We start from the raw sequence: 43,968 nt of genomic DNA on the forward strand, positions 1-43,968 counted from the left end.
CCGTCGACGTGTACAACCCCAAGGCCGTCCGCGCATCCGTCGGCTCCCTGTTCCACCTGCCCGTCGCCGTCGGCGTCCCCGTGGAGCACGCCGTCGACGGGCTGCGTGCCGCCGGTGTCCGGGTCCTCGCGGCCGACGGGGCGGGCGAGTGCGACCTCGATGACGAGCTCGACCAGGGCACCATGGGCGGGCCCACCGCCTGGGTCTTCGGGAACGAGGCCTGGGGGCTGCCGGAGGAGACCCGCGCCCTCACCGACGCCGTCGTCCGCGTCCCGATCCACGGGAAGGCCGAGAGCCTGAACCTCGCCACGGCCGCGGCCGTATGTCTCTATGCGTCGGCGCGTGCACAGCGCGCCGCCGGAGGGTGCCGCTCCGTCACCGGGAACTAGTAGGGTGACCAGCTCAGGGACCCCTCTGCGGAGCCTTGGAGGTGGGGTACGGGGATGAGTGTCGGCACGAGCAGCGCACCGGGAGCCCGGAACGCCGGGAGCCCGCCCGCCGTGTCCCGGCCACCCGGTGATCCCGCAGACCTCGGCGCAGACCTCGGCATCGACCCCGACATGCTGCCCGACGGGCTCGTCGTCGCCGACGAGCAGGGCCGCGTCATCTGCTTCAACGCCGCCGCCGAGCGCATCACCGCCGTGCGCGCCCGGGACGCCCTCGGGCAGCCGCTGGAGAAGGCCCTGCCGTTAGAGGACCTGGAGGGCCGCCGCTGGTGGCAGCTGACCGACCCCTACGGCGGCCTCGCCATCCGCGTGGGGCAGCCCGAGCGCAACCTCCTCCTCCCCGGCGGACGCGAGGTCCTGGTCTCCGCGCGCTACGTCCGCACCCGGCCCACCGGACCCGTCCGGCGCCTGGTCGTCACCTTGCGCGACACCGAGGCCCGCCGCCGCACCGAGCGCAGCCACGCCGAGCTGATCGCCACCGTCGCCCACGAGCTGCGCTCCCCGCTCACCTCCGTCAAGGGCTTCACCGCCACGCTGCTCGCCAAGTGGGAACGCTTCACCGACGACCAGAAGCGGCTGATGCTGGAGACCGTCGACGCCGACGCCGACCGCGTCACCCGGCTCATCGCCGAGCTGCTCGACATCTCCCGGATCGACTCCGGCCGGCTGGAGGTGCGGCGCCAGCCCGTCGACATGGGCGCCGCCGTGGGACGGCACATCCAGGCCTACGTCGCCGCTGGGCAGCCCGCCGACCGGTTCCTGCTGCGCGTCCAGCAGCCGCTGCCCGACCTGTGGGCCGACCCCGACAAGATCGACCAGGTGCTCAGCAACCTGCTGGAAAACGCCGTGCGGCACGGCGAGGGAACTGTCACGATCGACATCACGGCCACGGCGTCCCTCCGCGAGGGCGAGTACGCCGAGAACGCGGCCACGTCGGTCACGGTGAGCGACGAGGGGCCCGGCATCCCGGAGGAGTCCATGAACCGCGTCTTCACCCGCTTCTGGCGGGGCAGCAAGCGCGGCGGCACCGGCCTCGGGCTCTACATCGTCAAGGGCATCGTCGAGGCCCACGGCGGCGCCATCACGGTCGGCCGCGCCCCCGGCGCGGGCGCCGAGTTCCGATTTACGTTGCCCGTGGCGGCTCCGGCGTATCTCGCCTGAGGACCACGGGCGCATTCGTATACCTCCACCCCGTTAGACTCGGCCCTTGGCACCTTTGTGTCCCGCAGACGGCCATCGGAGTCGGTGACGGGGACCATCAGCCAGCCAACCGGAAGCACGGGAAGAGATGTCGGCACCGAATAAGTCGTACGACCCTGTCGAGGTCGAGACGTTGAAACCGGAAGAGATCGAGCGCATGCGGGACGAGGCGCTCGCCGCCTTCGCCGCCGCGGACTCCCTCGACGCGCTCCACGAGGCCAAGGTCGCCCACACCGGCCCCGCCTCCCCGCTGGCTCTCGCCAACCGCGAGATCGGCGCCCTGCCCCCGCACGCCAAGGCCGAGGCCGGCAAACGCGTCGGCCAGGCCCGCGGCGCCGTCAACAAGGGCCTCGCGGCCCGCCAGACGGAGCTCGAGGCCGAGCGGGACGCGCGCGTGCTCGTCGAGGAGGCGGTGGACGTCACACTGCCCTACGACCGCGTACCGTCCGGCGCCCGGCACCCGCTCACCACCATGATGGAGCGGGTCGCGGACGTCTTCGTGGCCATGGGCTACGAGGTCGCCGAGGGGCCGGAGGCCGAGGCGGAGTGGTTCAACTTCGACGCGCTCAACTTCCTGCCCGACCACCCGGCGCGGCAGATGCAGGACACCTTCTTCGTGCAGGGCCCGAAGGGCACCGAGGAGTCCGGGTCCGGCGTCGTCCTGCGCACCCACACCTCCCCGGTGCAGGCGCGCGCCCTGCTCGACCGTGAGCTGCCGGTGTACATCGTCTGCCCCGGCCGGGTGTTCCGCACCGACGAGCTGGACGCCACGCACACGCCGGTCTTCCACCAGATCGAGCTGCTCGCGGTGGACGAGGGCCTGACGATGGCCGACCTCAAGGGCACCCTGGACCACATGGTCCAGTCGCTGTTCGGCGCGGACATGAAGACCCGGCTGCGGCCGAACTACTTCCCGTTCACCGAGCCGAGCGCCGAGATGGACATGCTCTGCTACGTCTGCAAGGGCGAGTCCATCGGCAACCCCGACCAGCCCTGCCGCACCTGCTCGTCCGAGGGCTGGATCGAGCTCGGCGGCTGCGGCATGGTCAACCCGCGCGTGCTGCGGGCCTGCGGTGTCGACCCGGAGAGGTACAGCGGCTTCGCCTTCGGGTTCGGCATCGAGCGGATGCTGATGTTCCGCCACAACGTCGAGGACATGCGAGACATGGTCGAGGGTGACGTCCGGTTCACCCGGCCGTTCGGGATGGAGATCTGATGCGGGTCCCGCTTTCTTGGCTGCGGGAGTACGTCGACCTGCCGGCGACGGAGACCGGCCGGGACGTCCAGGCCAAGCTCATTTCGGCCGGTCTGGAGGTCGAGACCGTCGAGCACCTCGGCGCCGACCTCGAGGGGCCGCTGGCCGTCGGCCAGGTGCTGACCATCGAGGAGCTGACGGAGTTCAAGAAGCCGATCCGCTTCTGCACCGTCGACGTCGGGCAGGCCAACGGTACGGGCGAGCCCCAGGAGATCGTCTGCGGCGCCCGGAACTTCGCCGTCGGCGACAAGGTCGTCGTGGCCCTGCCCGGGGCCGTCCTGCCCGGTGACTTCCAGATCGCCGAGCGCAAGACCTACGGCAAGATGTCCCGCGGCATGATCTGCTCCAGCGACGAGCTGAGCATGGGCGACGACGGCACCAAGGGCATCATCGTGCTGCCGCCGGAGACCGAGGTCGGCAGGGACGCCGTCGAGCTGCTGGAGCTGGTCGACGAGGTCCTCGACATCGCCGTCACGCCCGACCGCGGCTACTGCCTGTCCATCCGCGGCGTCGCCCGCGAGACCGCCATCGCCTACGGCCTGCCGCTGCGCGACCCGGCGCTGCTCGACGTGCCCGGCCCGAACGCGTACGGCTACCCGGTGCGGATCTCCGACCCCACCGGCTGCGACCGCTTCACCGCCCGCACGGTGACCGGTCTGAGCGCCGAGGCCCGCTCCCCGATCTGGCTCCAGCGCCGGCTGCAGAAGGTCGGCATGCGCCCGATCTCGCTCGCCGTCGACGTCACCAACTACGTGATGACGGAGCTCGGCCAGCCGCTGCACGCCTACGACCGGGGCCTCGTCCAGGGCACGATCGGCGTGCGCCGGGCCGAGCCGGGCGAGAAGCTCACCACCCTCGACGGCGTCGAGCGCACGCTGGACGCCGAGGACCTGGTGATCACCGACGACCGCGGGCCGATCGGGCTCGCCGGCGTCATGGGCGGCGCCAACACGGAGATCGCCGACCTCCCCCAAGCTCTCGACTCCGCTCGAGCAGGGGGGACCCCCATCGACACCGAGAACGCCACGGCGGACGTCGTGATCGAGGCAGCGCACTTCGACGCGGTGTCGATCGCGCGCACCGCCCGCCGCCACAAGCTGTCCTCCGAGGCGTCCCGGCGCTTCGAGCGCGGCGTCGACCCGCAGGCCGCCGCTGCCGCCGCGCAGCGCACGGTGGACCTGCTGGTCCTGCTGGCGGGAGGCACCGCCGAGGCCGGGGTCACCGAGGTCCTCGCGCCGACCGCGCCGCGCACCATCACCATCCCGGCCGACCACCCGGACAAGGTCGCGGGCGTCGCGTACGGCCGCGAGACCGTCGTACGGCGGCTCCAGGAGATCGGCTGCGACGTGTACGGGCAGGACGAGCTGATCGTCACCGTGCCGTCCTGGCGGCCCGACCTCACCGACCCGAACGACCTGGCCGAAGAGGTCATCCGGCTGGAGGGCTACGAGAACCTGCCCTCCACGCTGCCCAAGCCCCCGGCGGGCCTCGGCCTGACCGACCGGCAGCGGCTGCACCGCCGTGTCGGCCGCGCCCTGGCCGGTGCCGGATACGTCGAGGCGCTGAACTACCCGTTCATCGGCGAGCAGGTCTTCGACCAGCTCGGCCTCGAGGCAGACGACCCCGCCCGCCGTGTCGTGAAGCTCAGCAACCCGCTGAGCGACGAGGAGCCGGCGCTGCGCACGACGCTGCTGCCGGGTCTGCTCGCCGCCCTGCGGCGCAACGACGGCCGGGGCTCGCACGACCTCGCGCTGTTCGAGTCCGGTCTGGTCTTCAAGCCGCGCGAGGAGCAGCGGATCGCCGCGGTGCTGCCCGTCGACGGCCGCCCGACCGACGAGGAGCTCGCCGAGCTGAACGCCGCGCTGCCCGAGCAGCCGCGGCACGTCGCCGTCGTGCTCGCCGGTGCGCGTGAGCAGGCCGGCTGGTGGGGCAAGGGCCGTCCGGCGGACTGGGCCGACGCGGTCGAGGCGGCGCGGTCCGTCGCGCGTGAGGCCGGCGCCGAGCTTGTCATCCGCAAGGGGCAGTACGGGCCGTGGCACCCGGGCCGGTGCGCCGAACTGGTCGTCACCGTGGACGGTGCCGAGCGGGTCGTGGGGCACGCGGGCGAGCTGCACCCGCGGGTCGTGAAGGCCCTGGGGCTGCCCGCGCGTACCTGTGCGACGGAGATCGACCTGGACGCGGTGGAGGCGGCCGGTGACGCCACGGCGGCGGCGCCGCGGATCTCCACGTTCCCCGTCGCCACCCAGGACGTCGCCCTGGTCGTCGACGCGTTCGTGCCGGCGGCGGACGTCGAGGCGGCCCTGCGCGACGGAGCCGGTGAGCTGCTGGAGTCGATCCGGCTGTTCGATGTGTACGAGAACGCCGAGCAGTTGGGGGAGGGGCGGAAGTCCCTCGCGTACGCGTTGCGGTTCCGGGCCGCTGACCGGACCCTGACCGTGGACGAGGCGTCGGCGGCGCGGGACGCGGCCGTTGCTCTTGCCGGTGAGCGTGTGGGCGCCGCTTTGCGGAGCTAGTGCCGCGACAGGCAACGTTCGCCCCGTCGCGATGCCCGGCACGCTCCCCCAAGCTCTTCGAGCAGGGGGGACCCCCACTCGCCGCACCGGCCGAAAGCCCAGGTACATCCAGTACGAGGACTTCCGGCCGGCACGCCGAGAGCACGCACCGGACGCCGCTCCTTGACGGGCAAACGTTGCCTGCCGCGGCACCAGCGTCGTGGGGCTGCGCGGAGGTGCCGGCTGCGGACTCGTTGTGGCTGGTCGCGCAGTTCCCCGCGCCCCGGGACTGGGGACACCTCACTCGTTTGAGTGGTAAAGGTAGGCAACCCTGCCCTTTCGGGTGGGCTGTCGACAGAATCGGACCAGCCTCTTCGGGCCGGTCCGATTCTGTGTGTCAGGGCCTACTGGGGGGCCATCGGCATGATCCGCATCAGGGGTCGGGTGCGCAGCCTCGGTCTGCCCAGGGCCGAGCCGTCCGCCCCGCCACGGAGTGTCGGGCAGGCAGCCGGGCGGACGGCGGGAGCGGGCCGCCGCACTGTACGAGGGGGAGCCGACGGCCCGGCCGGCCTCTTTCGAGGCAAGTCAGTCAACCGGCCGACGACTCTCAGCGACAGCGCGCACACAGCACGGATTCGGGCACTCCGTTCACACCCCGTGTGAAGGCGAACCCACTACCCTGACCGCACCGAGCCACCCGGGGGGCCCACATGCAGCCCAACACTCTGCTCGACGCGATCCTGGACGAGGCGGGGATCTCGCACGCGGGGCTGGCCGCACACGTGAACCAGGCGGGACGGGCACGCGGCCTGTCCCTGAGGTACGAACACACCGCCGTCGCACGCTGGCTGAAGGGGCAGCGCCCCCGGGGCCAGGTGCCCGACCTGATCTGCGAGGTGCTCGCGTCCCGGCTGCGGCGGCAGGTCACCCTCGACGACATCGGACTCGGCGTACCCGGCGAGCCGTCCGCACCGCACACCGGCTCGCTGTCCGGGTTCGTCGAGCGGGCCACCGCCCTGTGGCGCTCCGATCAGCAGCAGCGCCCGCACATCCTGGGGGCGCCCGCCCTCACCGGCACACCCGCCGTCATGCCGGTGTGGGAATGGGAGAACCCGCCCGAGGACGTGGACGTCTCCCGGGGCGGCAGACACCGGGTCACCCCGGGCGACCTGGAGATGCTGCGGGCCGCCCGTACGCACTACGAGCAGATGTACCGCAAGGCCGGGGGCATCGCGACACGGGCCCGGATCGTCGGCTTCCTCAACTCCGAGGCCGCGCCGCTGCTGCGCGGCAGCTACACCGACCGGACCGGCCGCCAACTGCACCGCGCCACGGGCGGACTGGTGGCGGTGGCCGGCATCTGCGCGTACGACTCGGACGCGCACGGGCTCGCCCAGCGCTACTTCCACCAGGCGCTGCGGCTCGCGAAGGCCAGCGGGGACCGGGGGCTCGGGGCGTATGTGATCGCCCTGCTGGTCAACCAGTCGCTGTTCATGCGGGAGTACCGGCAGGCGGTCGCCTTCGCGGAGGCCGCGCTGCGGGCCGCCGGGAAGCACATCACCCCGGCGCTCGCCTCCGACCTGTACGCGATGCAGGCCAAGGCGTACGCGCATCTCGGCGACGGCAGCAGCGCCCTGTCCTGCATCCGGCGGGCCGAGCAGGCCGCCGAGCGCATCCGGCGCGGGTACGAGCCCGACGAGACCGGCTATGTGCAGCCGGGGCTGGTCAACGTCCAGGTGGCGGAGGCGCTGCTGAGCCTCGGGGAGATCGCGGCCGCCGGGGAGCATGCCGCTGCGGCCGTCGACAACCCCGCGCACGACCGCGGCCGGGTGCACCGGCTGGCGATGCTCAGCACCATCGAGCTGCGGCAGGGCAACGCCGACAAGGCGGTGGTCATCGCCGTGCAGATGGCCGAGCAGGCCCGGGGCATGGAGTCCCAGCGGCTGCGCGACCGGCTGCGCGCGGTGCGGGAGCACCTGGTGCGCAACGGGTGCGCCGGCACGTCCGAGGCCGCCGAACTCATCGACGGGGCACTGCGCGTACCGTTGTAGATCCGGGCAGCGGCGCCCGTGTCGCACCGAGCCGCTTCCTGTGCGCCTGCTGTCCCTCCGTCCCTGCTGCGATATTGCCACTTACTCGACGGAAGGTGGCAGAACCGTGCAGTGGACGAAACGCAACGAGCAAACTGTGTACTCAAACCGCTGGTTCAGCGTCAATCTCGCGGATGTCGAACTGCCGGACGGCCGGCACCTCGACCACTTCCTGATACGGCTGCGGCCCGTTGCCGTGGCCACGGTCGTCAACGAGGCCAACGAGGTGCTGCTGCTCTGGCGGCACCGCTTCATCACCGACAGCTGGGGGTGGGAACTCGCGGCGGGGGTGGTCGAGGACGGCGAGGACATCGCCCGTGCGGCCGCCAGGGAACTGGAGGAGGAGACCGGCTGGCGGCCGGGACCCCTGCACCACCTCATGAGCGTCGAGCCGTCCAACGGGCTCACCGACGCCCGGCACCACGTGTACTGGGCCGACCAGGGCGAGTACGTCGGGCACCCCGTGGACGACTTCGAGTCGGACCGCCGGGAGTGGGTGCCCCTCAAGCTCGTCCCCGACATGGTCGCCCGCGGCGAGGTCCCGGCCGCCAACATGGCGGCCGCGTTACTTCTGCTGCACCATCTCAGGCTCGGTCAGGACACGCTGCCCTGAGTCAGTGTCCCAGCGCCTGCCAGATCGCCACGACGAGGGCACCCACGGCGGTGAGGGCGGCGACCGCGGGCAGCGGCCAGCGCGCGTGTTCGAGTGTGTGGATCCGGGTGTTGAGCTCGTCCAGTTCCTTGGCGGTCTCCTCGGTGCGGTGGCTGAGCAGAGCCAGTCCGCCCTCGACGCGGGCGTACGCCACATCGAGGCGGCGTCGTAACTCTGCGAGTTCTCCGTGGACGACGGGATGCTCGGGATCGGCAGTCACGTGTCCGCTCCTTTCCGTAGTCGTTTCACATCCCTTGCCTGCGCTGAGGAGTCAACTCGCCTGGTGGGCGCCTGGGGAGAGTGTGCGTAGGGCATATGCGGGCCCGGCGCGCACACGGTGTGTGAATGCCGTGGGCCCGGCACCATCTCAGGTGCCGGGCCCGCGACTTGGCCGAAACCTGACCGTCCGTAACCGGCTGCGGGGGTACCCGGGGTGCCATGACGAAGTGGCAGAAGAACGCGGCGTACGCGCTGGCGTTCTACGCGCTGTTGGTCGTGGTGTTCCGGTTCTCCCCCGGCGGAGAGGGGTGGGGCACGGCGCTGCTGCTCGCTCTCGTGGCCACCCCGCTCGCCCTCTGGATGGGCTGGCTGCGCCGCCGCCTCAACGAGCAGGCGGCGGAATGGGGACGCCGCCGGTTCCGGCCGTGGCCGGAGGAGCGGCGGCGTTGAGGTGTCGGCCGTACCGGGGCGGTCAGCCGTACGTGTAGAAGCCCGAGCCCGTCTTGCGGCCCAGCCGGCCCGCGTCGACCATGCGCTGGAGCAGCGGGGGAGCGGCGTACAGCGGCTCCTTGTACTCCTCGTACATGGACTGGGCCACCGAGGCGACCGTGTCCAGGCCGATGAGGTCGGAGAGCTTCAGCGGGCCCATCGGGTGGGCACAGCCCATCTCCATGCCGTTGTCGATGTCCTCGCGGCTCGCGATGCCCGTCTCGAACATCCGGATCGCGGAGAGCAGGTACGGGATCAGCAGCGCGTTGACCACGAAGCCGGAGCGGTCCTGGGCACGGATCGCGTGCTTGCCGAGCAGCTTCTCGGTGAAGAGCTGGGCACGGCCGATCGTGACCTCGGACGTGGTGAGCGCCGGGATCAGCTCGACGAGGTTCTGGACCGGGGCCGGGTTGAAGAAGTGGATGCCGATGACCTGGTCGGGCCGCGAGGTCGCCACCGCCAGCTTCACCAGCGGGATCGAGGACGTATTGGAGGCCAGGATGGCGTCCGGCCGGGTCACGACCTGGTCCAGCACCTGGAAGATCTCGGTCTTGACCTGCTCGTTCTCGACGACGGCCTCGATCACCAGGTCACGGTCGGCGAATTCGCCGAGGTCCGTGGTGAAGCTCAGGCGGGCCAGCGTGGCCTCCCGCTCCTCCTCGGTGATCTTGCCACGCTCGGCTGCCTTGGCCAGGGAGGTGAACAGCCGGGTGCGGCCGATCTCCAGGGCTTCGCCGGTGGTCTCGGCGACCATGACGTCCAGGCCGGCCCGGGCGCACACCTCGGCGATCCCCGCGCCCATCTGACCGCAGCCCACGACTCCGACGCGTGCAATGTCTCCCGCTGGGGTCTCCGTCACATCGTCCCTTTCGCTGCTGATCCACGACCGGGCAGGACGGCCGGGTCCCGGCGCCTGCTCCGTTCGTGCACGTTACTCCCAAGTATCGATGATCGATCGCGGGGGTGGCGTTCGCGTCGGGCATGCTGGGCCCGGAGCGATCCGCGACCGGGCGGGTCCGCGGCTTTTTGGGGCATGCGGATGGGACGAGTGTCACGCAGGGCGTTCGCGGTGGCGGCGCTGTCGGCCTTCACGATGATGCCTTCGGCGTCGGCCGCGCCCGGACGGAAGGGCGGGGCGCCGGCCGCCGAGATGCGGGGTGTGTGGCTCGCGACCGTGGCCAACCGCGACTGGCCGTCGAAGGCGGGGCTGACCGCCTCGCAGCAGCGCGCCGAGCTGCTCACCCATCTCGACACGGCGGTCCGCAACCGGCTCAACACCGTGTTCTTCCAGGTCCGGCCGACGGCGGACGCCCTGTGGCCCTCGCCGTACGAGCCGTGGTCGCACGTCCTCACGGGCACCCAGGGCAAGGACCCGGGCTGGGACCCGCTGGGCACGGCCGTGGAAGAGGCTCACGCCAGGGGGCTGCAGCTGCACGCCTGGTTCAATCCGTACCGGGTGGCGGCCCACGCCGACCCGGCCCGGCTCGCCTCCTCCCACCCCGCCCGCAGGAACCCGGACTGGGTGGTGACGTACGGCGGCAAGCTCTACTACGACCCGGGGCTGCCCGAGGTCCGCGCCTTCGTCGAGGACGCGATGCTCGACGCGGTGGCGAAGTACCCCGTGGACGGTGTCCACTTCGACGACTACTTCTACCCGTACCCGGTGGCGGGACAGACCTTCGACGACGGCGACACCTACGCCGAGCACGGCGGCGGCTTCCCGGACCGGGCCGCGTGGCGGCGGGACAACATCGACCGGCTGGTGCGCGAGACGGCGGACCGCATCAAGGAGGCCCGGCCGGGCGCCCGCTTCGGCATCAGCCCGTTCGGCGTATGGCGCAACGCCGCCACCGACCCGCTCGGCTCGGACACCCGGGCCGGCGTGGAGACGTACGACGATCTGCACGCGGACACCAGGAAGTGGGTCCGGGAGGGCTGGATCGACTACATCGTCCCGCAGCTGTACTGGAACATCGGCTTCGCCGCCGCCGACTACGCCAAGCTGGTGCCCTGGTGGGCGGAGGTCGCGCGCGGCAGCTCGACGCAGCTCTACGTGGGGGAGGCGCTGTACAAGGCCGGCGACCCGGCGCAGCCCGCGGCCTGGCAGGAAGCGGCCGAGCTGTCCCGGCACCTGACGCTGGCCGGGGAGCACGCGCAGGTGCGCGGGCACGTCTTCTTCGCCGCCAGGGACGTGGCGGCCGACCGGATCGGGGCGATGGCGCGGGTGGTCGCCGACCACTACAGGCAGCCGGCTCCACCCCCGCGCTGAATCACGGCGGCCCGGTGGGCCGCGTCAGGGCCCGGTGGTGGTTTCCCGGTGCCGGATCTCGGTGTCGGGCCCCGGGGAGCACACGCCCTCGTGCCCGTCCTCGAACCGGACGCGGTACGGGGGGCCGCCTTCCTGGCCGAGCACTTCGACGATCTCGCCGACCTTGTCGTGCTGACCGACCACCCTGCCGTGCTGGACAAGCTGGTCGCCCACGGTTGCGCGCATCTGGGGCCTCCTCACGATGGGCGGGAGCAGCGGTCCGTGGCCTTGAGCCTACGGCGGGGCCGCCTGTGGGCAGGGGCCGTGCGCCGTCCCGCTCAGCCGCGGGCCCGCTGTGTGACGGCGATGCAGACCAGCACCGCCGCGGCCGTCAGGGGGGCGGCCACCGTCAGGTGCTCGCCCAGCAGCAGCACCGACCACACCAGTGTGAGCAGGGGCTGGGCGAGCTGCAACTGGCTGGCCCTGGGGATGCCGATGGCCGCCATGCCCCGGTACCAGAGGACCAGCCCGGCGAACTGGGAGCCGGCCGCGACCCACAGCAGCCCGGTGACGCTGTGCGCGGTGAGCCGTACGGGTTCCTGCGCCAGGGCGAACAGGGCGACGGGGACGGTCAGCGGCAGGCACAGCACCAGCGCCCAGCCGATCACCTGCCAGCCCGGCATGACCCGGGCCAGCCTGCCGCCCTCGGTGTAGCCGGCCGCGCAGACCAGCAGCGCGGCGAAGAGGTAAAGGTCGGCGGTGGTCAGGGCGCCGCCGCTCTGCCGCACGGTGAAGACGGCCACCGCCGCCGCGCCCGCGAGGGCCGCGCACCAGAAGATGCGCGAGGGCCGGGTGCCGACGCGCAGGGCGGAGAAGAGCGCCGTGGTCAGCGGGAGCAGACCGACCACGACGGCGGCGTGCGCGGTGGTCGAGGTCTGCAGCGCGAGCGTGGTGAGCAGCGGGAAGCCGAGGACTACACCGGCCGCGACGACCGCGAGGCCGAACCAGTGGCGGCGGGCGGGCAGCGGCACCCGCAGCGCGAGCAGAGCACCGCCCGCGATCACCGCCGCGAGAACGCTGCGTACGGCGACCAGAGACCAGGGCCCGAAGCCCTCCAGTCCCCACGCGGTGGCGGGGAAGGTGAGGGAGAACGCGATGACGCCGAGGGCTGCCTGGAGGGTGCCGAAGCCGGGGCGGTCCCGGGCCGGGGTGGCGACTGCTATCGAGGATGCGGTAGTAGCGCTACTCTGTGCTCTCATGCATGAGCGTAGCAGTGTCGGTGAACTGGCGGAACGGCTGCGGCGGGAGCTCGACCGCTACTCGCCTGGAGGAAAGCTGCCGTCGAGCCGGGCCCTCGTCGAGCGGTTCCGGGTGAGTCCGGTGACGGTGTCGCGGGCCCTGGCGCAGCTGGCCGCCGAGGGGCTGGTGGTCACCCGGCCCGGCGCCGGTGCCTTCCGCGCACAGGCCCGGACGGCGCCGGCGCCCGCCGGGGACACCTCCTGGCAGGAGGTCGCGCTCAGCGCGGACGGTGCCGCCGACCTCGTACCGCGCTCGGTGGACGCCTCCGGGGTGCTGGTGTCGCTGGCCGCGCCGCCGCCCGGCGTGATCGAGTTCAACGGCGGCTATCTGCACCCGTCGCTGCAGCCGGAGCGGGCGATGGCCGCCGCCCTGTCGCGCGCCGGGCGCCGTCCCGGTGCCTGGGGGCGGCCGCCCATGGAGGGGCTGCCGGAGCTGCGCGAGTGGTTCGCGCGGAGCATCGGCGGGGCCGTCACGGCTGCCGAGGTGCTGGTCACCGCGGGCGGCCAGTCCGCGCTCACCACCGCGCTGCGCGCCCTCGCCCCGCCCGGCGCGCCCGTCCTGGTCGAGTCGCCGACCTACCCCGGCATGCTCGCCATCGCCCGTGCCGCCGGTCTGCGCCCGGTGCCCGTCCCGGTGGACGCCGACGGGGTGAGGCCGGCGCTGCTCGCCGACGCCTTCCGGGCCACCGGTGCCCCGGCCTTCGTCTGCCAGCCGCTCTTCCAGAACCCCACCGGGGCCGTGCTCGCGCCCGGGCGGCGCGCCGAGGTGCTGCGCATCGCCCGCGCCGCGGGCGCGTTCGTCGTCGAGGACGACTTCGTACGGCGGCTCGTGCACGAGGACGCGGGGCCGCTGCCGCGCCCGCTGGCCGCCGACGACCCCGACGGCGTGGTCGTCCACGTCTCCTCGCTCACCAAGGCGACCTCGCCGAGCTTCCGCGTGAGCGCCCTCGCCGCCCGGGGCCCGGTCCTGGAGCGGCTGCGCGCCATCCAGGTGGTCGACACCTTCTTCGTGCCGCGCCCCCTGCAGGAGGCCGCCCTCGAACTCGTCGGCTCGCCCGCCTGGCCGCGTCACCTGCGGGCCGTCTCCGCGGAGCTGAAGGCCCGCCGGGACGCGATGACGTCCGCGCTGGCGCTGCACCTGCCGGCGCCGGCCCTGCCGCACGTCCCGTCCGGCGGCTACCACCTGTGGGCCCGTCTGCCCGACGGAGCGGACGAGCCGGCGCTGGTGTCGGCCGCCCTGCGGGCCGGCGTAGCGGTCACCCCCGGCCGCCCCTACTTCAGCGCGGAGCCGCCGGCCGCGCACATCCGGCTGAGCTTCGCGGCGGTGGCGGGAACCGGGGAGATCGCGGAGGGGGTGCGGCGGCTGCGGACGGCCTGCGACGAGGTGCTGGGATAGCCGCTCGACGCCCTCGCCGCCGTCCTGCGAGCATCGCGCCATGACCGACACGCCGGGCCTGTCCGAGGGCCGCTGGACCCGCTTGACGCGCACGGGCTCCTACGCCCGGCACGGGTTCGCGGCGCTGGAGCGGCCCGAGGAGTGGATGGCGCTCGTCTTCGGCCCGTGAGGGCCGGTGCACCCTGGGTAATTCCCGGACAACACCTCTTGACCTGCGCACTTGCGGCACTCACGATCTCCGCATGCCACTTCGGGTCACGTTCGTCGCCGCCGCGCGCAGCTCTCCGCTGCTCGCCGAACGTTTCGAGGACGACCGGCCGCTGGACCAGGCCGGCTGGGGTGAGGTGGAGCGGGCCGCCCAGGAGTTGCTGCAGCTCGCCGCGGCCGAGCTGCGCTACTGCTCGCCGACCCCGCGCAGCCGGGCGACGGGGGAGGGGCTCGGGTACGCGCCGCTCGTGCAGCTCGGCCTGCGCGACTGCGACATGGGCCGGTGGCGCGGGCTGACCCTGGGCGAGGCGATGGCCCGGGACCCCGAGGCTGTGGACGCCTGGCTCGCCGACCCGCGAGCCACTCCGCACGGCGGGGAGTCGCTGGTGGACTTCATCACCCGCGTCGGCGGCTGGCTGGACACCCGGCCCGTCGAGGACGGCTGCCGGGTGGTGGCGGTGGCCGAGCCGTCCGTGATCCGGGCCGCCCTGGTGTACGCGCTGAAGGCGCCGCCGTCGACGTACTGGAACCTCGACGTCCGCCCGCTGTCGACGACCGCGCTGACCGGCCGGGCGGGCCGGTGGAACCTGCGTTTCGACGGGGCCTGCGCTCAGCCCTCGCGCGCGTAGCCGGTGCGCAGGACGAGGTCCTTGGCGGGACCGCGGACCCGCCACACCGTCGTCCAGTGGTCCGCGTCGCGGACCGCGAACTCGCCGCGGTAGAGGTCCGCCGCGCAGGGGTGCCCGGCGACATGCCGCCCGGATGTCAGATCCAGGTCGTGGAAGGGCCGCCCGTCCGCGAACCGCACGTCCGCCGTGCCGCCCGGGCCGGGCAGGAACCGCAGCGTCCGCTCGGCGGGCCGGGCGACGCCCTGCCAGACGAAGGTGCCGGACTCGTGGTGCAGCAGCCCTCCGGTGTCCTGCGCGTCGAAGAGGGTGCTTCCGGTGAACCCGCCCTCCGCGCCGCTCGCGAGATCCCGCACCGAGCGCGTCACGCGCCACCTCCCGGCCAGATACGCCAGCACGTCCGGCACTGGCCAGAACTCGCCCATCCCGTCCCGCTCTCCGTCCTGGGCGTGGCTGCGCGACCCATTGACGCGCATCGGCCCCCTGCCTATCTTGCCGTTCGAAGTGCTGATCAGCGTTTGATATTTCGAACACTCCTCTACCAGAGAGCCGCGGAGTATCCATGCCACGCACCGCCCGCACCCGATGGAGACTCGGTCTCACGGCCACCGCCCTCCTGACGGCGGCAGCCCTAGTACCGGCCCCCGCGCACGCCGAGGACGTCACCGACTACGCCATCACCGTCGACCCGTCCGCCCAGGGCGCGAAGATCGACGACGCGATGTACGGCGTCTTCTTCGAGGACATCAACCGGGCCGCCGACGGCGGTCTGTACGCCGAGCTCGTGCAGAACCGCTCCTTCGAGTACTCCACCGCCGACAATGGCTCCTACACGCCCCTGACCTCCTGGTCGGCCGACGGCACGGCCCAGGTCGTGAACGACTCCGGGCGGCTCAACGAGCGCAACCGCAACTACCTCTCCCTGGGCGCCGGTTCGTCCGTGACGAACGCGGGCTACAACACCGGCATCCGGGTCGAGCGGGGCAAGAAGTACGACTTCTCCGTGTGGGCCCGCGCCGGGAGCGGCAGCACGCTCACCGTCTCGCTGAAGGACGCCGCGGGCGGTCTGGCCGCCGCCCGCCGGGTCGCCGTGAAGGGCGGCTGGGCCAAGTACAGGGCCACCTTCACCGCGACCCGCACCAGCAACCGCGGCCGGCTCGCCGTCGCCTCGGCGAACGCCGCCGCGCTCGACGAGATCTCGCTCTTCCCGCGTGACACCTACAAGAACCAGCCGAACGGCCTGCGCAAGGACCTCGCCGAGAAGATCGCCGCCCTGAAGCCGGGCTTCGTGCGCTTCCCCGGCGGCTGCCTGGTCAACACCGGCTCCATGGAGGACTACAGCGAGGCCTCCAACTGGCAGCGCAAGCGCAGCTACCAGTGGAAGGACACCATCGGCCCGGTCGAGGAACGCGCCACCAACGCCAACTTCTGGGGTTACAACCAGAGTTATGGCCTCGGCTACTACGAGTACTTCCGCTTCTCCGAGGACATCGGCGCCATGCCGCTGCCCGTCGTCCCCGCCCTGGTGACCGGCTGCGGCCAGAACAAGGCCACCGACGACGACGCCCTGCTCAAGCGGCACATCCAGGACACGCTCGACCTCATCGAGTTCGCCAACGGCCCGGCGACCTCGAAGTGGGGCAAGGTGCGGGCGCGGATGGGCCACCCCAAGCCGTTCCACCTGACCCACCTCGGGGTCGGCAATGAGGAGAACCTCCCCAAGGAGTTCTTCGCCCGCTTCGAGCAGTTCCGGGCCGCCATCAAGGCCAAGTACCCCGACATCACCGTCATCTCCAACTCGGGACCCGATGACGCCGGCACGACCTTCGACACCGCCTGGCAGCTCAACCGCGAGGGCAAGGTCGACATGGTCGACGAGCACTACTACAACAGCCCGAACTGGTTCCTCCAGAACAACGACCGCTACGACTCCTACGACCGCGAGGGTCCCAAGGTCTTCCTCGGCGAGTACGCCTCCCAGGGCAACGCCTGGAAGAACGGCCTCTCCGAAGCCGCGTTCATGACCGGCCTGGAGCGCAACGCGGACATCGTCAAGCTCGCCTCCTACGCCCCGCTGCTCGCCAACGAGGACTACGTGCAGTGGCGGCCGGACATGATCTGGTTCAACAACCGGGCCTCCTGGAACTCGGCCAACTACGAGGTCCAGAAGCTGTTCATGACCAACGTCGGCGACCGCGTCGTCCCGTCGAGGGCCACGACCACGCCGAACGTCAGCGGCCCGATCACGGGTGCCGTCGGCCTGTCCACCTGGGCGACCAGTGCCGCGTACGACGACGTGAGGGTCACCTCGGCGGACGGCTCGACCCTGCTGAGCGACGACTTCTCCGGCGACGCCTCGCAGTGGAAGCACAGCGGCGCCGGCAGCTGGAGCGTCCAGGACGGGCAGTACGTCCAGACCGACACCGCCGCCGAGAACACCATGGTCATGGCGGGTGACCCGGCCTGGAAGGACTACGACCTGCATGTGAGGGCCACCAAGAAGTCCGGCAGCGAGGGCTTCCTCGTCGCCTTCGGCGTCAAGGACACCGGCAACTACTACTGGTGGAACCTGGGCGGCTGGAACAACACCCAGTCCGCGATCGAGCAGGCCGTCGACGGAGGCAAGGGCACGCTGATGACGAAGGCCGGGTCGATCGAGACGGGCCGTGCCTACGACATCGACATCAAGGTGCGCGGCCGCCAGGTCACCCTGTTCCTGGACGGCGAGGAGTGGGGCAGTTTCAGGGACGACAAGCCGGCCGAGCCATTCCGCCAGGTCGTCACCAGGGACGCGAAGACGGGTGACCTGATCGTCAAGGTCGTCAACGCCCAGCCCGCCGAGGCCCGTACGACCGTCGACCTCGGTCGCGCCAAGGTCGCCTCCACGGCCCGCGTGACCACGCTGGCCGCCGACCAGGACGCGGTGAACACCGAGACGGACACACCGGTGACGCCGGTGACGTCCACCTTCCGGGGTGTGGCGAAGAAGTTCACCTACACCTTCCCGGCGAACTCCGTCACGTTCCTGAGGATCAAGCGGTAGGACGATCAAGCGGTAGGACGATCAAGCAGGAGGGTGGTCGAGTAGGAGGAGGACTCGCGCGAGGGGCCGCTGTCCGCGGGACATCGGCCCCTCCCGGGCACATGGGATCGCCGGCCTCGTTTCTGCGGGCCCCCACGGCGCCCACTCCCCACGGCACCCGCCCGGGATTGCATAAAACTGCGGAGAAACGTATAGTCATGCCCTCTAAGGAGGAGGTTCCATGGCGGTACGTGCGGCAGTGGCCGGAGCGAGTGGATACGCGGGCGGGGAACTGCTGCGTCTGCTCCTGGCGCACCCCGAGATCGAGATCGGTGCCCTGACCGGTAACTCCAACGCGGGGCAGAGGCTCGGTGCGCTCCAGCCGCACCTGCTGCCGCTGGCCGGCCGAGTGCTCCAGGAAACCACTCCGGAGGTCCTCGCCGGTCACGACGTCGTCTTCCTCGCTCTGCCGCACGGACAGTCCGCCGCCGTCGCCGAGCGGCTCGGCCCGGACGTGCTGGTCGTCGACATGGGCGCCGACTTCCGGCTGACGGACGCCGCCGCCTGGGAGAAGTTCTACGGCTCGCCCCACGCCGGAACCTGGCCCTACGGCCTTCCCGAACTGCCGGGTGCCCGCGCCGCGCTGGAGGGGTCCAAGCGTGTCGCGGTACCCGGCTGCTACCCGACCGCCGTCTCCCTCGCCCTCTTCCCGGCGTACGCGGCGGGCCTGGCCGGGGCCGACGCCGTGATCGTCGCCGCGTCCGGCACCTCCGGCGCGGGCAAGGCGCCCAAGCCGCATCTGCTGGGCAGCGAGGTCATGGGCTCGATGTCCCCCTACGGCGTCGGCGGCGGGCACCGGCACACCCCCGAGATCACCCAGAACCTCAGCGCGGCGGCGGGGGAGCCGGTCTCCGTGTCCTTCACGCCGACCCTCGCGCCGATGCCCCGGGGCATCCTCGCCACCTGCAGCGCGTCCGCGAAGGCAGGCGTCACGGGCGAGTCCCTGCGCGCCGTCTACGAGAAGGCCTTCGCCGACGAGCCGTTCGTGCACCTGCTCCCCGAGGGCCAGTGGCCCGCCACGGCGTCCGTCTACGGTTCGAACGCCGTTCAGGTGCAGGTCGCGTACGACGAGGCCGCCGGACGGATCATCGTGATCAGCGCCATCGACAACCTCACCAAGGGCACCGCGGGCGGTGCCGTCCAGAGCATGAACATCGCCCTCGGTCTCGACGAGACCACCGGACTGACGACGATCGGAGTTGCGCCGTGAGTGTGACGGCAGCAAAGGGATTCACGGCGGCGGGCATCGCCGCCGGGATCAAGGAGAACGGCAACCCCGACCTGGCCCTCGTGGTCAACAACGGCCCCCGCCGCGCCGCCGCCGGCGTCTTCACCGCCAACCGTGTGAAGGCCGCCCCGGTCCTGTGGTCCGAGCAGGTGCTGAAGAGCGGTCAGGTCTCCGCCGTCGTCCTCAACTCCGGCGGGGCCAACGCCTGTACGGGCCCGAAGGGCTTCCAGGACACCCACGCCACGGCCGAGAAGACCGCCGAGGTCCTCGGGCGGGGCGCCATCGAGGTCGCCGTCTGCTCGACCGGCCTCATCGGTGTGCTCCTGCCGATGGACAAGCTGCTCCCGGGCGTCGAGAAGGCCGCCGCGTCCCTGAGCGAGCACGGTGGCGAGAAGGCCGCCATCGCCATCAAGACCACCGACAGCGTCCACAAGACGTCCGTCGTCACCCGGGACGGCTGGACCGTCGGCGGCATGGCAAAGGGCGCGGGGATGCTCGCCCCCGGCCTTGCCACCATGCTCGTCGTCCTCACCACCGACGCGGCCCTGGACGACGAGGCCCTGGACAAGGCGCTGCGGGCGGCCACCCGGACGACCTTCGACCGGGTCGACTCCGACGGCTGCATGTCCACCAACGACACCGTGCTGCTGCTCGCCTCCGGCTCGGCCGGCGTCACCCCCCGGTACGAGGAGTTCGCGGAGGCCGTCCGGCAGGCCTGCGACGACCTCGGGCAGCAGCTCATCCGGGACGCCGAGGGCGCCAGCAAGGACATCAAGGTCGAGGTGATCAACGCGGCGACCGAGGACGACGCCGTCGAGGTGGGCCGTTCCATCGCCCGCAACAACCTCCTCAAGTGCGCCATCCACGGCGAGGACCCCAACTGGGGCCGGGTGCTGTCGGCGATCGGCACGACGAGCGCCGCCTTCGAGCCCGACCGGCTCAACGTCGCGATCAACGGCGTCTGGGTGTGCAAGAACGGCGGTGTCGGCGAGGACCGCGACAAGGTCGACATGCGCTACCGCGAGGTGCACATCGTCGCCGACCTCGCCGCCGGGTCCGAGACCGCGACGATCTGGACCAACGACCTCACCGCGGACTACGTCCACGAGAACAGCGCGTACTCCTCATGAGCACCACCCGCAAACACACCGCCCTGCCCAAGGCCCGGATCCTCATCGAGGCGCTGCCCTGGCTGGTCCGGCACAACGGCAAGACCGTCGTCATCAAGTTCGGCGGCAACGCCATGGTCGACGAGGACCTGAAGGCCGCCTTCGCTCAGGACGTCGTCTTCCTGCACCACGCGGGCCTCAAGCCCGTCGTCGTGCACGGCGGCGGCCCGCAGATCAGCGCCGCCCTGGACCAGCACGGCATCGTCAGCGAGTTCAAGGCGGGCCTCAGGGTGACCACCGAGGACGCCATGGACGTCGTACGGATGGTGCTGGCCGGTCAGGTGCAGCGGGAGCTGGTCGGGCTGCTCAACCGGCACGGGCCGCTCGCCGTCGGCCTCACGGGCGAGGACGCGCACACCATCACCGCCACCAAGCACCAGCCCGAGATCGACGGCGAACTCGTCGACATCGGGCGGGTCGGCGAGATCACCGCCATCGACACGGGCGCCATCGAGGCCCTGCTCGCCGACGGCCGGATCCCGGTCGTCTCCTCGATCGCCCGCTCCCAGGACGACAGTGACAAGGGCCATGTCTACAACGTCAATGCTGATACGGCGGCTGCGGCACTCGCTGCTGCTCTGGGCGCCGAAACCCTCATGGTCCTCACGGACGTCGAGGGACTCTACGAGGACTGGCCGAACAGCGACGAGGTGATCAGCCGCCTCACCGCCTCCGAGCTGGAGCGGCTGCTGCCGGACCTGTCGTCCGGCATGGTGCCGAAGATGGAGGGCTGCCTGCACGCCGTACGGGGCGGCGTCACCACCGCCCGCGTCATCGACGGCCGGGTCCCGCACTCGATCCTGCTGGAGATCTTCACCGACGAGGGCATCGGCACGATGGTCGTGGCCGACGAGCAAGAGGGGGAAGCCGTATGACCGCCCATCAGGAGTTCGCCCAGCGGTGGCAGGGCGCGCTCATGAACAACTACGGCACCCCGTTGCTGCCCCTGGCGCGCGGCGAGGGCACCAGGGTGTGGGACGCCGACGGCAACGAGTACCTCGACTTCGTCGGCGGCATCGCGACCAACGCCCTCGGCCACGCCCACCCGGCGATCGTCGAGGCCGTGACCCGGCAGATCGGCTCCCTCGGCCACATCTCCAACTTCTTCATGGCCGAGCCGACCGTCGCCCTCGCCGAACGCCTGCTGCGGCTCTTCGGCCGGGACGGCAAGGTCTTCTTCTGCAACTCCGGCGCCGAGGCCAACGAGGCCGCCTTCAAGATCGGCCGGCTGACCGGGCGGACCCACATCGTGGCCACCGAGGGCGCCTTCCACGGGCGGACCATGGGCGCCCTCGCCATGACCGGCCAGCCCGCGAAGCGGGAGCCCTTCCTGCCACTGCCCGGCGACGTCACCCACGTGCCCTTCGGCGACGCGCAGGCCCTGGCCGCCGCCGTCACCGAGGAGACCGCGCTCGTCATCCTCGAGCCGGTCCAGGGCGAGCTCGGCGTCGTCGTGCCGCCCGCCGGCTACCTCAAGGCCGCCCGCGCGATCACCGCCGCGACCGGGGCGCTCCTCGTCCTCGACGAGGTGCAGACCGGCATCGGCCGCACCGGGAACTGGTTCGAGTACCAGGCCCACGAGGGCGTCCTGCCCGACGTCGTCACCCTCGCCAAGCAGCTAGGCGGCGGACTGCCGCTGGGCGCGACCGTCGCCTTCGGACGGGCCGCGGACCTGCTCCAGCCCGGCCAGCACGGCACGACCTTCGGCGGCAACCCGGTCGCCTGCGCCGCCGGGCTCGCCGTCCTCGACACCATCGAGAACGAGGGGTTGCTGGAGAACGTCAAGCGGCAGAGCGAGAGGCTGCGGGACGGAATCGAGGGCCTCGGCCACCAGTTGATCGATTTCGTCCGGGGCGCGGGACTCCTCCTGGGTATCGTGCTCACCGAGCCGCTCGCGCCGCAGGTGCGCCAGGCGGCTCAGGAGGCCGGATTCCTGGTGAACGTGCCCGCCCCCGACGTCGTCCGGCTGATGCCGCCGCTGAACCTCGGCGACGACGAGGCGGACGCGTTCCTCGGGGCGCTGCCCGGCATCCTCCAGGCAGTCAGCGGGGACGGACGATCCGGGGAATGAGACGACGATGAGCCAGGCGCAGGACCACGAGCAGCCGGGGGCGAACGGGCCCGCCGTGCCGCAGACCCGCACCGCACGCCACCGCCGGATCGTGGACATCCTCAACCGGCAGCCGGTGCGCTCGCAGAGTCAGCTGGCGAAGCTGCTCGCCGACGACGGGCTGAGCGTCACGCAGGCGACGCTCAGCCGGGACCTCGACGAGCTGAACGCGGTGAAGATCCGCAACGCCGACGGTGACCTCATCTACGCGGTGCCGAGCGAGGGCGGTTTCCGCACGCCGCGCGCTCCGCTGGGCGGGTCGGCGAAGGAGGAGCGGATGCGGCGGCTCTCGCAGGAGCTGCTGATCTCCGCGGAGGCCTCGGCGAACCTCGTGGTCCTGCGTACCCCTCCGGGGGCTGCGCAGTTCCTGGCCTCGGCCATCGACCAGGCGGAGCTGCACGACATCCTGGGGACGATCGCCGGTGACGACACCTTGCTGCTGATCAGCCGGAACCCGGACGGGGGACAGGCGCTGGCGGATCACCTGCTGAGGCTGGCGCAGAACGGGCACTGAGCGCCGTCGGGGTCATCGTTCCCGGCCGGGTGCGGGTGGTGTGCGGCCGGTCGCGCCGTTCCCCGCGCCCCCAGGCCGGCTGAGCCGCGGGCATGCGTGCCGACGGGGGCGGCACGGGCGGGCGATGGGGGCGCCCCCTGCTCGAGCGGAGCCGAGAGCTTGGGGGAGGCACCCCGTTACGCCGGGCCGCGCACCCACCCGTCCTGGGCGCCACTCACCCCAGCCGTGCCGCCAACCCGCCCGTACACCGCACCTCGTCCCCAGCCGTGATCAGCAGCGCCTCCACCCCCGGCAACGACTCCAGCCACGCCAGACCCTCCCGGGAGCCCATCGCGAACGCCGCGGTCGCCCAGCAGTCCACCCACGTCAGCCGAGGCCCCACCACCGTCACGGCGACCAGGTCGGTCACCGCGGAACGCCCCGTACGGGGGTCGACGATGTGCGCACCCCGTTCCGCCGTACCGGACGTGGCCACGGACAACTCCGTCACCCCGGCCGCGGAGACGACCGCCGCGAGACCCCCCGGCCGCAGCGGATCCGACACCCCCACCCGCCACGGCCGCTGCGCCCCCGGCGACCCCAGCACCTGCACGTCCCCGCCGCCGTTGACACTCACCCCGCACACCCCGGGCACCTCCGCCAGCCGCAGCGCCGCCCGCTCGACCGCCCAGCCCTTGACGATGCCCGTCGGATCGAGGCGGCCCTGGTACGACGTGCTGAACCAGCCGTCGCTCAGCCGCTCCGCCTCGGCCGCCAGCCCGAGCACCTCGGCGACCTCGGGATCGCACTCCCCGACGGTCACCTGCCCGCGCTGCAGCCGGGAGATCTGGCTGTCCTCGCGATAGGTGCTGAACACCTCGTCGACCCGGTGCAGCCCGGCCACGACCTCGTCCACGGCCGCGCGCACGGCGGCCGGTTCCCCGCCGCGGACGTCCAGCGAGAAGACGGTCCCCATCGTCTCCTCCGCGTGACGTACCGCGGCGGGAGCCTGTGCGGAGTCGGCCACGGTCTCAGCCACCGGCCTGGTCCAGCGCCGACTGCAGGGACTGCTTGTAGCCGGCGCTGGTGTAGGTGGCGCCCGAGACGGCGTCGATCTGCGCGTTTCCGGCCGCGACGGCGGCCTGGTTGAGGCGGGGCACGGAGGAGGCGGTGATCTGGTCGCTGCGGCCGCCCTTGGGGGCCTGGACCGCCTCGGCCTTCGTGATCTTCCCGCCGGCGACGGTGATGCGGACCTGGACCGGGCCGTACTCGGTCTGCGCGACACTGCCCGTGAGGGTCTGCGCCGAGGCCTGACCGCCGCCTCCCGAGCCGGCCGCTTGGGAGGCGCCGCCGCCTGCCGGAGCCTTGTCCAGGGCGGACTGCAGGGACTGCTTGTAGCCGGCGCTGGTGTAGGTGGCGCCCGAGACGGCGTCGATCTGCGCGTTTCCGGCCGCGACGGCGGCCTGGTTGAGGCGGGGCACGGAGGAGGCGGTGATCTGGTCGCTGCGGCCGCCCTTGGGGGCCTGGACCGCCTCGGCCTTCGTGATCTTCCCGCCGGCGACGGTGATGCGGACCTGGACCGGGCCGTACTCGGTCTGCGCCACATCACCCGTCAGGGTCTGCGCGGTGCCCGAGCCCTGCGAGGCGCCGCCCGCGGCCTTGGCCTTGTCCAGGGCCGACTGGAGTGACTCCTTGTAGCCGGCGCTGGTGTACGTCGCCCCGGACACGGCGTCGATGTCCGCGTTCTGCGCGGCCACCGCCGCCTGGTTCAGGCGCGGCACCGAGCTGGCGGTGATCTGGTCGCTGCGGCCGCCCTTGGGCGCCTGCACCGCCTCGGCCTGCGTGATCTTCCCGCCGCTCATGGTCAGGCGCACCTGCACCGCGCCGTACTGCGTCTGCGCCGCGTCACCGGTGACCGCGCCGTTCACGCCGCCCTGCGGTGCCTGCCCGGCCGCGGCGGGTGGCAGCTGGCCGCCCGCCGCCTGGGCCGATCCCGGGTCGGAGGCGGGCTTCAGGGACAGCAGCAGCACGATCCCGGAGACGGTGGCTGCGCCGGCGAGTACGGCACGCCGGAGGGGGTGACTCTTCCTCATTGTTTCTCAAGCTCCTGAAGGGCCGTTGTGTCCCGTCGCTCACATCTCGAACGACTCGTGATGGATACGGCGGGCGGGGACTCCCGCGCCGCGCAGTGCCTCGTAGACGGACTGCGCGAAGCCGGGCGGCCCGCACATGAACACGTCGTGGTTGTCGATGTCCGGGATCTTCCGCTGGAGGGACTCCGCCGAGATGTCGGGGCGCTCCCCGTCCGGGCTGTTGACCGCGTACATCAGCCGCGCGCCGCGCTCGTCGGCGATCTTGGCGAGTTCGCCCCACAGGGCCAGGTCCTGGGTGCTGTTGGCCCGGTAAAGGAGTGTGATGTCACCGGAGGCGCCGGGCAGCGTCTCGAACAGGGCCCGCATCGGGGTGATCCCCACGCCGCCCGCGACCAGCAGGACCTTGCCGCGACTGCGGCGCTGCGCGGTCATCGCGCCGTACGGGCCCTCCGCCCACACCTTGGTGCCGGGCGTCAGCTCGCGCAGCCGGGAGGTGTGGTCGCCGATCGCCTTGACGGTGATCCGCAGCATGTCCGGGCGGGGCGCCGCCGACAGCGAGTACGGGTGCGAGCTGAAGCGCATGCCCGGCGCCATGAACCGCCACCGGAAGAAGTGCCCGGCCTCCGCGCCCATCCGGTGCAGCTTGCGCCCGCTGATCAGCACGGACACGATTCCCGGCGTCTCCTCGATGACCGCCTCGACCCGCATGCGGTGCCGCAGGTTCAGCCGGATCGGGGTGAGGATCCGGTACCAGAGCACCAGCGCGGTCACCACGCCGTACAGCCCGTACCAGAAGGTCTTCGCGGCCGGCTCGACGGCGAACTCGTTGCCCGTCGTGATCTGGTGCCAGAACGTCATGTACACCGACGCGTACGTGAGCAGATGCACGTGATACCAGGCGTCGTACCCGATCAGCCGGCGCACCCCGCCGATCGACAGGATCCCGATGACGAACAGCAGGCCCGTGCCGATGGCGGCCTTGCCCATGTCCGGCAGCTGGTTGATGGAGTCGGTCGTCTGCTGCACGATGTCGCCGAGCCCCTTGCCCGCCTGCAGGGCGTAGCCCCACATGGTGAGGAAGACGTGGGCGAGGACCAGACAGAGCGTGTAGCGCCCGGTCATGGCGTGCCAGCGGGCGACCCGGTCGGTGCCCACCCGGCGCTCCAGCGCGGGTACCCGGGCCATCTGAAGCACCACCAGCGCCATGAGGTACCCGGCGAGCAGGCCGGTGATCCGGCCCGCGGCCAGGATTTTGGCGGAGGTGTCCGCGAGGGACGGTGTGTTGTCCCACCACAGCCACAGCACGGCCGCCGCGCCGGCCCACAGGGCGATCAGCAGCGGGACGGCCGGGGAGCGGCGCGGGCGGATGCGGCGCATCGTCTGGCGGCGGGCGGCACGGCCGCCTGCGAGCGTGGTGGTCACGGTTCCTCCGTGGGGACTTGACCCTTGGCCCACAGATACGTGCCAGGACACGGGAGTGTTCAGCCGCCTGCCGAGTCGCGCACGGACGGGGGTGACCGGCGGTAACCGGGGGAGGGGTGCGGGCGGCTCCCCCGGCCCTAGTAGCGGGTGACGGCGGTGGTCCCGCCGGCCGTTCCCACGGCGATGTGGGGCCGCCGCCCCGGGTCCGCCCAGGCGAGGATCCGCCGCATCGCGTCCCTCGGCACGGAGACGCAACCGGCCGTCGCCCCGCGCCCGTTGACATGGAGGAAGATGCCCGCGCCGCGCCCCCGCACGGGACGCTCGTAGTTGAAGCCGATGACGAGCGCGTACGCGTACCGCTCCCCGTAGGTGATCAGGTGCTCGGACTCGGCGGCCCGGCAGTCGGCCACGCGAGGCTCGGTCCAGCGGTTGTAGGAGCGGGAGCCGTTGTCCTGGCACCACCAGGAGTCCCGGTGCACCCGGCGGTACGGGTACGCCGTCCCGCCCGGCGCGGCGTTGATACCGAAGGCGTACGGCAGGCCGTACAGGCCGGTGGGTGTGGTGCTGGTGCCCTGCTTGCGGGCGGTGCCCTCGACGAGTCCGTTCGCCCCGAAGCGCGCGGGCGCCGAACCCGCCTTCACCCAGCGCCCGCCGGAGCGGTCCCACCAGGTGACCGTGCCGGACGTCGAGGCTCGCTCCGGGGCCACCGCGGTGATCAGCTGGGTGCCGCCGCCGGTGTCCGCCATCCGGGCCGGCAGCGGCGCGGGGGCGGGCGGCCCGGCGCCGAGCGCGACGAGGGAGGAGACGGCGAGGGCGACGGCACCGGTGCGCATGCCTCAGACCGTAGAGGGCGGCAGCGGCAACGGCAGCCCGGGTAGTCCGTCCAGGCTGGTGGCGACGTGCTCCTTCTTGGCGAAGTAGGCGCCGAGCGAGGCGTCGTCCTCCCGGGCGAACCGCTTGCCGTGCAGATCGCGGTCCTCCTCGTACGCCATGAAGGGCACCGCGTAGCCGCAGGTGTCGCGGACGAGTTCGGCGGTGACGAGGATGATCGCGCGCAGGCCGTGCCGTGCCGGGTCGATGTCCGGGAAGCGGCCGAGCAGTTCCGCGAAACGAGGGTCGTCGCGGAAGACGGGCTCACCCCTGCCGTGCACGCGGACGATGTTCGGCGGGCCGTCGAAGGCGCACCACATCAGGGTGATCCGCCCGTTCTCTCGCAGATGGGCGATGGTCTCGGCGTTGGAGCCGGCGAAGTCGAGATAGGCGACGGTGTGCTCGTCGAGCACGGCGAAGGAGCCCTTGAGGCCCTTGGGGGAGAGGTTGACCGTGCCGTCGGCGGACAGGGGAGCGGTGGCGGTGAAGAAGACCGGCTGCGCCTCGATGAACGAGCGGAGCCGGCCCTCTATGCACTCATGTGTCTTTCCCATGTCCAGCGATTATGAGCCCAAGTCTTTCGACCGTCTAACGAATTGCGGGATCCGGTCACCTCTGCCGGACCCCGCGTGCGGGCGCCTGCCCGTGGCCGCCCCGGCCGGCGTCACTCGGGGCGGCCACAGCGCCTGTCACCTCACTTGTTGAGCTGGCAGGCGGCGAAGGCCTCGAGGCCCTCGGGCTTCTCGGCGGCCCGCCCGATGGCGGTCTCGATGCGGTTGAGGGCGGCCACCCGCTTGTCCTCCAGCGGGCCGAGGATGGCGTTCTGGACGAAGTTGGGCCCGCCCTGGCCGACGGTGTCGACCAGGCGCTTGTTGGCCTCCTGGATCTGGGTGTCCAGCTGTCCCAGGTTGCGGTCGACCTCCGCCTGCGCCGAGGCGGGGATGGCCGGCAGTTGGCCGGTGACGTCCGGGCAGCTGATGGTGCCGACACCGGCGTTCCCCGCCTGGCCCGCACCGACGCCGTCCTCGTCGGCGCCCGCACCGGCTCCGGCGCCCGCACCGGCCTCTTCACCGGCGTCGGCCCCGGCCCCGGCACCCGCCCCGGCTCCGGCGCCCGCATCACCGCCGGCCGCCTCGCCCGCTCCGGCGCCGCCGTCGGCGTTGAGCTGGCAGGCGGCGAACGCCTCGAGGCCCTCGGGCTTCTCGGCGGCCCGCCCGATGGCGGTCTCGATGCGGTTGAGGGCGGCCACCCGCTTGTCCTCCAGCGGGCCGAGGATGGCGTTCTGGACGAAGTTGGGCCCGCCCTGGCCGACGGTGTCGACCAGGCGCTTGTTGGCCTCCTGGATCTGGGTGTCCAGCTGTCCCAGGTTGCGGTCGACCTCCGCCTGCGCCGAGGCGGGGATGGCCGGCAGTTGGCCGGTGACGTCCGGGCAGCTGATGGTGCCGGGGCCCGCCAGCGTCCGGGCGTTCGTCCCGCCGTTCTCGGACGTCTCCCCGGCGAGGGCGAAGCCGGCGATCACGGTGCCGGACAGTGCCACCGCGGCGGCGCCGCCGATGAACGCGACGCGACGCTTGTTGTACTTCGGAAGAGCCCTGGACATGGGGGTGCCTCACTAGGGGTCGGGGTGTCGTCGGTGTCAAAACGCGGCGCCTGCGTTCGGCGAGAGGTACGGGCAAGCGGTTTCGTGTGTTCAAGGGATCTTCAAATTCCTCTCGCGTGGCCGGAATCCGGCACCCGGACCGAGGCCGATTGACGAATCATGCAAAGCTCTGCATACTCATGCATGTCAGTGAGTGCAGCATGAGGGGAAGAACCCGTGACCGAGCGCGTCGTACTCGCCTACTCCGGCGGTCTTGACACCTCCGTCGCCATCGGCTGGATCGCCGAGGAGACGGGCGCCGAGGTCATCGCGGTCGCGGTCGACGTCGGCCAGGGTGGCGAGGATCTGGACGTCATCCGCAAGCGCGCCCTCGCCTGCGGCGCCGTCGAGGCCGAGGTCGCCGACGCCAGGGACGAGTTCGCCGAGGAGTACTGCCTCCCGGCGATCAAGGCCAACGCCCTCTACATGGACCGCTACCCGCTGGTCTCCGCCCTGTCCCGGCCGGTGATCGTCAAGCACCTCGTCGCCGCGGCCCGGAAGCACGGCGCCACCACCGTCGCCCACGGCTGCACCGGCAAGGGCAACGACCAGGTCCGTTTCGAGGCCGGCATCGTCGCCCTCGCCTCCGGCCTGCGGTGCGTCGCCCCGGTCCGCGACTACGCCATGACCCGCGACAAGGCCATCGCCTTCTGCGAGGACAAGGGCCTGCCGATCGCGACCACCAGGAAGTCCCCGTACTCCATCGACCAGAACGTCTTCGGCCGCGCCATCGAGACCGGCTTCCTCGAGGACATCTGGAACGCGCCGATCGAGGACATCTACGAGTACACGCGCAACCCGGCCCTCGCCCGCGAGCCCGACGAGGTGGTCATCACCTTCGAGCGGGGCGTCCCCGTCGCCCTCGACGGCGAGCCCGTCACCGTCCTCCAGGCGATCCAGCGGCTCAACGAGCGCGCGGGCGCCCAGGGCATCGGCCGGATCGACATGGTCGAGGACCGCCTCGTCGGCATCAAGTCCCGCGAGGTGTACGAGGCTCCGGGCGCGATCGCCCTGATCACCGCCCACCAGGAGCTGGAGAACGTCACCGTCGAGCGGGAACTCGCCCGCTACAAGCGGGGCGTCGAGCAGCGCTGGAGCGAACTGGTCTACGACGGGCAGTGGTTCTCCCCGCTCAAGCGCGCCCTGGACGGCTTCGTCGACGAGGCGAACCAGCACGTCACCGGTGACATCCGGATGACCCTCCACGGCGGTCGCGCGGTCGTCACCGGCCGGCGTTCGCAGCAGTCGCTGTACGACTTCGACCTGGCGACCTACGACACGGGCGACACGTTCGACCAGTCCGCTGCCAGGGGCTTCATCGACATCTACAGCCTGTCGTCGAAGATCGCGGCCCAGCGGGACCTGGCGTAAGCAGTAGCGTGATGACCACCTCCTCACCCACGCGTGGCGAGGCGGTGGCCCACCCACACCCATTGAGGAGCACAGCAGGTGAGCAGCAACAGCGGTGACGTCCGGCTCTGGGGCGGCCGTTTCGCCGACGGTCCCGCCGAGGCCCTGGCGAAGCTGTCCGCGTCCGTCCACTTCGACTGGCGGCTCGCGCCGTACGACATCGCCGGTTCGCGTGCGCACGCGCGCGTGCTGCACAAGGCGGGCCTGCTCACGGAGGACGAGCTGCGGCGCATGCTCGACGGGCTCGACCGGCTCGAGGCGGACGTGGCGTCGGGCGAGTTCGTCGGCACCATCGCCGACGAGGACGTCCACACGGCCCTGGAGCGCGGCCTCCTGGAGCGCCTCGGCCCGGACCTCGGCGGCAAGCTGCGCGCGGGCCGCTCCCGCAACGACCAGGTCGCGACCCTGTTCCGCATGTACCTGCGCGATCACGCCCGGGTCGTCGCAGGCCTGATCGCCGAGCTCCAGGACGCGCTGATCGGCCTCGCCGAGGCCCACCCCGACGTGGCGATGCCCGGCCGCACGCACCTCCAGCACGCCCAGCCGGTCCTCTTCGCCCACCACGTCCTCGCCCACGTGCAGTCCCTCTCCCGGGACGCCGAGCGCCTGCGCCAGTGGGACGCGCGTACGGCGGTGTCGCCGTACGGCTCGGGCGCGCTGGCGGGCTCCTCCCTGGGTCTGGACCCGGAGGCGGTGGCGAAGGACCTCGGGTTTGAGCACGGCTCCGCCGGCAACTCCATCGACGGCACCGCGTCGCGCGACTTCGTCGCCGAGTTCGCGTTCATCACGGCGATGATCGGCGTCAACCTCTCCCGGATCGCCGAGGAGGTCATCATCTGGAACACGAAGGAGTTCTCCTTCGTGACCCTGCACGACGCGTTCTCGACCGGCTCGTCGATCATGCCGCAGAAGAAGAACCCGGACATCGCCGAGCTGGCCCGCGGCAAGTCGGGCCGCCTGATCGGCAACCTGACGGGCCTGCTGGCCACGCTCAAGGCCCTTCCGCTCGCCTACAACCGCGACCTCCAGGAGGACAAGGAGCCGGTCTTTGACTCCATCGACCAGCTGGAGATCCTGCTCCCGGCCTTCACGGGCATGATGGCCACGCTCACGGTCCACCGCGAGCGCATGGAGGAACTGGCCCCGGCCGGCTTCTCCCTCGCCACGGACATCGCCGAGTGGCTGGTCAAGCAGGGCGTCCCGTTCCGCGTGGCGCACGAGGTGGCCGGCGAGTGCGTGAAGGTCGCCGAGGCGCAGGGCAAGGAACTGGACGAGCTGACGGACGAGCAGTTCGCCAAGATCTCCTCCCACCTGACCCCTGAGGTCCGCACGGTCCTCAACGTCCCGGGAGCATTGGCCTCCCGTAACGGCCGGGGTGGCACGGCTCCCAGTGCGGTCGCGGTACAACTGGCAGAGGTGAAGGCGGACGTGGCGGCCCAGCACGCATGGGCAACAGCACGGCAGCAGGCCTGAAGGGGCGGCGGGGCCGTATCGGTTGCGGCTCCGCCGCGTGGGCGCGATGAGCCACGCACCACCCGCACCCGCGAACACACAGCACCACCCGCACCCGCGAACACACAGCACCACCCGCACCCGCGAACACACAGCACCACCCGCACCCGCGAACACACAGCACACCTCGAGCTCAGAGGCGAAGGTCATCCCGGGGGTTACGTTGGTCGAAAGCCGCAGCCGACCGAACGGAGCCCCCCGATGCCCTTCGCCCGCCTGGCCTCAGCAACGACCCCCACCTGCCACATCGGTCTGGGACTCGCCGCCGTCGGACGGCCCGGTTACATCAATCTGGGCCGCGACCAGGACCTGCCGGCCGAGCGCACGGTCGACGCTCTGCGCGAGCGGACACACGAACTCCTGGACGCCGCCTACGCCCAGGGCGTCCGCTACTTCGACGTGGCCCGCTCCTACGGCCGCTCGGAGGAGTTCCTCGCCGACTGGCTCAGGGACCGGCCCGGCCTCGATGACATCGTCGTCGGCAGCAAGTGGGGCTACACCTACACCGCCGACTGGTCCACCGACGCCGAGACGCACGAGGTCAAGGATCACAGCCTCGCCACCTATGAGCGGCAGCGCGCGGAGAGCGACGCCCTGCTCGGCACCCGGCTCGACCTCTACCAGATCCACTCGGTGACCCCGGACAGCCCGGCCCTCACCGACAAGGAACTGCACGCGAAGCTCGCGGAAGCCGCCGCGCAGGGCCTGACCATCGGCTTCTCCACCAGCGGCCCCGCCCAGGCGGACGCGATCCGCGCCGCCCTCTCCGTGACGGTCGACGGCGAACCCCTCTTCCGTACCGTGCAGTCCACGTACAACGCGCTGGAGACCTCCGCCGCACCCGCCCTCGCCGAGGCGCACTCCGCCGGCGTCACCGTGATCGTCAAGGAGGGCATGGCCAACGGCCGCCTCGCCGGTCCGCACGCTCCGGAGGTCCTGAAGGAGGTCGCCGAGCAGACCGGGCTGGGCTGCGACGCGGTCGCGCTGGCCGTGGTCCTCCGGCAGCCCTGGGCCGGCGTCGTGCTCTCGGGCGCGGCCACCGCCACCCAGCTCGCGTCGAACCTGCACGCGGCGGTCGTCGACCTCGACGACGACCAGCTGACCCGCCTCGCCGCGCTGGCCGAGGAACCGCACACCTACTGGCAGCGGCGCGGGCAGCTGCCCTGGCACTGATCTCCGGACTCTCCTGAAGCGACACCCGTACACCCGTACCCCCGAACAGCTGCAAAGCCGTACAGCCCTGATGCACGCACGCCCCGCGTGAGACGTTGGTGTCTCATGTGGGGTACCGTCGTCTCATGGCTGTCGATCCTGACCACGTGCTGCGCACCGCCGCCGCCCTGCTGACCCGCAAATCCACCGCGACCATGGACGAGGTCGCCAAGGCCGCCGGGATCAGCCGTGCCACCCTGCACCGCCACTTCGCCGGGCGGGACGCCCTCGTCCGGGCGCTGGAGTCGCTGGGCATCGCGGAGTGCCGGGCCGCGCTGGACGCCGCCCGCCTCGACGAGGGCACGGCGAGTGAGGCCGTGCGCCGGCTGGTCGGAGCCATGGAGCCCGCCGCGGGACTGCTCGCGTTCCTCTACTCCGAGAGCCAGCTGTTCGAGGGCGGGGAGCAGAACGCGGGCTGGACCCTGATCGACGACCGGATCTCCGCCCTGTTCCGGCGCGGCCAGCTCGGCGGCGAGTTCCGCATCGACCTCACCCCGGCCTGGCTCACCGAGGCGCTGTACGGCCTGATGGCCTCCGCCGCCTGGATGGTGCACAGCGGCAAGGGCGCCCCCAAGGACTTCCAGCACATGATCGTCGAGCTGCTGCTCGGCGGCGCACTCAGGAGAGAGGAACCATGACCAGCACCCTGCGGCCGGCGATGACGACCGAGGCGGCGAAGCGCCCGGGCCGCTGGCTCGCGCTCGGCGTTCTCGTGCTCGCCGTGCTGCTGGTGGCCGTCGACGCGACCGTCCTCGGTCTCGCGACCCCCTACATCAGCGAGGACCTGAAGCCGTCCGGCACACAACTGCTGTGGATCGGTGACGTCTACTCCTTCGTCATCGCCGGCCTGCTCGTCTCCATGGGCAGCCTCGGCGACCGGATCGGCCGCAAGCGGATCCTGCTGGTGGGTGCCACGGCGTTCGGCGCGATTTCCGTGTTCAACGCCTACGCCACCACGCCCGGGATGATGATCCTCGCCAGGGCGCTGCTCGGTGTCGCCGGCGCGACCCTGATGCCGGCCACGCTCGCGCTGATCCGCAACCTCTTCCACGACCCGCGCGAGCGCAGTCTCGCCGTCGGCATCTGGGGCGCCACCGCCTCCGCCGGCACGGCCGTCGGCCCGATCGTCGGCGGGCTCCTGCTGGAGCACTTCTGGTGGGGCTCGGTCTTCCTGATCAACCTGCCCGTGATGGCCGTGCTGGTCCTCGTGGGAATCAGGCTGCTGCCCGAGTCGCGCACCGCGAACCCCGGCCCCTGGGACCTCGTCAGCGTCGTCCTGTCGCTGGTGGGCATGATCGGCATCGTGTACGCCGTCAAGGAGGCGGCGACACACGGCTTCGCCTGGGAGCCCCTTGCCACCGGTCTGCTGGGCGCGGCCGCTCTGTACGGGTTCGTCCGCCGTCAGCTGAGGCTGCCGGCGCCGCTGTTGGACATGCGGCTGTTCCGCCACCGCGGCTTCAGCGGGGCGGTGCTGGCCGACCTGCTCACCATCCTGGGCCTGTCCGGGCTGGTGTTCTTCCTCTCGCAGTATCTGCAACTCGTCCAGGGCAGGCGCCCGTTCGAGGCGGGTCTGGCCGAACTGCCCGCAGCGATCGGCGCGGTGGTGGCCGGTCTGATCGCGGGGCGGGCGGCCCGCCGCTTCTCGGTACGGGCCGTGGTCTCCGGAGGCCTCGCGTCGATCGGCCTCGCCCTGGCCGCGCTCACGGTGATCGGCCAGTCGACCGGCTATCCGCTGCTCGGGGCCGCATTGCTGGTGGTCGGCGTCGGTGCCGGATTCTCGTTCACCGTGACGGCCGATGTGATCCTCTCCAGCGTGCCCAAGGAACAGGCGGGCTCCGCGTCCGCGGTGTCCGAGACGGCGTACGAACTCGGCGCCGCCCTCGGCATCGCCGTGCTCGGCTCGATCGTGACCGGCGTCTACCGCGACTTCACCGGCCCCGCGGGCACACCGGCCGCGGCCCGCGAGTCCCTGGGCGGCGCGGTCGAGGCCGCCGCGGGGATGCCCGCGCCCACCGCCGAGGCCATGCTGGACGCGGCCCGCACGTCCTTCGTCGACGGCCTGGCCCTCGCGGCCGGCGTCGGAGCGGCGGTCCTGCTCGCCGCGGCGGTGGCGGCATGGTTCCTGCTGCGGGGCCAGCGGCTGGAGAGCGGCGCCGCGGAACACGCCTAAGGCCTGTTGCGAAAGTGGCGTCGTCACCCGAAGGGCGGCCGCGCGGCGTCCGGTGCGTGCTCTGGGGGTACCCCCTGCTCGAAGAGCTTGGGGGAGTGCCGTCCGGAAGCACTCGTACTGGGCGTACCCGGGCTTTCGGACGGTGCGGCGAGAGGGCGGGCCGGCCACCGGGATCGCGGTGGCGGGCGAGGCCCTGCGGCCGAAGCGGCGAGGGGACCGAGCCCCTCACCGCCTTGAGCCCGTTCTCGCTTCCGCTCCGTGCCGGCCGCGAGGGCGGGCGAGGGCTCGCCCGCGGCCGCCGGACTACGCGGCCTCTTTCGCCTTGCTCGCGTACATGTCCACGTACTCCTGCCCGGACAACCGCATGACCTCGGCCATCACCGAGTCCGTCACGGCCCGCAGCACATACCGGTCGCGGTCCATCCCCTCGTACCTGGAGAACTCCATCGCCTCACCGAACCGAACCGTGACCTTGCCCGGACGGGGCAGACCCGCCCCGCCCGGCTGCAGCTTGTCCGTTCCGATCATGGCGAACGGCACCACCGGCGCACCCGTCATCAGGGTCAGCCGGGCGATACCCGTCCGGCCCCGGTACAGGCGCCCGTCGGGCGACCGCGTCCCCTCCGGGTAGATCCCGAACATGCGGCCTTCCTCCAGCACCCGGCGCCCGGTCATCAGTGCGGCGACACCACCCCGGCCACCGTCACGGTCCACCGGGATCATGCCGACACCCGTGAAGAACCAGGCCATCAGCCGGCCCTTGAGACCCCTGCCGGTCACGTACTCGTCCTTGCCGATGAAGACGACCTGCCGGTCGCAGACCAGCGGCAGGATCATCGAGTCGATGAACGTCAGGTGGTTGCCGGCCAGGATGACCGGACCATGGCCGGGAATGTGCTCCGCACCCTCCACCTGCGGGCGGAACATCAGGCGCATGATCGGGCCGAGCACTGCCTTGATGAGCGCGAAGCGGGACAACGGGCCCTCCGGTGTCAAGGGATTCTGTATGAGTCTGTGCAGGTGAGGACGATACTCGCGGCCCCGGGCATCGCGCACATCGGGCTCGGCGACTTCACCGAGACCTTACGCGCTGTTGACGCGTGTTTACCTGCGGTGGCGCGCCGCCGACGGTGCGAAACGCGGCGGACACGGTGTGACGCACGTCGCCCCGGGGCACACCGCACGCGTTCCCAGAACGACCGGACCGAATCGGCCCGGTCGCGACGGGCCGTCAACTCACCGTCCCCACCAGCCACTACGACACCCGACGTCACCCGCGTGTTCCGCCCGGGGTCTCCCACCGGTCATGTACGCGCCCCTACGATCGGCCGCACTGACCAGCAGGCGGCCAGGGAGGGCGCGCATGGGAACGCAGGAGTCGAACGAAGAAGCGGGCGGCACCGGACGGCGGGCACTGCTCGGCGCGGCGGTCCTCGGCGCCGGCGGAGCGGTCCTCGGCATCGCCGGCACGGCGAGAGCCGACGGCGCCCGGCACGGCGGCGGGGGAGTGAAGAGCCTGCCCAAGCCGACGATCGTCGGCCACCGCGGCGCCAGTGGCTACCGCCCGGAGCACACCTTCGGCTCGTACCAGCTGGCCCTCGACATGGGCGCCGACATCGTCGAGGCGGGCGACCTGGTCCCGACGAAGGACGGGCACCTGGTCTGCCGTCACGAGCCGGAGATCGGCGGCACCACCGACGTCGGCGACCACCCCGAGTTCGCCGGCCGCAAGAAGACCAAGCTCCTCGACGGCGTCTCCACCACCGGCTGGTTCACCGAGGACTTCACACTCGCCGAGCTGAAGACCCTGCGCGCGGTCGAGCGCATCCCGGCCAATCGCCCGCACAACACCCTCTACAACGGCCGCTGGGAGATCCCCACCTTCGAAGAGGTCCTGCGGTGGCAGGACGAGCAGACCCGCAAGGGCGGCAAGCAGGTGTGGATCTATCCCGAGCTCAAACACCCCACCTACTTCCGCAAGCTGGGCCTCCCGCTGGAGGAGCGCGTCGCCAGGCTGCTGCGCAGGTACCGCAAGGACCGGCGGACCTCCCCGGTCATCCTGCAGTCCTTCGAGCCGACCAGCATCCAGCGCCTGAACAAGCTCGTCGGCAACCCCCTGGTCGTGCTGCTGTCCTCGGCGGACACCCGCCCCTGGGACTTCGTCGAGACCGGCGACCCGCGCACGGTCGCCGACCTGGTCAGGCCCGCCGGCCTGCGGGAGATCGCCTCCTATGCGCAGGGCATCGGCCCGACCCTGGACCTGGTCATCCCGCGCGACGCCGGGGGCAACCTCACCCAGCCGACCACGCTCGTGCAGGACGCCCACAAGGAGGGCCTGATCCTGCACCCGTGGACGCTGCGCAACGAGAACCCCTTCCTGCCCGCGAACTTCCGCAAGGGTACGGACGCGGACGCCTACGGCGACGTCTTCGGCGCGTACGAGGCGTACTTCGCGACCGGCATCGACGGTGTCTTCACCGACCAGCCCGACACGGGTCTGCTGGCCCGCGAGGACTTCGTCAACAACTGAGCTCGCTCCCATCGATCGAGTGAGCTTCGGCCGCCCGGGCAACCCGCCGCCCGGGCGGCCGCGTCGCTCCGCATATGACGCACCACCTGGTCACCGCCCTCCGTCCGCTGCTCACCGCCGAGGCCTCAGCGGAGGCCTATGCCGCCGGAACCGAGCCGGGCGACCTGGAGCAGGCGGTCTGGGTCCGCCTGCTGGAGCACCTCGACGCCGAGGGCCCGCCGGTCGACCCCCAGGGCTGGCTCCGCCGGGCCGTCCGCTCGGAAGCCCGCCGCACCCGCCGCACGAGCCGCATCGAACGGCCGTACGCCGGTGAACCGGTCGACGACGGCGACCGCGGGCCCGAACAGCTCGCTCTCGCCGCCGCCCGCGGTCGTGCCCTGCGCGAGGCCGTACGACGCCTCCCGGGCCGCTGCCCCCGGCTGTTGGAGGCACTGCTGTCGCCCGAGGACCTGACATACCGGGAAATCGCAGGGGAGTTGGGTATCTCACAGGGGAGTCTTGGCCCGGAACGTTCCAGATGCCTGGGATGTCTGCGCAGATTGCTCACACCGGAGGTTGCGGCCCGCTGAGGACGGGGATAGGAGTGAGGGACGACAGGTGATCAAATGAGCGGGAGGCGTGCGCACATGGGCATGAGCGTGACCATCTCTGCGGCGGCCGAGCAGGACGCGGAGCAGATCTTCAGGCTGCAGTACCTGTGTTTCCAGCCGGAGGCGGCGCTGTACGGGAACTACCGCATCGACCCGCTCGTCCAAACCCTCGACTCGGTCCGTGAGGAGGTCGCCCGGGACTGCGTCTTCGTGGCCCGGCTCGGCGAGGAGATCGTCGGCTCGGTCCGCGGTTCGGTCACCGAGGACGGCGCCGCCGCGATCGGCAAGCTCTGTGTCCACCCCCGCCTCCAGGGCCACGGCATCGGCGCCCGCCTCCTCCGCGCGGCCGAGACGGCCCTCGCGGACCAGCATGGCGCCAAGCGCTTCCGCCTCCACACCGGCCACCGCAGCGAGGGCAACCTCCGTCTCTACCGCAAGGTCGGCTACGAAACGGTCGGCACGTCCCAGGGCACGGACGGCATCCCCATGATCGTCCTGGAGAAGCCGGCGAGCACGTACGCGGCGACGGCCTGAAGTTCACCCTCGGGGGCGCGGGATGGTGTCGGTGTGCGGCTCCGCCTCGTGGGCGCGACCAGCCACACACGGCCCGCGGCCGCCTGATCACCTCAGGCGGCATCCCCGTTCCGCGCACGCGCAGTCCGCAGCCAGTAGATCGCCGACAACGGCAGCAGAATCGGGATGAACAGATATCCCATCCCGAAGTCCGACCACACGGTCGCGTCCGGGAAGGCCGACGGCTCGACCAAGGTCCACGTGCCCACCGTCAGCACACCCACCAGCTCCGCGACACAGCACACGAGCGCCGCGCGCCGTGCCGTCTCCCCGCCCCGCACCAACGAGTACGTGATGAACCCGTACACGACACCGGCCACCGCCGACAGCGTGTACGCCAGCGGCGCCCGGTCGAACTCCGTCGCGATCTGATATGCGGACCGCGACACCGCCCCGACGACCATCACGCCGTACAGCCACACCAGCAGCGTGCCCGGCCCGCTGGTCAGCCGCCGGCTCACGTCAGCCTCCCCAGATGTCATAGAGCCGCACCTCCAGCACCGCCAGCACCACTCCGCTCGCGGCCACCGTCACCGAACCCCACCGGGTGCGCTCGGCCAGCGACATGAACCCCGCCGCCGGGACACTCGCGAACGCTCCCAGCAGATATGCCACGAAGATCGTCGTGCCCTGCTCCGGCTTCTCGCCCCGCGCCAGCAGCACGACCCCGGCCACCAGCTGGATCAGCGCCAGCAGCGTGACCAAGGCCATCCCGATGAAGTGCCAGTCCTTCGTCGGCTGGTCACGGTAGGCCGCCCAGCCGCACCAGGCGGCGAGCAGCAGCGCGGCGACGCCGGTCACCAGCGTCAGGGCATTCAGCATGCAGCGACCCTATTACGGCCGAAACGGCCCCCTGCTTCCGGCCCTGGCCTGCACCGTAGGGTCGAGGGCATGAAGCTCCACGCGCAGGCCCTGCTGTTCGACAACGACGGAACCCTCGTCTCCTCCCTCGCCTCGGTGGACCGCTGCTGGACGCGGTGGGCCGCCGAGTACGGCATCACGGCCGAGGAGTTCGCCCGGGTCGAACTGCACGGCCGTCCGGCCGCCGAGATAGCCGCCGACCTGCTGCCCGCCGAACTCGTCCCGCAGGCCGTCGCGCGGATCGAGGACTTGGAGGTCGACGACGTACCCCACGACGGTGTGCGCCTCCTGCCGGGTACCCGCGCCTTCCTCGACGCTCTTCCGGCCGACCGCTGGGCCGTCGTCACCTCTGCCGCCCGGCGGCTGGCCGAGGCCCGGCTCGACGCCGTCGGCATCTTCCCCAAGACACTCGTCGCCGCCGACGACATCACCCGAGGCAAGCCCGACCCCGAGCCCTACCTGCTCGCCGCCCGCGCCCTCGGCGTCGACCCGGCCCGGTGTGTCGTCTTCGAGGACGCCCCCGCGGGCCTGGCGGCCGGCCGCGCCGCCGGCATGACCACCGTGGCGTTGACCACCACCCACCAGGCCCACGAGCTCCGGGCCGACCTGGTGGTCGAGAACCTGTCGGCGTTGTCCGCGCTGGTCACCGAGCAGGGCGTGGAGATCTCCCTCCGCGGCTGATGCAACCCCTCCGGCAACTTCCTCGCCGTGAAGAAGGGCCAGGGGGACGACCCGCGGGTGAAGAAGCTCGCCGAGCTCCTCACCTCGCCCGAGGTGAAGAAGTTCATCCAGGACAAGTACGCCGGCTCCGTGCGCGCCTCCTTCTGAGCCGACGCCCGGCCCTCGCACACATGGGGTCCTCCCTCATCCGGTGGGGGAGGACTCCATGGTGCGGATCAGTGCTTTCATGCTGCATGCTGGGCAGTTCACCATGCCCTGAAGGTTCACCGAAGGTTACGGAGCGGCGCATGACGAGCACCTTTCCCAACGTCTCCATCAGCACGGAGCGGTTGGTGCTGCGTCCCCTCGACGAAGACGACGTCGCCGCCCTGACCGCGATGATGAACGACGAGCAGGTGGCGGCCTGGGCCTCCGTCCCCCAGCCCTTCACGGAGGACGGCGCCCGCACCTGGATCACCGAGTACGCCCCCGCCGAACGCACCGAGGGGCGCGGACTCGACTTCGCGATCACCGAGTTCCTCACCCAGCGCCTGGTCGGCCTCATCCGACTCGGCAAGACCAACTGGCACGTACGCTCCACCGAACTGTCGTACATCATCGCCCCCTGGGCCCGCGGCGAGGGCTACGCATCCGAGGCCGCCCTCGTCACCGCCCGGTGGCTCTTCACGGACCAGAAGTTCGAGCGCATCGAACTGCGCACGGCGGCCGACAACACCGCCTCCCAGCAGGTCGCCCAGAAGATCGGCTGTATCAGCGAGGGCGTGCTGCGCAACGCCTGTATAGCCCGCTCCCGTGCCGAGGACGGCACGTGGACCGACGTACGCACCGACTTCATCGTCTGGAGCCTGCTCCCTGAGGACCTGGAAGGCGTGGGCGAGCAGGTGCGCGACGGCTTCACGTCCTTCGGCGACTGGAACTGACCGGTACCACCCGGAGGAAGACGGCGACGACGACACCGGCGCCCCCTCCGGCCTCTCCACCGGGTACCCTCACGGAGCCCGCCCGCGGGCTGTTCGCCGCAACGACACGCATACCACCTGCGAAAACCTCTGGAGACTGACGACGATGGCCGACCGGGTCACGGTGATCGGCTGGGACGGTTCGCCGCTGACCGCCGCGGGGCGCGCCGCCCTCGGCGCCGCCACGCTCGTGGCGGGTGCCGCCCACCACCTGGCGCTCCCCGAGGTACCCGCCGGCGCCGAGCGCATCCGCCTCGGCAGCGTCGCCCTCGCCGCCCGCCGCATCGCCGCCCACCGCGGCACGGCCGTCGTGCTCGCCGACGGCGACCCCGGCTTCTTCGGCGTCGTACGCACCCTGCGCGCCCCCGAGTTCGGCCTCGAGGTGGAGGTCGTGCCCGCCGTCTCGTCCGTCGCCGGCGCCTTCGCCCGCGCGGGCATGCCCTGGGACGACGCCCACGTGGTCGTCGCGCACCCCCGCACCCTGCGCCGCGCGGTGAACGTCTGCCGGGCCCACACCAAGGTGGCCGTCCTCACCTCACCCGGCGCCGGCCCCGCCGAACTCGGCCTGCTCCTCGAAGGAGTCCACCGCTCCTTCGTCATCTGCGAGGAGCTCGGCACCGGCCGCGAACGCGTCAGCGTCGTCACCTCCGACAAGGCCGCCGACCATACCTGGCGCGACCCCAACGTGGTCATCGTCCTCGGCGGACCGGCCCGGCCCGACACAGCGGGGGAGAGCGGCGGCTGGATCGCCGGCCGCGACCCGTCCAGCGGACCGCGCGGCTGGTCCCTGCCCGCCGAGACCTACGGCGGCGGCCTCGGCGAGGGCGAGGCCCCGCTGCTGCGCGCCTCCCAACTCGCCCGCCTCGGACCGCGTGTCGGCGACCTCGTGTGGGACATCGGCTGCGGCAGCGGAGCCTTCGCCGTCGAGGCCGCACGCGCCGGCGCCGCCGTCATCGCCGTCGACAGCGACCGGTCCGCCTGCGCCCGCACCGATGCCGCCGCCCGCCGCCTCAGCGTCCCGCTCCAGGTCGTGCACGGCACCGCCCCGCACGTCCTGGAGAACCTTCCCGAACCGGACGTCGTCCGCGTCGGCGGCGGGGGAGCGGCCGTCGTCTCCGCGGTCGCCGACCGCCGCCCGCAGGGCATCGTCACGCACGCCGCTACCCGCGACGCCGCCGAACTCATCGGCCGCGACCTGACCGAGCACGGGTACGGCGTCGAATGCGCCCTGCTGCAGTCCGTCGAACTCGACACCCGGGCCTGGACGGAGAAGGAACGGAGCGTCGCGTTCCTGCTCAGCGGCGTGCTGCCGAGGCGCCGCGCCTGATCCCGCGGCCGTCCCCGTGATCGGTTTGTCGTACCGCGAGCGGTAGGCTGGCCGATCGCTGCACCGCACACGGCGCCCGGCACTTCGTCGGTCAATGTCCGGAAAACCCGCCCGTTTTGGGCTGAGTGTGGTACGGCAGAACCGAGGGACGCGCAACGTGGCGCAGTCCACAGCGGAACCGTCGCGGATCATGCTGCCGTGAGGGTGGTGCGACCGCGACAATGCCAGTGAATGGCTTTGTCGCCTTTTCCGGGCGGACCGTTCGTGCCGCTGAGGACGCACGCTCGTTCTTCACTGCGGGGCGGTCGGTGCGCCGTTCCGGGCGAGCTGGTCGTAGGAGCACTAACCGATGGGCGAGGGGTACGCATGACCGACACCGGCCAGGTCCCGGGCGAGGGACTGCCGGAGAACGCAGGCATGGTGGAACAGCCGGGCGCCCCCGCGCACGGTTCGTACACCTACCTCTCCGAGACCACCGCCGAGGCCGAGGACGAAGACCTGCTGCTGTTGCCGGGCGCCCAGGGCGCCTGGGGCAACGAGGTCGCCCCGCCCGCGCCGGAGCCGGTCGTCGAGACCGTGCACCAGCCGGGCCCGCACGAGATCTCCGGCCGCGACAGCGGCTCGGTCGACCTCGGTGGCGTCCGCCTGCCCGACCCGCCGCCGATCCCGCCCATCACTCCGCGCCGTCCGCTGCACCTCGGGCCGCCGCTCCCCGACAGCTCCGCCAGCCCGGTCCGCTCCCTCGCCGACCGGGGCCCCGCGGACGCCCCCGTACGCCAGCCCGCCGGGCAGCCGGCCGGCCCCGAGTACCTCGACGCCCCCCGCGCCCCGGGGACGCCTGCGCCTCCGGCCGCGCCCTGGGGCGCACAGGTCACGCCCCCGGTGCCGGTGAGCGACGGGGCGACGCCTGCGGAAACGGTTGTTCCGGTAACGGAGCCGGTGGGCGCGGCCCAGGCGGTCGCGACCCACGCGGCGCCGGAACCGGCCGAAGCGGCACAGGCCGCCTCCGCGGAGCAGCAGGTGCACGCCCCGGTGGCTGCCTCTAGTGCTACCGCTACCGCCGAGGCGGGGCCGACGGTGCCCGCGCAGGGCGAGGCGGCCGTGGCCGGCAGTGATCCCGCTGGTGGGGGCGCCTGCCCGGACGGAGGCCAGTCGGCCGTGGCCCAGGCGGGGCAGAGGCCGGTCGCGGCCGAGTCCGGCGGCGCCGGGACGGGTCAGGACGCGGGCCGGCCGGTTGCCGCTGCGGGTACGGCCGACTCCACCGGTGCCGAGGTCGCTCCGGACGCGGGCCGGCCGGTACCTGAGGCGGTCGCCGGTGACCAGGGCGGGAGCGGGGGGGGGGGGGGGGGGGGGGGGGGGGGGGGGGGGTGGCCGGGAGGAGGGGGAGGCGACATAGTCGGCACCCACCCGAGATCTGGG

Annotated in this window: 42 protein-coding genes and 2 pseudogenes (1 of these 44 running past the window's edge); 30 read left to right on the plus strand and 14 right to left on the minus strand. The window is 71.9% G+C overall.

Annotation, left to right across the window (positions count from 1 at the left end):
* From ACZ5TL_RS13835 to ACZ5TL_RS13860, 6 genes are all read left to right on the plus strand, one after another.
* Positions 1-389, plus strand: partial view of a TrmH family RNA methyltransferase gene (locus ACZ5TL_RS13835; RefSeq protein WP_468589779.1) — the end only. It extends 472 nt beyond the left edge of the window; the window shows 389 of its 861 coding nt (coding positions 473-861); the start codon falls outside the window, past its left edge; it ends in the stop codon at positions 387-389.
* A 54-nt stretch (positions 390-443) separates the two neighbouring features.
* Positions 444-1,607, plus strand: a complete 1,164-nt coding sequence (locus ACZ5TL_RS13840) for a sensor histidine kinase (RefSeq protein ID WP_468589780.1) — start codon at positions 444-446, stop codon at positions 1,605-1,607.
* Positions 1,608-1,734: 127 nt separating this feature from the next.
* Positions 1,735-2,862 (plus strand): phenylalanine--tRNA ligase subunit alpha, encoded by a 1,128-nt coding sequence (gene pheS, locus ACZ5TL_RS13845; RefSeq protein ID WP_468589781.1) that lies wholly within the window; start codon positions 1,735-1,737, stop codon positions 2,860-2,862.
* A complete protein-coding gene (locus tag ACZ5TL_RS13850) occupies positions 2,862-5,414 on the plus strand; it encodes a phenylalanine--tRNA ligase subunit beta (protein WP_468589782.1) in 2,553 nt (850 codons plus the stop codon). Before pheS ends, ACZ5TL_RS13850 begins: the two co-directional genes overlap by 1 nt.
* A gap of 689 nt (positions 5,415-6,103) precedes the next feature.
* Positions 6,104-7,444, plus strand: a complete 1,341-nt coding sequence (locus tag ACZ5TL_RS13855; protein WP_468589784.1) for a transcriptional regulator — start codon at positions 6,104-6,106, stop codon at positions 7,442-7,444.
* Positions 7,445-7,550: 106 nt separating this feature from the next.
* Positions 7,551-8,096: an NUDIX hydrolase gene (locus tag ACZ5TL_RS13860; protein ID WP_468589785.1), complete on the plus strand. Its 546-nt coding sequence runs from the start codon at positions 7,551-7,553 to the stop codon at positions 8,094-8,096.
* A gap of 1 nt (position 8,097) precedes the next feature.
* On the opposite strand, the gene ACZ5TL_RS13865 is transcribed toward ACZ5TL_RS13860, so the two are convergent.
* Positions 8,098-8,355: a hypothetical protein gene (locus tag ACZ5TL_RS13865; RefSeq protein ID WP_390990759.1), complete on the minus strand. Its 258-nt coding sequence runs from the start codon at positions 8,353-8,355 to the stop codon at positions 8,098-8,100.
* A gap of 218 nt (positions 8,356-8,573) precedes the next feature.
* Between ACZ5TL_RS13865 and ACZ5TL_RS13870 the strand changes: the two genes are divergently transcribed.
* Positions 8,574-8,804 (plus strand): hypothetical protein, encoded by a 231-nt coding sequence (locus ACZ5TL_RS13870; protein ID WP_468589787.1) that lies wholly within the window; start codon positions 8,574-8,576, stop codon positions 8,802-8,804.
* 22 nt (positions 8,805-8,826) lie between these two features.
* Here ACZ5TL_RS13870 and ACZ5TL_RS13875 read toward each other — a convergent pair whose 3' ends face one another.
* A complete protein-coding gene (locus ACZ5TL_RS13875; protein WP_468589789.1) occupies positions 8,827-9,702 on the minus strand; it encodes a 3-hydroxybutyryl-CoA dehydrogenase in 876 nt (291 codons plus the stop codon).
* Positions 9,703-9,882: 180 nt separating this feature from the next.
* On the opposite strand from ACZ5TL_RS13875, the gene ACZ5TL_RS13880 reads away from it, so the two are divergent.
* Positions 9,883-11,112 (plus strand): glycoside hydrolase family 10-like protein, encoded by a 1,230-nt coding sequence (locus tag ACZ5TL_RS13880; protein WP_468589790.1) that lies wholly within the window; start codon positions 9,883-9,885, stop codon positions 11,110-11,112.
* A gap of 24 nt (positions 11,113-11,136) precedes the next feature.
* Here ACZ5TL_RS13880 and ACZ5TL_RS13885 read toward each other — a convergent pair whose 3' ends face one another.
* Positions 11,137-11,337, minus strand: a complete 201-nt coding sequence (locus tag ACZ5TL_RS13885) for a DUF1918 domain-containing protein (RefSeq protein WP_107458238.1) — start codon at positions 11,335-11,337, stop codon at positions 11,137-11,139.
* 92 nt (positions 11,338-11,429) lie between these two features.
* Positions 11,430-12,350: a DMT family transporter gene (locus tag ACZ5TL_RS13890; protein WP_468589792.1), complete on the minus strand. Its 921-nt coding sequence runs from the start codon at positions 12,348-12,350 to the stop codon at positions 11,430-11,432.
* Between ACZ5TL_RS13890 and ACZ5TL_RS13895 the strand changes: the two genes are divergently transcribed.
* The 3 genes from ACZ5TL_RS13895 to ACZ5TL_RS13905 all read left to right on the plus strand — a co-directional run bounded on the left by ACZ5TL_RS13895 (position 12,349) and on the right by ACZ5TL_RS13905 (position 14,621).
* The gene (locus ACZ5TL_RS13895) at positions 12,349-13,785 is read left to right on the plus strand and encodes an aminotransferase-like domain-containing protein (RefSeq protein WP_468589793.1); all 1,437 of its coding nucleotides are present in this window, start codon (positions 12,349-12,351) and stop codon (positions 13,783-13,785) included. The two genes, ACZ5TL_RS13890 and ACZ5TL_RS13895, sit on opposite strands and share 2 nt — an antisense overlap.
* Before the next feature lie 40 nt (positions 13,786-13,825).
* Entirely contained in the window at positions 13,826-13,954 is a 129-nt protein-coding gene (locus ACZ5TL_RS13900; protein ID WP_468589794.1) for a hypothetical protein, read from the plus strand.
* Positions 13,955-14,027: 73 nt separating this feature from the next.
* Positions 14,028-14,621 carry a histidine phosphatase family protein gene (locus tag ACZ5TL_RS13905; RefSeq protein WP_468589795.1) on the plus strand — a complete coding sequence of 198 codons (594 nt, stop codon included), beginning with the start codon at positions 14,028-14,030 and terminating at the stop codon, positions 14,619-14,621.
* Here ACZ5TL_RS13905 and ACZ5TL_RS13910 read toward each other — a convergent pair.
* Positions 14,603-15,043 (minus strand): DUF6314 family protein, encoded by a 441-nt coding sequence (locus ACZ5TL_RS13910; protein WP_468590036.1) that lies wholly within the window; start codon positions 15,041-15,043, stop codon positions 14,603-14,605. The genes ACZ5TL_RS13905 and ACZ5TL_RS13910 overlap by 19 nt on opposite strands.
* 137 nt (positions 15,044-15,180) lie before the next feature.
* Between ACZ5TL_RS13910 and ACZ5TL_RS13915 the strand changes: the two genes are divergently transcribed.
* The 6 genes from ACZ5TL_RS13915 to ACZ5TL_RS13940 all read left to right on the plus strand — a co-directional run bounded on the left by ACZ5TL_RS13915 (position 15,181) and on the right by ACZ5TL_RS13940 (position 22,721).
* Positions 15,181-17,661 carry an alpha-L-arabinofuranosidase C-terminal domain-containing protein gene (locus tag ACZ5TL_RS13915; protein WP_468589796.1) on the plus strand — a complete coding sequence of 827 codons (2,481 nt, stop codon included), beginning with the start codon at positions 15,181-15,183 and terminating at the stop codon, positions 17,659-17,661.
* A gap of 220 nt (positions 17,662-17,881) precedes the next feature.
* Positions 17,882-18,910 (plus strand): N-acetyl-gamma-glutamyl-phosphate reductase, encoded by a 1,029-nt coding sequence (gene argC / locus ACZ5TL_RS13920; protein WP_468589798.1) that lies wholly within the window; start codon positions 17,882-17,884, stop codon positions 18,908-18,910.
* Entirely contained in the window at positions 18,907-20,058 is a 1,152-nt protein-coding gene (argJ, locus tag ACZ5TL_RS13925) for a bifunctional glutamate N-acetyltransferase/amino-acid acetyltransferase ArgJ (RefSeq protein WP_468589799.1), read from the plus strand. The genes argC and argJ overlap by 4 nt, the downstream gene beginning before the upstream one ends.
* Complete coding sequence (gene argB / locus ACZ5TL_RS13930; RefSeq protein WP_468589801.1) at positions 20,055-20,972, plus strand: acetylglutamate kinase; 918 nt, start codon at positions 20,055-20,057, stop codon at positions 20,970-20,972. The genes argJ and argB overlap by 4 nt, the downstream gene beginning before the upstream one ends.
* On the plus strand, positions 20,969-22,168 hold the full coding sequence (locus tag ACZ5TL_RS13935) for an acetylornithine transaminase (RefSeq protein ID WP_468589803.1): 1,200 nt from the start codon (positions 20,969-20,971) through the stop codon (positions 22,166-22,168). Before argB ends, ACZ5TL_RS13935 begins: the two co-directional genes overlap by 4 nt.
* Positions 22,169-22,175: 7 nt before the next feature.
* Positions 22,176-22,721, plus strand: a complete 546-nt coding sequence (locus ACZ5TL_RS13940; protein ID WP_086561825.1) for an arginine repressor — start codon at positions 22,176-22,178, stop codon at positions 22,719-22,721.
* A 214-nt stretch (positions 22,722-22,935) separates the two neighbouring features.
* Here ACZ5TL_RS13940 and ACZ5TL_RS13945 read toward each other — a convergent pair whose 3' ends face one another.
* The 6 genes from ACZ5TL_RS13945 to ACZ5TL_RS13970 all read right to left on the minus strand — a co-directional run bounded on the left by ACZ5TL_RS13945 (position 22,936) and on the right by ACZ5TL_RS13970 (position 28,685).
* Entirely contained in the window at positions 22,936-23,739 is an 804-nt protein-coding gene (locus ACZ5TL_RS13945; protein WP_468589804.1) for an FAD:protein FMN transferase, read from the minus strand.
* On the minus strand, positions 23,732-24,793 hold the full coding sequence (locus ACZ5TL_RS13950; protein ID WP_468589805.1) for an FMN-binding protein: 1,062 nt from the start codon (positions 24,791-24,793) through the stop codon (positions 23,732-23,734). The genes ACZ5TL_RS13945 and ACZ5TL_RS13950 overlap by 8 nt, the downstream gene beginning before the upstream one ends.
* 39 nt (positions 24,794-24,832) lie before the next feature.
* Positions 24,833-26,215 carry a ferredoxin reductase family protein gene (locus tag ACZ5TL_RS13955; protein WP_468589806.1) on the minus strand — a complete coding sequence of 461 codons (1,383 nt, stop codon included), beginning with the start codon at positions 26,213-26,215 and terminating at the stop codon, positions 24,833-24,835.
* Positions 26,216-26,352: 137 nt separating this feature from the next.
* Positions 26,353-27,048, minus strand: a complete 696-nt coding sequence (locus ACZ5TL_RS13960; protein WP_468589808.1) for a L,D-transpeptidase family protein — start codon at positions 27,046-27,048, stop codon at positions 26,353-26,355.
* A 3-nt stretch (positions 27,049-27,051) separates the two neighbouring features.
* Positions 27,052-27,639 (minus strand): pyridoxamine 5'-phosphate oxidase family protein, encoded by a 588-nt coding sequence (locus ACZ5TL_RS13965; protein ID WP_468589809.1) that lies wholly within the window; start codon positions 27,637-27,639, stop codon positions 27,052-27,054.
* 140 nt (positions 27,640-27,779) lie between these two features.
* Positions 27,780-28,685, minus strand: coding sequence for a hypothetical protein (locus tag ACZ5TL_RS13970; RefSeq protein ID WP_468589811.1), 906 nt, complete (start codon positions 28,683-28,685; stop codon positions 27,780-27,782).
* Positions 28,686-28,901: 216 nt separating this feature from the next.
* Between ACZ5TL_RS13970 and ACZ5TL_RS13975 the strand changes: the two genes are divergently transcribed.
* The 5 genes from ACZ5TL_RS13975 (at position 28,902) to ACZ5TL_RS13995 (ending at position 35,028) form a co-directional block, all read left to right on the plus strand.
* Positions 28,902-30,095, plus strand: coding sequence for an argininosuccinate synthase (locus ACZ5TL_RS13975; protein WP_468589813.1), 1,194 nt, complete (start codon positions 28,902-28,904; stop codon positions 30,093-30,095).
* 78 nt (positions 30,096-30,173) lie between these two features.
* Positions 30,174-31,607 carry an argininosuccinate lyase gene (gene argH, locus ACZ5TL_RS13980; protein WP_468589814.1) on the plus strand — a complete coding sequence of 478 codons (1,434 nt, stop codon included), beginning with the start codon at positions 30,174-30,176 and terminating at the stop codon, positions 31,605-31,607.
* A 240-nt stretch (positions 31,608-31,847) separates the two neighbouring features.
* A complete protein-coding gene (locus ACZ5TL_RS13985; RefSeq protein ID WP_468589815.1) occupies positions 31,848-32,819 on the plus strand; it encodes an aldo/keto reductase in 972 nt (323 codons plus the stop codon).
* Positions 32,820-32,944: 125 nt separating this feature from the next.
* Positions 32,945-33,496, plus strand: coding sequence for a TetR/AcrR family transcriptional regulator (locus tag ACZ5TL_RS13990; RefSeq protein ID WP_468589817.1), 552 nt, complete (start codon positions 32,945-32,947; stop codon positions 33,494-33,496).
* Positions 33,493-35,028: an MFS transporter gene (locus ACZ5TL_RS13995; protein WP_468589818.1), complete on the plus strand. Its 1,536-nt coding sequence runs from the start codon at positions 33,493-33,495 to the stop codon at positions 35,026-35,028. Before ACZ5TL_RS13990 ends, ACZ5TL_RS13995 begins: the two co-directional genes overlap by 4 nt.
* Before the next feature lie 303 nt (positions 35,029-35,331).
* Here ACZ5TL_RS13995 and ACZ5TL_RS14000 read toward each other — a convergent pair whose 3' ends face one another.
* The gene (locus ACZ5TL_RS14000) at positions 35,332-36,006 is read right to left on the minus strand and encodes a lysophospholipid acyltransferase family protein (RefSeq protein WP_468590037.1); all 675 of its coding nucleotides are present in this window, start codon (positions 36,004-36,006) and stop codon (positions 35,332-35,334) included.
* A 385-nt stretch (positions 36,007-36,391) separates the two neighbouring features.
* Here ACZ5TL_RS14000 and ACZ5TL_RS14005 point away from each other — a divergent pair, with 385 nt between their 5' ends.
* The 3 genes from ACZ5TL_RS14005 to ACZ5TL_RS14015 all read left to right on the plus strand — a co-directional run bounded on the left by ACZ5TL_RS14005 (position 36,392) and on the right by ACZ5TL_RS14015 (position 38,682).
* Entirely contained in the window at positions 36,392-37,558 is a 1,167-nt protein-coding gene (locus ACZ5TL_RS14005; protein WP_468589820.1) for a glycerophosphodiester phosphodiesterase, read from the plus strand.
* Between the two features lie 74 nt (positions 37,559-37,632).
* The gene (locus ACZ5TL_RS14010; protein WP_468589822.1) at positions 37,633-38,127 is read left to right on the plus strand and encodes an RNA polymerase sigma factor; all 495 of its coding nucleotides are present in this window, start codon (positions 37,633-37,635) and stop codon (positions 38,125-38,127) included.
* Positions 38,128-38,184: 57 nt separating this feature from the next.
* On the plus strand, positions 38,185-38,682 hold the full coding sequence (locus tag ACZ5TL_RS14015) for a GNAT family N-acetyltransferase (protein ID WP_468590038.1): 498 nt from the start codon (positions 38,185-38,187) through the stop codon (positions 38,680-38,682).
* Between the two features lie 92 nt (positions 38,683-38,774).
* Here ACZ5TL_RS14015 and ACZ5TL_RS14020 read toward each other — a convergent pair whose 3' ends face one another.
* On the minus strand, positions 38,775-39,203 hold the full coding sequence (locus ACZ5TL_RS14020; protein WP_468589823.1) for a hypothetical protein: 429 nt from the start codon (positions 39,201-39,203) through the stop codon (positions 38,775-38,777).
* A complete protein-coding gene (locus tag ACZ5TL_RS14025) occupies positions 39,184-39,543 on the minus strand; it encodes a hypothetical protein (protein ID WP_468589824.1) in 360 nt (119 codons plus the stop codon). The genes ACZ5TL_RS14020 and ACZ5TL_RS14025 overlap by 20 nt, the downstream gene beginning before the upstream one ends.
* Before the next feature lie 69 nt (positions 39,544-39,612).
* Here ACZ5TL_RS14025 and ACZ5TL_RS14030 point away from each other — a divergent pair, with 69 nt between their 5' ends.
* The 5 genes and pseudogenes from ACZ5TL_RS14030 to ACZ5TL_RS14050 form a co-directional block, all read left to right on the plus strand.
* Positions 39,613-40,263, plus strand: a complete 651-nt coding sequence (locus ACZ5TL_RS14030) for an HAD-IA family hydrolase (RefSeq protein ID WP_468589826.1) — start codon at positions 39,613-39,615, stop codon at positions 40,261-40,263.
* 3 nt (positions 40,264-40,266) lie between these two features.
* A pseudogene (locus ACZ5TL_RS14035) lies at positions 40,267-40,410 on the plus strand (MetQ/NlpA family ABC transporter substrate-binding protein); the annotation flags it as partial.
* A 140-nt stretch (positions 40,411-40,550) separates the two neighbouring features.
* Positions 40,551-41,183 (plus strand): GNAT family N-acetyltransferase, encoded by a 633-nt coding sequence (locus ACZ5TL_RS14040; RefSeq protein ID WP_468589828.1) that lies wholly within the window; start codon positions 40,551-40,553, stop codon positions 41,181-41,183.
* A gap of 145 nt (positions 41,184-41,328) precedes the next feature.
* Positions 41,329-42,549 carry a precorrin-6y C5,15-methyltransferase (decarboxylating) subunit CbiE gene (gene cbiE, locus ACZ5TL_RS14045; protein WP_468589829.1) on the plus strand — a complete coding sequence of 407 codons (1,221 nt, stop codon included), beginning with the start codon at positions 41,329-41,331 and terminating at the stop codon, positions 42,547-42,549.
* 366 nt (positions 42,550-42,915) lie between these two features.
* Positions 42,916-43,968 (plus strand): annotated as a pseudogene (locus tag ACZ5TL_RS14050) (nicotinate-nucleotide--dimethylbenzimidazole phosphoribosyltransferase); the annotation flags it as partial.

This window comes from Streptomyces sp. NPDC033136 (assembly GCF_055578235.1).

Coding starts and splice junctions, on each gene's coding strand:
- ACZ5TL_RS14030 (WP_468589826.1), top strand. CDS start 39,613: ATGAAGCTCCACGCGCAGGCCCTGCTGTTCGACAACGACGGAACCCTC.
- ACZ5TL_RS14005 (WP_468589820.1), top strand. CDS start 36,392: ATGGGAACGCAGGAGTCGAACGAAGAAGCGGGCGGCACCGGACGGCGG.
- ACZ5TL_RS13910 (WP_468590036.1), bottom strand. CDS start 15,043: ATGGGCGAGTTCTGGCCAGTGCCGGACGTGCTGGCGTATCTGGCCGGG.
- ACZ5TL_RS14020 (WP_468589823.1), bottom strand. CDS start 39,203: ATGACATCTGGGGAGGCTGACGTGAGCCGGCGGCTGACCAGCGGGCCG.
- argB (WP_468589801.1), top strand. CDS start 20,055: ATGAGCACCACCCGCAAACACACCGCCCTGCCCAAGGCCCGGATCCTC.
- ACZ5TL_RS14015 (WP_468590038.1), top strand. CDS start 38,185: ATGGGCATGAGCGTGACCATCTCTGCGGCGGCCGAGCAGGACGCGGAG.
- ACZ5TL_RS13905 (WP_468589795.1), top strand. CDS start 14,028: ATGCCACTTCGGGTCACGTTCGTCGCCGCCGCGCGCAGCTCTCCGCTG.
- ACZ5TL_RS13870 (WP_468589787.1), top strand. CDS start 8,574: ATGACGAAGTGGCAGAAGAACGCGGCGTACGCGCTGGCGTTCTACGCG.
- ACZ5TL_RS13940 (WP_086561825.1), top strand. CDS start 22,176: ATGAGCCAGGCGCAGGACCACGAGCAGCCGGGGGCGAACGGGCCCGCC.
- ACZ5TL_RS13890 (WP_468589792.1), bottom strand. CDS start 12,350: ATGAGAGCACAGAGTAGCGCTACTACCGCATCCTCGATAGCAGTCGCC.
- ACZ5TL_RS13895 (WP_468589793.1), top strand. CDS start 12,349: ATGCATGAGCGTAGCAGTGTCGGTGAACTGGCGGAACGGCTGCGGCGG.
- ACZ5TL_RS13850 (WP_468589782.1), top strand. CDS start 2,862: ATGCGGGTCCCGCTTTCTTGGCTGCGGGAGTACGTCGACCTGCCGGCG.
- ACZ5TL_RS13985 (WP_468589815.1), top strand. CDS start 31,848: ATGCCCTTCGCCCGCCTGGCCTCAGCAACGACCCCCACCTGCCACATC.
- ACZ5TL_RS13960 (WP_468589808.1), bottom strand. CDS start 27,048: ATGCGCACCGGTGCCGTCGCCCTCGCCGTCTCCTCCCTCGTCGCGCTC.
- ACZ5TL_RS13950 (WP_468589805.1), bottom strand. CDS start 24,793: ATGAGGAAGAGTCACCCCCTCCGGCGTGCCGTACTCGCCGGCGCAGCC.
- ACZ5TL_RS13990 (WP_468589817.1), top strand. CDS start 32,945: ATGGCTGTCGATCCTGACCACGTGCTGCGCACCGCCGCCGCCCTGCTG.
- cbiE (WP_468589829.1), top strand. CDS start 41,329: ATGGCCGACCGGGTCACGGTGATCGGCTGGGACGGTTCGCCGCTGACC.
- argC (WP_468589798.1), top strand. CDS start 17,882: ATGGCGGTACGTGCGGCAGTGGCCGGAGCGAGTGGATACGCGGGCGGG.
- ACZ5TL_RS13855 (WP_468589784.1), top strand. CDS start 6,104: ATGCAGCCCAACACTCTGCTCGACGCGATCCTGGACGAGGCGGGGATC.
- ACZ5TL_RS13900 (WP_468589794.1), top strand. CDS start 13,826: ATGACCGACACGCCGGGCCTGTCCGAGGGCCGCTGGACCCGCTTGACG.
- ACZ5TL_RS13885 (WP_107458238.1), bottom strand. CDS start 11,337: ATGCGCGCAACCGTGGGCGACCAGCTTGTCCAGCACGGCAGGGTGGTC.
- ACZ5TL_RS14040 (WP_468589828.1), top strand. CDS start 40,551: ATGACGAGCACCTTTCCCAACGTCTCCATCAGCACGGAGCGGTTGGTG.
- ACZ5TL_RS13880 (WP_468589790.1), top strand. CDS start 9,883: ATGGGACGAGTGTCACGCAGGGCGTTCGCGGTGGCGGCGCTGTCGGCC.
- ACZ5TL_RS14010 (WP_468589822.1), top strand. CDS start 37,633: ATGACGCACCACCTGGTCACCGCCCTCCGTCCGCTGCTCACCGCCGAG.
- pheS (WP_468589781.1), top strand. CDS start 1,735: ATGTCGGCACCGAATAAGTCGTACGACCCTGTCGAGGTCGAGACGTTG.
- ACZ5TL_RS14025 (WP_468589824.1), bottom strand. CDS start 39,543: ATGCTGAATGCCCTGACGCTGGTGACCGGCGTCGCCGCGCTGCTGCTC.
- ACZ5TL_RS13935 (WP_468589803.1), top strand. CDS start 20,969: ATGACCGCCCATCAGGAGTTCGCCCAGCGGTGGCAGGGCGCGCTCATG.
- ACZ5TL_RS13995 (WP_468589818.1), top strand. CDS start 33,493: ATGACCAGCACCCTGCGGCCGGCGATGACGACCGAGGCGGCGAAGCGC.
- ACZ5TL_RS13915 (WP_468589796.1), top strand. CDS start 15,181: ATGCCACGCACCGCCCGCACCCGATGGAGACTCGGTCTCACGGCCACC.
- ACZ5TL_RS13965 (WP_468589809.1), bottom strand. CDS start 27,639: ATGGGAAAGACACATGAGTGCATAGAGGGCCGGCTCCGCTCGTTCATC.
- ACZ5TL_RS13840 (WP_468589780.1), top strand. CDS start 444: ATGAGTGTCGGCACGAGCAGCGCACCGGGAGCCCGGAACGCCGGGAGC.
- ACZ5TL_RS13970 (WP_468589811.1), bottom strand. CDS start 28,685: ATGTCCAGGGCTCTTCCGAAGTACAACAAGCGTCGCGTCGCGTTCATC.